General features: G+C 65.8%; 16 protein-coding genes. 3 read left to right on the forward strand and 13 right to left on the reverse strand.

Translation table 11 applies throughout. The features are described from left to right. Positions 1-138 precede the first annotated feature (138 nt). Positions 139-1,131: a hypothetical protein gene (locus tag ABD919_RS15060; protein WP_345236854.1), complete on the forward strand. Its 993-nt coding sequence runs from the start codon at positions 139-141 to the stop codon at positions 1,129-1,131. On the opposite strand, the gene ABD919_RS15065 is transcribed toward ABD919_RS15060, so the two are convergent. Together ABD919_RS15065 and ABD919_RS15070 are read right to left on the reverse strand one after the other, a co-directional pair. Beyond that, positions 1,132-1,467, reverse strand: a complete 336-nt coding sequence (locus ABD919_RS15065; protein WP_345236855.1) for a type II toxin-antitoxin system PemK/MazF family toxin — start codon at positions 1,465-1,467, stop codon at positions 1,132-1,134. Then, positions 1,461-1,712: an AbrB/MazE/SpoVT family DNA-binding domain-containing protein gene (locus ABD919_RS15070; protein ID WP_345236856.1), complete on the reverse strand. Its 252-nt coding sequence runs from the start codon at positions 1,710-1,712 to the stop codon at positions 1,461-1,463. The genes ABD919_RS15065 and ABD919_RS15070 overlap by 7 nt, the downstream gene beginning before the upstream one ends. A gap of 257 nt (positions 1,713-1,969) precedes the next feature. Here ABD919_RS15070 and ABD919_RS15075 point away from each other — a divergent pair, with 257 nt between their 5' ends. Beyond that, entirely contained in the window at positions 1,970-3,526 is a 1,557-nt protein-coding gene (locus ABD919_RS15075; RefSeq protein WP_345236857.1) for an alpha/beta hydrolase, read from the forward strand. Positions 3,527-3,685: 159 nt separating this feature from the next. Next, complete coding sequence (locus tag ABD919_RS15080; protein WP_345236858.1) at positions 3,686-4,723, forward strand: ComEA family DNA-binding protein; 1,038 nt, start codon at positions 3,686-3,688, stop codon at positions 4,721-4,723. A gap of 80 nt (positions 4,724-4,803) precedes the next feature. On the opposite strand, the gene ABD919_RS15085 is transcribed toward ABD919_RS15080, so the two are convergent. The 11 genes from ABD919_RS15085 to ABD919_RS15135 form a co-directional block, all read right to left on the reverse strand. After that, positions 4,804-13,314: a T9SS type A sorting domain-containing protein gene (locus ABD919_RS15085; protein WP_345236859.1), complete on the reverse strand. Its 8,511-nt coding sequence runs from the start codon at positions 13,312-13,314 to the stop codon at positions 4,804-4,806. A 403-nt stretch (positions 13,315-13,717) separates the two neighbouring features. Further along, the gene (locus tag ABD919_RS15090; protein WP_345236860.1) at positions 13,718-17,749 is read right to left on the reverse strand and encodes a fibronectin type III domain-containing protein; all 4,032 of its coding nucleotides are present in this window, start codon (positions 17,747-17,749) and stop codon (positions 13,718-13,720) included. A 559-nt stretch (positions 17,750-18,308) separates the two neighbouring features. After that, the gene (locus ABD919_RS15095; protein ID WP_345236861.1) at positions 18,309-20,387 is read right to left on the reverse strand and encodes a hypothetical protein; all 2,079 of its coding nucleotides are present in this window, start codon (positions 20,385-20,387) and stop codon (positions 18,309-18,311) included. Between the two features lie 62 nt (positions 20,388-20,449). Further along, positions 20,450-21,580, reverse strand: a complete 1,131-nt coding sequence (locus ABD919_RS15100; RefSeq protein ID WP_345236862.1) for a FecR family protein — start codon at positions 21,578-21,580, stop codon at positions 20,450-20,452. Between the two features lie 94 nt (positions 21,581-21,674). Next, a complete protein-coding gene (locus ABD919_RS15105) occupies positions 21,675-22,505 on the reverse strand; it encodes a DUF4249 domain-containing protein (RefSeq protein ID WP_345236863.1) in 831 nt (276 codons plus the stop codon). A gap of 93 nt (positions 22,506-22,598) precedes the next feature. Next, positions 22,599-25,004, reverse strand: coding sequence for a TonB-dependent receptor (locus ABD919_RS15110; RefSeq protein ID WP_345236864.1), 2,406 nt, complete (start codon positions 25,002-25,004; stop codon positions 22,599-22,601). 176 nt (positions 25,005-25,180) lie between these two features. Further along, positions 25,181-25,765, reverse strand: a complete 585-nt coding sequence (locus tag ABD919_RS15115) for an RNA polymerase sigma-70 factor (protein WP_345236865.1) — start codon at positions 25,763-25,765, stop codon at positions 25,181-25,183. 219 nt (positions 25,766-25,984) lie between these two features. Next, entirely contained in the window at positions 25,985-26,656 is a 672-nt protein-coding gene (locus ABD919_RS15120; RefSeq protein WP_345236866.1) for a response regulator, read from the reverse strand. Between the two features lie 14 nt (positions 26,657-26,670). Then, positions 26,671-28,614 carry a sensor histidine kinase gene (locus tag ABD919_RS15125; protein WP_345236867.1) on the reverse strand — a complete coding sequence of 648 codons (1,944 nt, stop codon included), beginning with the start codon at positions 28,612-28,614 and terminating at the stop codon, positions 26,671-26,673. A 196-nt stretch (positions 28,615-28,810) separates the two neighbouring features. Next, positions 28,811-39,148, reverse strand: a complete 10,338-nt coding sequence (locus ABD919_RS15130; RefSeq protein WP_345236868.1) for a CARDB domain-containing protein — start codon at positions 39,146-39,148, stop codon at positions 28,811-28,813. A gap of 75 nt (positions 39,149-39,223) precedes the next feature. Beyond that, a partial coding sequence (locus tag ABD919_RS15135) for a beta strand repeat-containing protein (protein WP_345236869.1) occupies positions 39,224-43,356 on the reverse strand: 4,133 nt, incomplete at its 5' end.

Consider the following 43,356-nt stretch of genomic DNA (forward strand, 5'->3'; position numbering starts at 1 on the left):
AAAAATGAGGTGGGTCGCACCCCAAATTTCGCCTCGTCGTGGAAGTCTTTTTTATTGGCACCCTACTTCCTAAACAGCTTCATAGTCTGGCTAACATTGCAGTTTATACTGCCTGCGCAATTTTAGTTTCTTGTGAATATGTCTTCGCCGAGCCCCATTGCCCTTGTATACCAAGCCTTGCAGGAAATATGTAACCGAGCCGAAAGCCATGCGTCCATCTTCCACAAGAATGAGGCAGCAACTCGCACGGCCTTGATTGAGCCGCTGCTACGGACCCTGGGCTGGGATACGGCCAACGTGCAGATGGTAGAGCCTGAGAAGACGCTTGGTAATGACCTGCGGGTGGATTACCTCCTTAGGGATGCTTTGGGAAGACCTTGTATCGTTATTGAAGCCAAATGCCTGGGCAGCAACCTGGATAAATACAGCTACGTGGGGAAAATCCTAGGTTACGCAATAGCTCTCAATGTGCAAACGGTTTGCATTACCGATGGTATTAGCTGGCATATCCACTCCAATCTACACCAGGGCAAGTCTGAGCCAATTACATTCGAACTAACTGAATCAGAATTACTAGCGTCCGCAAACCATCTCATTGACTGGCTCGACTCGGCGCAGAGCGGCCACGGAATCGGCTCAGGGCTCAAAGCATCGGGCGTGCATGAACCATCGGACAGCAGTGTTACGCGAACTAAAACCAATGCTCAGAAGCCGGCAGCAAAAACGAAGGCAGCTACTAAAGTCGCTACGCACCAACCAGACTATATCGACCTAAGCCAGCTTCATATGCATTCCCTGCCACCAGGCCAGAAGCCTAAAATGCTTCGCTTGCCTGATGGCAGCATAAAGCCCATCAAGACCTGGAAGGACATTTTGCTGGAAGTTTGCCGGCTGGCCCTGGCAACTAATCCCGCAATACAGCTGCCATTACCCGATAAAGCTGGTAAAAAGCGTTTCTTGCTTTCAAAAACCAAACCACTGGTAGGCTCCAGCACCGCGACACTTTACAATACACAGCAGGTATTTATTTACACCCACTATAGTGCCAGTGACTGCATCACGAACGCACTTTATGCTGTTCAGCAGATTCCAACATCTCATCAAGAGACGTCAATTGCCGTCAGCTTTTAGCTACCACGCAAACATTTCTCCCAGCACGGCGCATACCTCGCGGCCTGTGGCCTCTTCCAGCTCACCCAGGTGCTTCACCAGTCGCACGGTATCCACAGCCCGCAGCTGGTCGAGGGCGACCTGCCCGGGCTGCTGCTGAAACGTGCAGTTAACCCGCGTCGGGTAGCGCTTTTGGGTATGGGTGAGCGGGGCCACCAATACCGTTCGCAGGAATTTGTTGGCGGCATCGGGTGACACCACCACACAAGGGCGCGTTTTTGCGATTTCACTGCCCAGTGTAGGGTCGAGCGTCACCAGCCATACCTCGAAGCGGCGTGGGTAGGCGGCGCTTACCATTCGGTGCGGTCAAACTCGTTGGTCATTCCCTCGAACAGGTCACCTTCGGGCGCATCGCCCGCAGCCAGGGCAGCCGCAAACGCTGCGTCCCAGTGGGCACGTGGTGGCGCTGCCACCGGGCGTAGCACAATGGTTTTATCACGAATTTCTACCTCCACCTGCCCCTCAATGCCGCAGGCCTGCAGCATGGCCTTGGGTAATAATACCCCGCTGGAATTACCGATTTTGCGGACTGTCTGTATCATAATAATTGCCTCAGGTGTGGTTATAACAAAGGTATAACTTGAAATCATTCCCAGCTTTCCTTTTGATGTCGGATTGTTGGATATGGCAAGCCCAACATCTAATACGGTAAGAAGCTATTCAAAAATACCATCCTTCTTTCTTAAGCAAAAAATAAGATTTTCTAAAGAAAAAATAAAGGCTGGATTTCATTACCCTAGCTGTAACTTCCCCGTTGAAAACAAGCTTCCGGACCTATCCGGCCATTTTTTTGCACTTTATGGATAAATTTTTACTGCGCCTCTGCTTCCTACTAGGCATTGTACTACCGGGAGCCCACTGCCACGCATCCGACCCTACCCCACCCCGCCTGAGCGGGCAGTGGGAAGGCCCGCTGACCGTCCCGGGCGGCGCGCTGAAAATGATAATTACCATTGTGCCGCTCAGCAACGGCACTTACTACGCCGCCCTCGACGTGCCCCAGCAGCGCATCAGCCGCATGCCGGTGGAAGTGACGGTGAAGGACGACGACATCAGCTTCCGGGTGGAGCAGGCCGGCAGCAGCTTCACCGGCAAGGTGCTGGACGAGGGCGCCACCCTCAGCGGGAAGTGGCAGCAGCCGGGCCTCACCGCGCCGCTCGTACTGCAGCGCTCGACCACCCCCGCCGCTACGCAGGCCGCCACCAAAATGCGCCTCACGCCGCCCTACCGCGAAATTGAAGCCTCCTTTATGAACCCCACCGGGCGGGTGCGGCTCAGCGGCACGCTTACGGTGCCGCCCGGCGAGGGCCCCTTCACCGCCGTGGTGCTGCTCTCCGACCTGGGCCCGCAGGACCGCGAAGCCGAGCTGCAGGACTACCACCTGTTTGGCATTCTGGCCGACTACCTTACCCGCCGCGGCATTGCCGTGCTGCGCTTCGACGACCGCGGCGTGGGCCGCTCCACGGGCAGCTACGCCACAGCCACTACCAACACCTTCGTGACGGACGCCCAGGCGGCGCTGGCCTTTCTCCGCAGCCAGCCGCGCATCTCCAAGCACCACGTGGGGCTGATTGGGCACGGCGAGGGCGCCAACGTGGCCCTGCTGGCCGCTGCGCAGCCCAAAAACCCCGACTTCGTGGTGTCGCTGGCCGGTTACGGCCTGCCGGGCTACGACGTGCTGCGCCGGCAGGAAGGCGAGATTATGCGCCTCATCGGCTCCGACCGGGCCCAGGTGAAGGCGGTGCAGGGCCTGTACGAGCGCACGGTGGCCATTATCCGCGAAACGCCCGACAACGAAGCGGCCCGCACTAAGGTGGCGGCCCTGCTGCGCAGCGCCAACGCCGGCCTGGACCCGGCCATGGCCCGGGCCCGCGCCACCCAGCTGACCTCGCCCTGGTCGCGCTTTTTCTTCGACTTCAACCCCCAGGATAAGCTGGCCCAGGTGCAGTGCCCGGTGCTGCTGCTCAACGGCACGGCCGACCTGCAGGTGACGGCCAGCCGCAACCTGCCCCCGTTGCAGAAGGGGCTGAAGCGCACCCCGTTTGGCGTGGACGTGCACAAGCTCAGCGGCGTCAACCACTGGTTTCAGCCCGACCCGGCCGACTGGCCCCTGGTGAATGGCAAGCAGAAAGCGGCGTTCTCGCCCGAGGGCCTGGAGATAATGCGCAAGTGGCTGGTAGCCCACGGCCGCCCCGCCGCCCCGGCTCTGCCCGTGACGGTGCAGCGGCCCGAGCCGCCCAAGCCCAAGCCGGCCCGGCCAGCCGGGCCCAGGCCCAAAGCCAAAGCGCCGGTTCGCAGCCGCACCGCGGCCAACCCCAAAGTGACGGGCAGCACGGCGGGGGTGCGCAGCCGCTAGCGTGCAGCGCGGAATCTCATTCCGCGGTTAGGTGAAGAAGTAGTGGGTGAGCGGAATGGAATTCCGCTTTACGGTGAATCCTGTTTATATTGAACGCGCTATTCGTTCATATTCTGACCGGGTTGCCTGCCTGCGTTCTACCCACTCACCGCTGCTGCCTTGCCTGCTCCTACTTCTACCCACCCCCGGACCACCGTCCGGCGTAACCCCGTTTTGCACTGGCTGCGCCGCTACCTGGGCTACTCGCGCAGCGAAGCCCGCGCCCTAGCGCTGCTGCTGGCCCTGATGCTGGCCGTAGCCGTCGCCCCGGTTTTTCTCAAGCCCGACCTGCCCGCTTACCTGCCGGCGGCCGACCAACAAGCCCTCAACCGGCAGGTGGCCGCCCTGAAGGAGCACCGCAGCAGCTTTGCCAGCTCCTTCCCCGCCCGCTACCCGAAGCGGGAGTACCCCGGGCGGGGCCGCTCACGGTTTCCCGCCGTGGCCCGGGTGCCGCTGGCTCCCTTCGACCCCAACGCGCTTACGGCCGAGGGCTGGGAAGCGCGGGGCCTGCCCCACTTTGTGGCGGCCCGGCTGGTGAAATACCGGGCGGCGGCCGGGGGCTTCAAGGCCAAGGCCCAGATAAAGAAAATGTATGGGCTGGAGGACTCCCTGTACCAGCGCCTGGCGCCCTTCATGCAGCTGCCGGATGAGCTGCCCCGGCGCGAAACGCCCCGCTACGGCAACCAAAGCGGCTCAACGCTGGCCGGTAATAAGGAAACAAGCGCCTACCCGCGCAAGCCCCGCCACCTGCAGCCCTTCGACCTGAACCTGGCCGACACCACCCAGCTCATGCAGATTCGGGGCATAGGCCGGGGCCGGGCCAAATGGGTGGTGCAGCAGCGCAACCTGCTGGGCGGCTACGTGCACAAAGACCAGCTCGACGACATTTTCGTGCTGCGCGACGCCCCCGACCTGCGCGACAGCCTGAAGAAGTACACTTTTATTGCCCCGGGCTTCGTGCCCCAGCAGGTGGCCATCAACACGGCTACGTTCGATGAGATGTACGGGCACCCCTACATCCGCAAAAGCCTGGCCCGCCTGATTGTGGCTTACCGCCAGCAGCACGGGCCCTTCAAGTCGGCCGACGAGCTGCAGGCCATGCCCCGGCTCAAGCCCGAGGAATGGGAGAAGATGCGGCCCTACCTCCGGCTGGAATAGGCAGCTGCCAATCGGAAAATGCCAACAAAAAAAGCCCCGGCAAACGCCGGGGCTTTTTAGTTTACTACGCTTCGCGGGGCTTATTCCACCACCACGCGCTTGGTTACCAGCAGCTGGCCGGCGCGCACCTGCAGGGTGTACACCCCGGCGGCCAGGCTGCTCGTGTTAAACTCCGTGGTGGCACCGGCTGCCGTTAGCGGGAGGCTACGCTCGGCTACCACCTGGCCCAGGGCATTGAGCAGGGTGGTGTGCACCTTAGCGTGGCCGCTCACCGGCGGCACCTGCAGCGTGAAGCGGCCGTGGGCCGGGTTGGGATACAGGCTGACCAGGGCCGCGTCGAGGGCCGACTGGCTGGCCGTAACGGCGGCTTCGCGGAACACCAGGCTGAAGCGGGTACCGGCTGAGCCGGCGGGCAGCGTGGCGGTGTAGCGGGTGCCCGCCTGCAGCAGCGTGCTGCGGCCCGTGAGGGCGTCGCGCAGCTCTACCTGGGTGCCGGGCAGGAAGTTCAGCAGCTCGGCCACCGCGAAGGTGTAGCTGCCGGCCTGGGGCGCGGCTACCTGCAAGGGAACTACCGTGGCCTGGCTGCCCAGCAGAGGCAGGCCGTTGATGGCCAGACTGGCGCCGGCCGCCACTGAGCTCAGGTTGAGGCCGTGGGTGTTGGGCATCTTCACGGCATCGTGGCGGCCGTCGGCAGCCGCCGTAGCGCCCTGCTCGAAGTACACGTAGGCGGCATCAGCCAGCGAGGCACCGCTCAGCTCCAGCTGCAGCAGCGGACGGGTGCCGGCCGTGCGGTTGAAGGTGGGCTGGGCCGAGTAGGTGGTTTTGCGGATGGCATTGGGCAGGCGCAGGGTGCCGGTGCCGGGGCTGCTGGTGCGCACAAAGAAGCCCTGGGCGGTGGCAATTTCCTGGGGGCCGCCCACGCCGTTCACGTAGGCGGTGTAAGCGCCCGTGTAGCGGCCGGTCGACTTGTAGATGTACACGGCCTGGTCGAGGTTGGTGAAGTCGGCCGTGGACAGCATGCTCCAGTCGATGGGCGACGGGAAGGGGTTGCCCAGGAACTGCCAGCCGGCTTCGGCGTCGGTGCCGCGGCTCAGGCTACCAAAGGTCTGGTCGCCGTTTACCAGGGTGCCGTTGAAGTCGACCAGCTGGTTGGCGCCGATGTTCACGGTGTAGCCGCGGCCGTTCTGCAGGGGGCTGGCGAGCGAGGCGGGCGAGAACCAGCCTTTCTCAAAAGGTGCCAGGCTGGTGGCTGGCGAGCTGACCAGGCGGGTTTCGTCGTAGCCGTACACCGTGGGGAAGGGCGTCACAAAGCCGGGGTTGGCCGAGGTGTTGTAGGCCGGGTTCACCACCGGCGTGAAGCCGGTAGCCGTGGCCAGGTCGGCTACGGTGGAGCCCAGCACCGGGGGCGCGTAGTGGCGGTAGCCCAGGCCGGGGTTGAGGCTGGGGTCGATGTAGCGCTGCACCGTCACGGTGCCGCTCACCACGCCGCTGGTGTTCACCACCAGGGCCGTGCCGGCAGCCGACGAGAGCAGGGTGAGGCCGTTGCCGCTGGTGCTCAGGTTGCCGTTGCTGAGGCGAATCACCTGGGCCACGCTCAGGGCCTGGCTCAGGCTCAGGCCAGCGGCGTTGTCCACGGTGAGGTTGCGCACCTGGGCGGGCAGGCCGTTGCCGGTTACCTGGGCCGCGCTGCCATTGTACACGTAGCTGGCATCGGGGCTATAGCTGCGGGTGCCGCTTACCTGAACCGGGCCGTTGGCACCCGAAGCGGTAATGCCGGCTGGCGAGCAGATGAGCAGCGTGCTGCCGGCCTGCATCACAAAGCTGCCCGTGCCACTAATGGTCTGGCAGTTGGTGTTCAGGCTGGCGCCGCTGGCCAGGGTCAGGGTGCCGTTCACCGTCAGCGGGCCGGTCAGGGTGGCGTTGCCGGTGATGTTCACGTCGCAGTAGGTGCCCGACACGCTGGACTGGGTGCCCGACAGCGTGGTGGCCGGCGTCACGTTTACCTGCAGCGGCACGCGGCTGCCCGTGCAGGTAGAGCCCAGGCGCCAGTCGTAGAAGTAGTAGTAGTACGTGGTGGCCTGCGAGGCGAAGTTATTGGACGTAATGGTCACGTTGCCGTCGCTGCTCACGTAGGGGTAGTTGCCCCCGGCCGTGTTGCGGTAGAGCACGGCCGTCGTGCCGTTGGTGGTGGTAGCCAGCGACAGCAGCAGCCCGTTTCCGGCCGGCACGTTGAAGTTCAGCGGCACAAAGGTCTTCTGGTTCACGTCGGCGGCCGTTAAGGTAGCCGTGTAGGTTTGCAGCACCGTGCCCCCCGTTACGGCCGACTCCAGCGTAATCACGGCGTTGCCGGCGGCGGTGGGGTACACGTACACCCCGGTCAGGGTGGTGGCATTGGTGGCGTTGAATATCATACCGTACTTCACCGTGGGCGAGAAGCCGCCGCCGGAAGTACTCACGGCGGTGTTGGTGAGCGGGCCTACCGTGGCCACGCCACCGGTGGAGGTCTCCACATAATAAGTGGTGTTGGCCGTGAGGGCCGGCGTGGTGAAGCTGGCCGTGGGGCTGCTGGCCGTGCCGCCCGTGGTGCTGGTCAGGGCCGTGCCGCCGCTAGCGCTGCCGAAGAACTGGAACGTCTGGCCGGTAGTGCCCGTTACCGTCAGCGTAGCCGTCGAGCCGCTGCAGATGGCTTGCGGCGCGTTGGTGGCGGCCGGCTGCGGGTTGTTTACCGTCACGGTCACCACGTTGGAGTTGGCCACGCTGCTGTTGCAGCGGGTCTGGGCCCGGAAGTAGGTGGTCTGGGTCAGCGTGCCGGTGGTGTAGCTGGTCGTAGTGCCGCCCGTGCCGGTGCTCACGTCGACAAAGTTCATGTTGTCGGTCGACTGCTGGAACTGCGTGCTGCCGTTGGCGGCACCGGCCAGGTTCAAAGTGACGGTACCGCTCACGCACAGCACGGCCGAGCTGGGCGTGATGGTGCCCGCTACGGGGGCCGCTACGGTAGCGGTGGGGCTGGGCGTGAGCAGCGTGTTGCTGCTGTTCTGGTCGCCGGCTACCGCGGCCGAGATGGCGAAGGTGTAGGTGCCCACGGCGCTCATGTTGAGCGTCGGCGACAGGGTCACGCTGCGGGTGGCGCCCGATGCCAGGGTGCCGCTGTTAACCGTAGCGGTCAGGGTGGCCGTGGTGGCGCCGGTTACGCTCACCGTTACCGTGGCAGGGTTGGCAGCGAAGTTCAGCGTGCTGCTGCCCATGTTGCGCACGCTTACTTCGACCGATTCAGCTGTACCGGGGCAGGAGGGGTTGCTCAGGGGGGCAACCAGCGCCACCGGCGCCAGGTCGATGGCCACGGGCGTGAACTCGAAGGCACCCAGGTCGGGCGGGCTGTTGCGCAGCACGTTGGCAAAGTCGCGGGGCACGCGGGCCAGCACCGAGGGCAGGCCCACGTTGTTGAGAGCCACTGCCATGGGCACGAAGTTACCCGAGGCCGGCGCTGCGAACAGCGGGTCGGCCTGTACGCTGTTGGCGTCGTAGCTGTTGTTGTTGGCCGTGCGCCAGTTGGCCAGGGTGGCAAACGTCGTGGTGCCGTGGGTGCCGGTGTAGAAGTTGGTGCCCGTGCCCACGAACAGGTCGTTGTAATCGGAGTAGATAGACGACGTGGCGGTGCTGAAGAGCAGCGCGTTCTTGGCGCCCGTGCCGCTGGGGTTGCGGGTCACGCTCACCACGTTGTTCACAAACTCAATGCCCGTAGCCAGCGTGGTCTGGTAGAAGCCGGCCGTGGCCGAGGTGCTGGTCACGCCGGTGTTGTCGAGCGAAATCGTGTTGTGGTAGTAGCGGGCAAAGTCCGAGCTGCTGTTGTAGATGCCGTATGCAATACCCGAGCCGTTGAAGTCGTAAATCAGGTTGTTCACCACGTCGTTCTCGCTGCCGGCCAGGCCGTCGTTGGCTGAGAAGTACACCCCATATGCCGACGACGTAGAAGTGGGGTTGCCCGTGAAGGGATGGTGAATGCGGTTCCGCTCCACGGCGGCGTTGATGCTGCCGCTCATGTACACACCGTAGAAGGTGCTGCCGTTGCCGCGGGTGGGGCGATGCACGTTGTTGCTCACGATGCGGGCCCCGTCGCTGTTCTCCACGTCGATGCCGTAGAGGTAGAAGTCGCGCACCTCATTGCCCGTCAGCAGCAGGCCCTGGCTGCGCACGGTGGTGCTGGCTCCGTTCAGGATGATGCCGTAGTAGCCGCCGCTCACGGTGTTGTTTTCCAGGCGCAGGAAGCTGGCCGAGTTGCCCAGCGTGGCCGGGCTGGTGTTGGAGCCGCTGCCCACAATACCGGCGTAGTTTACCGACGAGGTCGAGGCCATGTCCGTGCGGATGTCGCAGCCGCGGAAGCGGTTGTAGTCGGCGCCGTTTATCAGGTGCACGCCCCAGCCGTAGGTGGGGGCCGGCGTGGCTCCGCCGTTGGTGGCGTCGATGGTCAGGTTCAGGAAGCTTACGTAGTCGGTGCCGTTGAGCTTGATAACGGCCCGCTGGTTGGCATCGGCCGAGCCGAAGCGGATGGTGCGGCTGTTGCCGTTGAACACCACCGTGTCGGTAGCCGAGGTACCGGCAATCTGGCCCAGCTCAATCTGCTCGGTGTAGGGGCCGTTCAGCACGTTGAACTGCACCGGGCCCAGGATGCCGCCGGCGTTGAGGGCCGTTGCGGCGGCCGTGAAGCTCACGAAGTTGGTGGCGCTGGCCCCCGCCAGGTTGTTAATGGTGTAGGTACCGCTCAGCGCCGTGTTGAAGGTCGTCGTGAAGGTGTTGTTGCTGGGGTCGCCGTCGGCCGTGTTGTTGGGCAGCGAGGCCACTACGCTGAGCGTGGCGCTGCCTGGCTGCAGCACTACCGGCGTGGTGAAGGTGGCCGTGCCGGTCTGGCCCGAGACGATGTTCAGGCCGGTGAAGGTCTGGGTGACGGTGGTGCCACCGTTGTAGGTATAAGCCAGCGTCACGCTGTTGAGCGTGCCGCCACCGTTGTTCTGCAGCGTCACGGTTACCGGCGACGAGCCGGCCGCGATGGGCGGAGCCGGCGCCACAAAGCCCAGCACGGCCACGTCGTTGGCCACGGGCGTAAACTCGTAGGCACCCAGGTCGGGCGGGTTGCTGCGCAGCACGTTGGCAAAGTCGCGGGGCACGATGGGCAGCAGGGCCGGGTCGCCGGCTCCGTTCAGCACCGCCGACGAGGGCACCAGGGTAGCACCCACGAAGTTGGGGTCGGCCTGCACGCTGTTCTGGTCGTAGATTCTGCCGTTGGCTCCCTGCCAATCCAGCAGCGTCGCATACGTGGCGCCGTAGTAACCAGTAAAGTAGTTACCGCCCGTGCCCACGTACAGGTCGTTGTAGTTGGAGCTGATATTGGAAGCAGGAGTGTTAAAGTACAGGGCCACGCGGTTGGCCGTGCCGCCGCGGGTTACGCTCACGATGTTGTTGCGGAACTCAATGCCGTCGGCCTGGGTGGTCTGGTAAAAGCCGTAGGTTACCGAGGTCGAGGTGCTGGCCGCGTGGTCGAGCGAGATGGTGTTGTGGTAGTACTGGCCGTAGTCGGAGCCCACGTTGTAGATACCGTACTGAATGCCGGCCGTGATGAAGTTATACACCAGGTTGTTAAACACCACGTTGCCGTTGCCGGGCGTGCCGTCGGCCGAGGTGAAGTAGATGCCGTAGGCCGCGCTGGTCGACGTGGGCGTGGCCGTGGCCGGGTCGTGAATGCGGTTGCGGGTCACGTAGGCGTTGAGCGTGGCGCCCGTGAAATACAGGCCCGCAAACGTGGAGAAAGTAGCCCGGGTGGGGCGGCTGATGTCGTTGCCGGTCACCGTGGCGCCATCCGTGAACTCCAGGTCGATGCCGTAGAGGTAGGTATCGGTTATGACGTTGTTCGTTACGTAGATGCCCGTGAGCATGGTGGCCAACGCGCCGGTGGCAATTACCGCGTTGTAGCCCCCGCTGATGGTGTTGCTTTGCACGCGCAGGTCGGTAGCCGAGCCGGCCGTGGTGCCGGAGGTAACGCTGCCGCTGACAGCCACGCCGTAGTTGGCCGTAGCGCTGGTGGCCGCCGAGGGCGCCCGGATTACCGAGTTGCTTACCCGGTTGAAGTTGGCCGCGCCCACCAGGTGCACGCCAATGCCATAGGTGGCCCCGGCCGATACGTCGATGGTGAGGTTGTTGAGGGTGACGTAGTCGGTGCCGTTGAGCTGAACTGCAGCCGGCTGCGACACGGTGCCCGAGTAGCTCAGGGTTTGCTTGCTGGCCCCGCCGTCCACCACAATGGTGTCGGTGGGGCTCACGCCGGCTACCTCAGCCAGCGCGAACTGCTCGGTGTAGGGGCCGTTCAGCACGTTGAAGCGCACCGAAGCCGATATGCCGCCGTTGTTGAGGGCCGCCGCCGCTGCCGTAAAGCTCACGAAGTTGGTGGCGCTGGCGCCAGCCAGGCGGTTGATGGTGTAAGTGCCGCTCAGGGCCGTGTATACCGTAGCCGTAATGCTGTTGTTGGCGGCGGTGGGGTCGGCGCCGCCGTTGGGCAGGCTGCCGGTCACCACAAAGGTGTTGGCCCCGCTGGTGAGCGTGGCCTGGGTGGTGAAGGTGAGGGTGGTGGTGGCGTTGGGCGCCAGGCCGCCGGCAATGGTGAAGTTCTGGCCCACGGCGCTGCCGCCGTTCAGGGTATACTCCAGGCGCACCGTGTTCAGGGTGCTGGTGCCGTTGTTGCGGATGAGCACCGAAACCGTCCGCGGGCCCGTGGCGACGGGCGCCGTGGGCGAGGCCAGGCTGAGAACGGCCACGTCGCTGGCAGCCGGCGTAAACTCGTCGGCCCCGATGTCGGGCGTGCTGGCGCTGCGGGCCTGCAGGTCAATGTCGACGCCAATGCCGGGGGCGCTGGAAGTTACCGGCGTGCCGGCGTTGTTGAGCGCCGCCAGCGAGGTGTGCAGGTCGGTGTCTGACCCAAACTCGGGGTCTACCGTCAGCGAGCTGTTATCGATGGGCACCGCTCCGCCCTGGCCGGTATTGGGATAGGAGGTCTGCCAGTCGGCCAGCGTAACTCTTATGGTAGTGCCAGCCGAGCCGATGGCGGCACCCTGCCCCGGCAGCACGTACAGGTCGTTGTAGTCGGAAGTCGAGCCCGTGCCGCCGAAGGTAGCGGTGGTCGTCGAGCCAATGGCGATACGGCTGGGCGTAACGCTGGCCTGCACCGGCGAGAAGTTGGCGAAGATGTTATTGCGCACCGTGAGCACCGGGCCGGTGGTGGCCGCCGCGCCCGCGTTGAAGGCAATGCTGGAGCCGGCGTAGCTGGGCAGCGCCTCAATGCGCACGCTGTTGTAGAACAGGTGGATGCTGCCGTTAGCCGTGGCCGTGCTGGTCGTTACCTGGGTGGCAATGCCTACCAGGTAGCGCGAAGAGGTGGCCGTGGTGTAGGCGTGGGAGATGCCAGCCACGAAGTTATTGTGCACCGTCAGCACGTTGGCCGCGTTGCTGATGGGGGCAATGTCGAGGCGCATGCCATACACCGTGCTGGTGCTGCTGCTGCCCACGTTGCGGATGTGCAGCACGCGGTTGCGGTACACGTTGCTTGGGCCGTAAGCGCCTTCCACGGAGATGCCCGAGCCGATGGCGCCGAACGACACCACGTTCTGCACCGTGTTGTCGAAGATGTTGACCTCGGTTTGCCGAACAGCCTGAATACCGGCCGTTACCGTGCCCAGCGAGGTGCCGGTGGCGTTGCCGATGTCGCCGCCGGGCACGCTGGCCATGCTGGCCCCGATGGTGCAGCCCGAGATGGTGGTGTTGGCATCATACACCGTGGTGCTGGCCGTGAGCAGGTGAATGCCCTTGTAGGCATTCTCAATCACCAGCCCGCTGTAGGTGTTGTTGGTGTTGAAGTTAGTGCCGCCGGTGGCTACGCTCACGCCGCCCCCGCCCGAGGCGCCGGCCGTGGTGGCGGCGCTGGAGCTTTGCAGCACGCCCACCGACGACACGTTGGCCCGGTCCAGCACAATGCGCGCATTGCGGATGGTGTTGAAGATGGCCCCACTGCTGGCGGTGTTGCGCACCAGGTAGCCAAACTCCACCGCGTTGGCGCCCAGGCCGGCGGTAACGTCCACGTTGATGCCATCGAAGGTGATGTAGTCGCCCCCGCTGATGGCCACCACGGCGTCAGTCAGCGTGCTGTTGCCCGTGGTACGGGTAATGGTGGGGTTGTCGGCCAGGTTAGAAGGCGTCAGCCCGTTTTCCTGGAAGATGATGGGGGCCGTGGCCGAGCCCGACACCGTAATGGCGGGCACGCCCGTGGCTTCGGTAAAAGCTACCTTGGCCACGTTGAAGGTGACGCCCCCCGCTGCAGTAACGTTGCCGCCCGCGTTCAGGGCATTAACGGCCGCCGTGAAGGTGGTGTAGTTGTTGGGCCCCGACCCGGCCGGGTCGATGGTTTTGATGCCCGAAAGCTGGGCCTGGGCGCCCAGGCTGCTCAGCAGTACTGCCAGCCCGGCCAGGCTGGCCCGCTTACGAAGACGGGGGGAGAGGAAGGGAGTCTGACCGAACCAGAGCTGCTTCCAGCGTTTTGTAAATATGCGCATAGGCTTGTGGAGAGAATGGGTGGAAAAAACAAAAGTCAGGTTATTACTAAGTCAGGAGCTGGGGGCTTCGATTTCCTTAACATCATCTGTCTTCAGACACTGACAAGCATTAGGTTAAATATAATTATTCCAATTTAACACTGGAAGCACTTTGCAAGCATACTTGCATTAGGCTAAGCCATACGCCCAAATTGTGAATAAGTTACAACAGCACAACAGCCCGGCCCAACGGCAGGCTTTGCGAGCCGTCTTATTTCACTTTTCAAATACGCTGCCAGGGCTAGCAACCAGCGCAGAGGGGGCTGAACCGGCAGAGATGCCCAAAAGGCTACCCGGACAAAGCCGGGAAAAGAACCGGGGATATACCCGGTCCTTTTCCCGAAGCCTAGCCGCAAATTCCGTCTTATTTCAGCACTACTTTGCGGCTAAGCAGCACGCCTCCCACCCGCAGCTGCAGGGTGTACAGTCCGGGGGCCAGCGCGGCCACATGCAGCGTTTCCGTGGCTGCTCCCGCGTGCAGGCTCAGCGACTGCGTGATTACAGCCTGGCCCAGCACATTCAGCAGCGTGGCCTGGGCCACGGCTGCCTGTCCGCCGCTAAGCTGCACGGTCAGCCGGCCCGTGTCGCTGGGATTGGGATACACGCTCAGAGCCGCTGCAAGGCTGGAGCGCGAAGCCAGCGTTACAGTAGACGCGGCAATGCTAAAGGCGCCCTGCACATCGCCGGAACCATAGCCCGACACCGCCACGAAGTAACGCTGCCCGACCATGAGGCCCGTGGCCGTGATGGCCCCAGCCGCCTGGTTGTTGCCTACGCCCTGACAGCCCAGCAGCGTAAATGAAGCTTGGCAATTAGCTCCTTCGAACACCCGTACCATGCCAGCAGGGTTGCCGGTTACGTTGAGGTATACCGTGGGGGCCGGAGCCGTAAAGGCAAACCACACGTCTTTTGGCAGCAGGGCAGGCGAACAGGCCGGTAGCTGCAGGTCGTTGTCGGTGCTGGTGGTGGCCCCCACAGTGGTAGCCGCCAGGTAGGTAGGCGCACTGCTGCTCACAGCCAGCACGATAGCCCCGCAGGGTTCATCGTTGGCAGGCACCGCCTGCAGCGTGCGGAAACAGATGGGGCCTGCCGTGGGGCTGTTGCCCTGCGTGCCGCCACACACCTTGGTTACGTAAAAGCAATACTCGGTATCGGCCTGCAGGCCGGTTAGCGACGTCAGATTGGTGGTCAGGTTCATCAGCGTGGTGCCGCTGCCGGGTGCAAAGCCCGCCAGGCCATACTCCACCGTAAAGCTTTCCCCGGCCGCCGCCGCGCCGCCCCAGGTAAGGTCGGCGCCGGTCGCGCTGATGTTATCGGCGCCCGGCGCGGCCGGGACTATGCAGGTTGCCGGGGCGGTGGCACAGATGGTGAAGCTGCCTTCCAGGTCGTTGCCGGCTTCCCACACCCGCACGTACAGCACCTCGCCCGGACTACGCCCGGTTAGAGAGATAAGGGAGAAGTTGCCATTGGGAGAGTCGTTGTCATCGCACTCAATCTGGGTGAGGCTGCCGCAGGTGCCGGCATACACGGCCATGCCCGTATCGAGGATGGGGCTGCTGGCTACCGGGCCGGTTTCCAGCCGGATAATGCCGGCGGGGGGCACGGTTACTTCAAACCACACGTCGCCGCCCTGGTAATTGGCCGTACCAGAAGTAGGGGTGGTGCAGGCCGTGGGTGCGGGCACGCCCGCCGAAGCCGAGGCACCCACGTTGGTGCTCGTGGTGGGCGAGGTGCAGCTCGTGGCACCTATCCGCACCGGCAGGGGCGTGGCGCCCGCGCAGTCGTCGTTGGCTGGTGGCGGCGGGGCGTTGGTGATGCAGATAGTAAAGTTACTGTTGCTGATGGTGGGGGCCGTATTCGAGAACGAGTACACCCGCACGAAGTAGGTGCTGCCTACCGTGAGGCCGCCCACGCGGAATAGCTCCACGCCGCCGGCGGCGGTTCGGTCGGTGCATTGCACGCTGCTCAAGGTGCCGCAGGTGCCGGCCAGCACCTGCACCACGGCATCGAAGCCGGCCAGCTCATCTACCCGCACGTCGTGTGAGGCGGCAGTGGCTACGAAGGAATACCACACGTCGTCGTCGGCTGTGCCCAGCGCGGGCGTGCACACCGGCGCCCCGGCCGAGGCCGTAGCCCGGAAAGTAGTGCCTAGCAGCGGCGAGCAGGTGTTGCGCGAAGCCAGGCTGATGGCACCAGCACAGTTGTCGTTGGTAGGAATGGTAGCGGGCGCACTCACGCAGATGCTGAAGCTGCTGTTGGCTGCCGTGGGCGCGGTGGCCGTCCAGGAGTACACGCGCACATAGTAGCGGTCGCCCACCGTGAGGCCGGTAGCCTGAATTACTTCAACCCCGTTAGCCGTGGTGGCGTCCACGCACTGCCGGTTTACGAGGGTGCCGCAAGTGCCGGTCAGCAGCTGCATGGCCCCGTCGAAGCCAACGCCTTCGGCCAGGCGAATGTCGTGGGCAGTGGCCGTAGCCACGAACGTAAACCACACGTCATCGTCGGGGGTGCCCACGCTGGGCGTGCACACCGGCGCCCCGGCCGAAGCCGTGGCCTGAAACACCGAGCCCCGTACCGCCAGGCAAGTGGCCCCGGGGGTGAGCGTGAGGGCCGTGGCGCAGTCGTCGTTGCTGATGCGCGTGGTGAAGGTGAGCGGGCTGCTGGTAGACGTCTGGCCCGGGCCGCACACCTGCGTCACGTACACGTCGTACTCGGTAAAGGCGCTCAGGCCGTTGATAGTGAAGGAAGCGGCCGTTTGGCTGGCTACCATGGTGCCGGTACCGGGCGTGAAGCCTTCCGGCCCATACTCAAGCGTGTACGGCCCGCCGGCGCCACTCCAGCTAATGGTGGCACTGGTGCTGGTGATGCCGGTGGCCTGCAGCCCAGCGGGAGCCAGGCACGACGAAGTGGCCGCTATCTGCACGTTATCGAGGCCGATATCGGTGGTGCCATTGTCGCTGCGCGCCAGAAAGCGAACCACGGCGGTGGCCGAGGTAGTAGTCAGCGGCAGGCTTTCGGAGGTGAAGCTGGCCAGAGCCGCGCTGCCCAGCCGCAGCAGCGGCCGGCCGAAGGTGGCCCCGCCATCGGTGGAAAGCAGCACAAACAAGGAGTCGGTACCGTTGGTGTTGATGTGGTCAAAAGTCAACTCCTTGGGGCCGGGAGCGCTCAGGTTTACATACAGGTCTAGCGTGCCCACCAGGCCCGCCGTGGCAATGTAGGAGTGGAAGCGGGCCGAATGGCTGCCCAGGCTGGCCTGGGGGGTATAGCCGCCGAAGGTGGGGCTGGTCCAGCCGGCCCCGCTAGGGTCGTCGTAGCGGCGCCAGGCGTTGTTGCCCACCACGGGGTTGCTGCGCCAGCTGGCCGAAGGCGCGTCGCGCAGGCCGCAGATGCTAAGCCAGGTTTGCTCAAAGCTTTGCTGCACGGGCAGGGTGGCATACACGGGCGCCTGCACAAATACCCGCACGGGCGCAGAGGTGGCCGTCTGCCCGCCGCAGGTCAGCCGGGCGCGGTAGAACCGGGGCGCGCTCAAAGCGCCGGTGACAAAGAACGGTGAGGTTGCGCCGGCAATATCGGTGTAGGTAACCCCATCGGTCGACTGCTGGAACTGGTAGGTCTGGTTTTGGCCGTAGGAGGCGCCGTTTAGGAACAGCGTGGTGCTGCCGCCGGCACAAAGCGTATCAGAGGCGGCGCGGGTAGTACCCGCCGTGGGTGGTGCCGTGCAGGGGCCGCCGGGTACGAAGCTGATACGCAGCGTGGGCCGGCGGTTGCCGTATGTAGTGGTTAGGTTGGTAGCAGGCGTGGGGGCCGTGCCCGAGGCAAAGCCCAGCGCCAGACCCGCAGCCGGGTTGGTCACAAAGTTCAACGCAGCCGTGGCAGTCCCGCGCTTTTCGTGGTTGGTCAGGATGAGCAGGTTGCCGCCGGTGTATACAAAAGGCTGGTTGAGCGTCACGCTGAAGTACGTGCCCGCTGCGCCGGTCACCTGCTGGTTGGCCGAGGTGTACACGGGCGTGGCGCCGGCACTAAGCGTATTCCAGGGCTGGGGCGAGGGCAGCGTAGTGAGGGACGAGTTGGCCAGCAGCACCGAGAAGGTATTGCTGCCGGTAAGCTCCGCGCCCGTCGATTTCAGCCAGGCCAGCTCGGTGATAACAGCCCCGGTAGGAATGTTAAGCTCGGTGGCCTGGTAGAGGTGAGCGTAGCGCGAGTAGTTGAACGTAGACGCCGTGGAAGAGCGGTACAGCGGCCCGTATAGATAGCTGCTGGTGGCCGGCGCTACCACAGGCACAGCTATAGCGCCAATGGTCACCGTCTGGGCCCGAAGCGAGCCCAGCGTCAGACAGGTGAGCAGCAGAAGCCAGGCAGCAGGCCAGCACGCCGAGTTGCATAGTTTTGTTAGCATAGACTTGGGGGGGAAAGTGGGAAATTAAAAAAGTCAGCAGCCAATGGGTGTTAGCTACTGCCAGGGCACATATCTTATGACGATGCTACCAGAGCCGCGCCAGCAAAAAGCACTACTTAAATCGTTTCAATTCCGATAAGCGGGCACACCTGTCAATACAGGAGTCGCGAGGAAGCTTGGGCCAGGAGCGGCAGCAATGAGCAGGCGGGCAAAGCCGGCTCCCAAAAGCAAGTCGTTATGGCAGTCAATATACACCTTCTTTCCTAAAATACCGGGAGACTGATTTAGCCCAATGGCTCCCTCGCTCCCTGCAGGCAAGTCCGGCAACGCCGCCAGAATAGGCTTAGCAAATATTTAATTATTAACTGTATACAAATGCAGTACACTCGGCATGTATGTCAGCATAGTGGCAGGAATGGGCTTGGGCTCCGCCCGTCGTGGAACGATACTCGTTGAAGCGGCGCGAACTCTGTTCCGATACCACGGAAGCCCTACAAACTTGACGCACCTTCCTTGGCACGGGAGAGCCGTCGTTCATTAGTTCTTTTTTTATTTTCCCTCAAAACCGCAGCCCAATCTGGGCGCCGGGCCAGAGGCGGGTGCGGCTCTGGGCGCCGGCCGTGTCTATCCACAGCTTCTGGTTGGCGCCGAAGTCCCACTGCGGCTGGCGGTCGTTGCTCCAGGCTATGGCTAGGTTGAGGGTGGGCGCCACCACCAGCTGCAGCCGGCCCTGGGGCTCAATCTGCCAGGCCAGCGCCGGGCGTAGCTGGGTCAGAAAGCGCGAGTCGATGGTTTCGGCGTTGGGGTCGTCGCTGGTGCCGGCCAGCGTCCACTGTATTACGTCGAGGCTAAGCGTAACCCGGCCCTTGGGCTGGCCAGCTGTGCCCACGCCAAAACCTGAGGCCCACTGCACCCGGTTGGCGAAGGGCTCGGAGGCCACGCCCAGCAGGGTGTAGTAGCGCCGCACCCCCAGCTTCACCACGGCGTTCAGGGGCAAGCTTTCGCTGGCCCACACCTCGCCGTGCAGGTAGCCGTGCCGCACAATGTTGATGATGCCGATGGAGGCGCCAGTCACGGAATCGGCAAAGTTGATAAGGCCGAACTGGGCCCCGGTTACGTGGCGGCCCACGTTAACCAGGCCAAACTGCACGCCCTTCACGCGGCGGGCCACGTTGAGGATGCTGGCCGTCTGCAAGCCGCGCACATCAGTGCCGGTGATGTTGGCAATGGATGCCGCCTGCAGCAGCAGCCCTGGCTGCGCAGTGGAAGGGGCTGCCGGCAGCTGGCCCAGGGGGTCGGTAGCAAGAAGGCGGGGCAGGCCCAGCAGGCGCCGCAGCCGCGTGGGCTGCCCCGGCCGCTGCCGGGCCTGCCCCGCGCCGCCGGTAATGTTGACGATGCCGGCCAGCTGCACGCCCCGCACATCGTCGCGGCCCACGTTTACAATGCCAGCGGCCTGCATTCCCTGCACCCCGCCCCCATTCAGGTTGACGATGCCGGCCAGCTGCACGCCCCGCACATCGGTGCCCGTTACGTTTGCAATGCCGGCTGCCTGAAAGCCCTGCACCGTGTCGCGCACCACGTTCAGCCAGGCGCCTAGCTCCACCCTGCGCACCCCGGCTGAATAGCCCGCCAGGATATTCAGGGAGTAGTCGTTTACACTACGGGCGTTGGCCAGCCAGTTCGTGCCCAGCGGTCCGATAAAGGAAACTTGCGCCGCCCGGCGCTGCAGGGCCCGCCGTGCAGGCTCCGCCGGAACCGGGGCTGTAGTCAGGGTGCCCGGGAGCAAACCAGCTTTTTCTGCCGCAGAGTCTCGCCAGAGCACGGGGCGGGGCGACAGCAGGGCTGTGCTCGCCGCAGCCGCTTCCCGTCGGGCCGCTCCGCTGCTACTGTCCCCGGTGCTGCCGGATTTCATTTCTGCCGTTTGCCGGCGGCCTCCTGCAGAGCCGGGCTGCATACCGGCGGCAAGCGCCCTGCTATTCTTTTGCTTCCCTGCCGCCGGCTCGGCCAGACTTTTTGCAAGGCCCGCAGTGGCCAGGTCTGCAGTAGCTCCCAGCCCGGTTGATTTCCCAGTATCCTTATTAAGGGAGCCGGCGCCGAGGGCAGCAGCGGGTAGCCGGGCAGTGCCTGGCTGCTGGCTGCTGCCGGCAGGGCCTACTGCACGCACCTCTGCCGAAACTACAGCGGTAGCGGCGGGTTTTGCCCAGGCTTTCCCCACAGCACCTGCCCGCGGATTGACCACGGACACGCTCCCCAGCCGCGAGGCTTCATCCGCGGAATTGCCTGAACCGTTAAGCGCGGCAATGCCGGGCGGCGCGGCTTCGGCAGCAGGCCACAGCACCAGCTGGCCGTTAAGCATTCCATAGGATAAGCGGTGCGGACCCATCAGCTCGTGCAGCACGGTACCCAGGGGGCGGGGCGGGCCGCCCCGCAGCTGGCAGCGCCGGCCTGCCCCGATGCGCGTGCTGCTGTAGCTGAACGGCACGCCGCTCTGCCGCGACAGCTCAGCCAGCACCTGAGCTAGCGGGGCATCGGTTGGCCCAGGCTGCACCGGCCGGCCGAGCGCCGAAGGGCCAGCCTGACCATATACCAGGCTATTGCTCAGCCACAAACCGATAAATATCCAAGCCAGCCTCAACATAACCACAAAGGTGGGCAATCCGGCTGATTAAAGTCCCGAAGCGGAAGCCGTTTTTCGGTTCGCTATTGCCCACTTGGCACCTCGGCGCAGCCGGGGCCGCGCAGCACGTAGCCGCCGGCCTCGGCGGCTTCGGCCGTGCTGCCGGTGGCCACGGCCAGCACGGCCAGCACCTGCGCCGGCCGCGGATGGGCGAAGGTGCCGGTGAAGCGGCAGCGGCCCAGCCCGGCGTCGGCCAGGTGCACGCGGGTGCCGTAGGCGGCGCGCAGGGTGCGCAGCACCTGGGCCACGGGCGCGTCCTGAAAGCGCAGGGTGTCGGTTTGCCAGGCGCGGAAGTTGGCATCGGCCGCGGGGCTGCTGCGGAGCGGGGCGGCAATGCTGCCCGGCGCATCGGCAGCGCGCAGGGCCGTGCGCAGGCCGGCCGTGAGCAGCACGCTGTCGGCCGGGCCGGCCAGGCGGCTTACCCACACCCGGCCGTGAGTTACGCTCACCTCCACCGAGTCCTCAGCGGCGTAGGCCCGCACGTTGAAGGCCGTGCCAGTTACGCGCACCCGGGCGGTGGGGCTGCTCACCAGGAAGGGCTGCCGGGGGTTGGGCTTCACCTCAAAAAACGCTTCGCCGGCCAGCTGCACGGCGCGGGGCCGGCCAGGGCCGGCGTTGCCGTAGCTTAGCCGGGAGTGGGCATTCAGCCAGGCCGTGCTGCCATCGGGCAGGCGCACAAACCGCCGCTGGCTGCCGCTGGCGAAGCTGGCCGCCACCGCCTCGGTCTTTGCCGAAAACACCCCTCTGGACAAGGCGTAGGCGCCGCCTGCCATTAGCACAAGCGCCGCCGCTACGCGCAGCAGGGTAGGCTGCCAGCTCCCCTGCCCGGTGCCGGTGGGCCGCGCTACTGCCTCCGGGCGGGCCGGCGCGGCGGGCTCGGCCACTGCCCGGGGCGGCGCCACCTCTCCCATCATCGGGCGGAAGCGCTGCCAGGCAGCCTCTACGTCGGCCGGGGTGAACACCACCGGCGCGGGCGCCTTTTCCCCGGCCCGCTCCCAGGCCCGGGTCACGGTCGTGAGCACCTGCAGGTGCAGGGGGTCGGCGTGCAGCCACTGCCGCAGCCGGTCCTGCTCGCCGGCCGTGGCTTCGGCAGCCAGGTGGCGGGCCAGCAGGTCCCAGGGGGCATCGGCCGGGTCAGGGTAGCGGTGGGGCATGGTTTATTGAGTTATGAATTATGAGTTATGAATTATGAGTTGTTAGTACCGCTAGACGGTCAATAACTCATAATTCATAACTCATAACTCCCTTCTATCGCACTGTTACGGAGTCGGTGCGGACGGTGAAGCCGGCAAAATAGCCTACGGCCGACTTATCCGCGTCGGCGCGGGTGTTGCGGATGTTGGTGCGCACGTTGGCCGGGGTGGTGGCAAACAAGCCCACGTTGTTGATTTGGCCAAACATCTCGTTCAGAAAATAAAAGTAGTCGCGCGGAATGGCGTTCAGCTCCACTTTCAGCTTGTCGCCGCGCACCAGGGGCTCGTCTACCAGCTGAACGCGGCCGATGTAGTTGCCGTCCACCAGCTCGTCGGCGCGCACGATGAGGTCGCCGGGGTCGTTGAAGAGCTTGCCGTTCTTCGTCACCTTGAAGCGGTAGTAGTCGCCCACGCCGGGCAGCTCGGGGCCATTATAGAAAGCGTAGTACCCATCTTTAAAGAAGGAGTGGCCCCGCATGTACTCCAGGCTCACGCTGTCGATTTCGGGCGTGCGCTTGATTTCCGTTTCGGCCTGGTAGCTCTGGCCGTTGGCTTCAATGGTGAGGGTGTAGCGGCCGCCCACGCGGCCCTGCACGGCGCCGCTGCCCACGTAGAGGCCGGGGGTGGTTTCGCGCAGCACATCGCGCCGGCCCTGGTCGTCGAGCAGGGAGATGCTGGCTCCCCGCACCACGGGCGGCAGGGCGTCGGCAAAGTAAGCCTGGGTCATACTCAGCTTCACCCAGGCCGGGGCGGGCTGGTCGGTTACCTGGCCCTCTACCACCAGCAGGGGCTTGCCTTCGGGAATATCGATTTCCACCACGTCGAGGCAGCTGCTGAGGCTCAAGGAAATAAATGCGGCGAACAGAAAAAAGAGAATGCGTTTCATAAGAAAAAGAGGTAGCGTGGAATTTCATTCCGCGACGAGCGCAGCGAGTATCTGCTTAGGCCGGCGCAGGCGCGGAACGGAATTCCGCCTTACTTAAAAGTTGAAGTTGTAAGCGATGCTGGGCAGCACGGTGCCGAACATAGACATGCGCACGGCCTCGGTCTGGGCGGGGTTGTCGGCCTTCTGGCGGAAGTACATGCCGAAGGCGTTGCGGCGGCCGTACACGTTGTACACGCTGAACGTCCAGGAGCTCTGCCAGCGGCGGTCGGGGTTGTGCTTGCCTTTGAGGGTGGCGCCCAGGTCGAGGCGGTGGTAGGCCGGCACGCGGAAGTTGTTGCGGGCGTCGTCGCCCACCACGGGCACCTGCAGGCCCTGGTAGGTAAAGCGGCTGTCGGGGTAGGTGGTGGCCACGCCGGTGCTGTAGTTGAACGTGGACGACACCGACAGGCGGGGCGACAGCTCGTACACGCCCACCACGGCCAGCACGTGGGTTTTGTCGTACTTGTTGGCGTACCACTTGTCGCGGTTCAGGCCGTCTACCTGGCGCTCCGAGCGGCTCAGCGTGTAGCTTACCCAGCCGGTGAGGCGGCCTTCGGCTTTCTTCACGAAGAACTCGGCCCCGTAGGCACGGCCCTGCCCGTATAGCAGCTCCGATTCCAGCTGGGTATTGAGCAGGGTGTTAGCGCCGTTGATGTAGTCAATCTGGTTGTCCATGCGCTTGGCAAATACTTCCACCGAGGCCTCGTAGGCGTTGTTTTTGAAGTTCTGGAAGTAGCCCAGGCTCACCTGGTCGGCGTGCTCGGGCTTGATGTTGCGGGTGCTGGGCAGCCACACGTCGAGCGGGGTGGCGGCCGTGGTGTTGGAAATCAGGTGGATGTACTGCACCATGCGGTTGTAGCTGGCTTTCAGCGAGGCGCTTTCGGTGAGGGAGTAGCGCATGGATAGGCGCGGCTCCAGGTTGGGATAGCTGGCCACGGGCTTGCCCTCAAACTGCTGCCCATTGATGGGCAGCAGCTGCCGGCCGCGCTCGCCCACGTAGTCGTAGAACGTGCCCTTGCTGCGGTTTTCGAACATGGACACCCGCAGGCCCAGCTGCACCGACAGGGACGGGCCAAACTGCCGCTCTTCATCCACATAAGCGGCCCACTCGGTTGCGCGCTGGGCATCGAGCTTCAGCTCCCGGAAGATGGAGCTTTTCTCCGTGGGCGTCACGTGCCCGGGCTGAAAGGTGTAGTAGATGCCGCTTACGCCGAAGCGCAGGGTGCTTTGCGGCGACTGGAAAAACTCGAAGTCGGCCTTGGCGCTGTAGTCGTTGATGTTGGAGCGCCACTCAAAGCCCTGGCTGCCGTTGGGTATGCCCAGCGCGTAGTCGTACTTGCTGGCCAGCGTGGTCACGTTCATGAACAGGCGGGAGTTGAACACGTGGTTCCAGCGCAGCGTGCCGGTGGCGTTGCCCCAGTTGTTCTGAAACAGGTCGCCGAACTTGAACACGTCGCGGCCGAAGTAGCCCGACAGGAAGAGCTTGTCTTTCTCGCCCAGGGTGTAGTTGGCCTTGGCCGAGAGGTCGTAGAAATAGGCCTGGTTGTTTTTCTGCTCGGGTATGGCCTTCAGGAACACGTCGGCGTAGGAGCGACGACCGGCCACGATAAACGAGCTTTTGTCTTTCACGATGGGCGCCTCCACGGCCAGGCGGCTGCTCACCACGCCAATGCCGCCGCTCACGCCCAGGCGCTGGGAGTTGCCGTCCTTCATCCGAATGTCGAGCAAGGAGGAAAGGCGCCCGCCGTAGGCCGCCGGAATGCCGCCCTTCACCAGCTTGAGGTCTTTCACGGCGTCGGGGTTGAACACCGAGAACAGGCCGAACAGGTGGGAGGAGTTGTACACCGGCGCCTCGTCCATGAGAATCAGGTTCTGGTCGATGCCACCGCCGCGCACGTTGAAGCCGGTAGCGCCCTCCCCTACCGTGGTCACGCCCGGCAGCAGCTGAATGTTGCGCACCAGGTCGACCTCGCCCAGCAGGGCCGGCACCAGCTTCACCTGCCGCATGTCGAGGCGGTTGACGCCGGTTTCCACGCTTTTCACGTTCTGGTCGGGCTGCTTGCCCAGCACCAGCACCTCGTCGGTCTGCACCCGCTGCACGTTCAGCTTGATGGAATGGGTAAGGTTGCCCGTCAGCTCCAGGGTTTCCTCAGTGGGCGCGTAGCCCACGTAGGTGTAGGTGAAGGTGTAGCTGCCCTTGGGCAGGGTAAGGGAATAGAAGCCGTACTCGTTGGCGGTGCCGCCCACGCCCAGGCTTTTAACGAATACGCTGGCCCCGATGAGGGCCTCGCCGGTGGCGGCATCCCTGAGGTAGCCGCTCAGGGTGACGTTGCCGGCCGAGCGGCTGGCTTTGGTGGTGCTTGGCTTGGCCTGCTCCTGGGCGAGCAGGGTCCCGGGTACCAGGGCCAGCAAGCCGAGCAGCGTGGCTCGCCGGCTAATTACAGAAAGAGGTTTGTACATAGAAAAAGAAGTGGGTTTGGATAGATGACGCACAAACCCGCTCCAACCCCTACGTCGGTGGAAAACTTTTTTTATTTTTTTCTGCGAAGGGAATAACGCGGCATCTACCCATCTACTTCCCGGTTGGATATGTGGGACAAGCCCGTCGGGTACAGCCCAACCCCTGCTCTCATTCCTTACAGCAGCACGCTGTACAGGTCGCGCAGGGTGCTGGCCAATACGCCGCGCAGCACGCGCAGGGCCTTGCCCATCTGGTTTTCCACGGTTTTGGGCGAGATTTCCAGGGCCTCGGCAATCTGCTGGTAGCTCATCTCCTCGTAGCGGCTGAGCTCGAACACCACGCGGCACTGCGGCGGCAGGCGGTCGAGGGCGGCGGCTACGGCGGCTTCGGTGTCGTGCTGGTGCAGGGCGGCCAGGGCTTCCGGGGCCACGGGGGCGGCGGTCGTTTCGGGCGGTGCCTCGTCCCAGGCCACCTGGCGCTGGCTGCGCTGCTGGTAGCGCAGGGCCGAGTTCAGAGTGGCCCGCGTGAGGTAGGCGCGGTACGAGAGGATGTCGGGCAAGGCGGCGCGCCCCTGCCAGAGCCGCAGAAACACGTCCTGCAGCAGGTCTTCGGCCACTTGCTTATCGCGCACCACGCGGTAGGCTACCTGGCCCAGGGGGGCGTAGTAGGCTTTGAAAACCGTCTCCATCCAGGCCGCTTCGTCGTGCCGGCGCAGCTGCGCCAGGCGGGCGTCGAGGGCGGTATCGTCGGGGAGTGGCATGGCCCGGCAAAGGTAAGGGGCGGGGCAGCGGCCAGCGGGGCAGAATTATGCTCAGGATTTACAAAATTCAAATAAACTGTTTAGAGCGGTTTCAGAGTCAATGGATTTGTAGCGTGGACTCTGCGAGTCCGCGCGGTTGAACGTTCACACGCGCGGACTCGCAGAGTCCACGCTACACCCACCACGAAACTGCGTTAGGCGCTTTAGCTTGCCCCGCACTTAATACAAGCCCTGCTGCCGGGCCAGGGCCACCAGCGAGGCGGTGTTGGGCAGCTCCAGCTTTTGCAGGATGTTGCGCCGGTGGGTGCCCACGGTCAGCTCCGACAGGCAGAGCTGCTCGGCAATGGCGCGGGTGGTGAGGCCGGCGCAGATAAAGAACACCACCTGCCGCTCCCGCTCCGACAAGCGGCTGAGGCGCAGGCGGCCCGCAGTCTCGCCGGCCTCGGTAGCGGCGGCCTCGCTCAGGTCTTCCGGAAACGCCAGCTGGCCCATATGCACGCGGCGGATGGCGCTGAGCAGGTCGGTGGCATCGGCCGACTTCTGCACAAAGCCGCTTGCACCCGCGGCTTTCACCTGAGCCAGGGTGCTGCGGGAAGCGGCCATGCTGAACACCAGCACCCGCAGGGCCGGCCAGCGCTGCCGCAGCATGGGCAGCAGGGCCAGGCCATCGGGCGGGGGCAGGTGCAGGTCGAGCAGCAGCACGTCGGCGGGCAGGGGGCCTTCCGGCGGCGCGGCTTCGAGGGCCGCGAGCAGCGCGCTGCCGCTGCCATAATGGCCCACCACGGCCAGGTCGGGCTCCTGCGCCAGCCAGGTGGCCAGGCCCTGGGCCAGGGCGGGGTGGTCGTCCACAATCAGCAGTCGGCAGGCAGCAGAAGTGGGGTGAAGGAGCATGAGGGGAAGAAGCGTCAGGCCGGGAGCAGGGGCAGCTCGGCAATGATAATGGTGCCGCGCTCCGAGGAGTCGACATGCACCTGCCCGCCAAGATAAGCCACGCGGGCCCGCACGCCGCGCAGGCCAATGCCTTCGGTGCTGGCGCTGGGGTTCAGGCCCCGGCCGTCGTCTTCCACCACCACCTCCAGGCAGGCCGGATAGCGCAGCACCTGCACCACGATGCGGCGGGCCTGGGCATGGCGCACGGCATTATGCAGCAGCTCCGCTGCGATGCGGTAGGCCGCCAGCTGCACTGCCGTAGGCAGCTCATCGAGGTCGGTGCCTAAGTCGGTGCTCACCCGCACGGGCCCGTCGGGCTGGTCGAGGTCGTGGGCCAGGGCTGCCAGGGAAGCCGCCAGCCCGCCGGCGCTGAGCTCGGCCGGCAGCAGCGCGTGGCTGATGGCGCGGGCTTCGTCGCGCACCTGGCGCAGCAGGCGGTCGGCCTGAGCGGCGGCCTGGCTGGCCTGTTCCGAGGTAGCCAGCGCCTCGCGCACGGCCCGCCCCTGCCAGGCCAGGTGCAGGGCCGTCAGGGTGGGGCCCAGGGCATCGTGCAGCTCCCGGGCCAGGCGCTCCCGCTCCTCGTCCTGGGCCGTGATAAGGCGCACGCCCAAGGCCTCGCGCTGCCGTGCCTGCCGCACCCGCCCCAGGGCATGACGGCGCAGCGTATGGCGAAAGCGGGCTGCCAGCAGCACGCTCAGCACCAGCATCTCGGCACACAAGGCCCAGGCCAGGTCGTTAGGCTGCAGGTAATGCCGGTTCGTCAGGCCCGCATGGTTTAGCCAGGCCACGGTGAAGCCAATAAAGAACAACACGTAGGTGGGCAAGAAATAAGCCGCCAGCTTGCGTTGGCGGGGGTTTTCGGTAGCAGCCCCCAGCCCTACCCCACCGTAGAGCAGCACGGTTCCCAGCAGCAGCTCCCGGATGATGTAGATACCTACCTGCCAGTCGGGCCGCAGCTCCAGCAGCGCGGCGAAAGCCCCCACAAATACCACCGCGGTGGCGCACAGCACCACTCCGATGCGGTACAGCTCGGGCTGGGTGGCCCGCAGGCGCACGAAAAGCAGCAGAATGCCCAGCGCGCATACTTCGGCCAGCAGCATCACATTGTAGGCGCCTACCTGCCACAGGGCCCGATACAGCGCCGGGGGCAGGAAGTAGGCATCCAGCCCGTCGTTCATCATCAGAAATAGCGACGCCAGCCCTACGTACAGGCTGTAGAGGAGGAATATCGGGTCGCGCAGGAAGGCAAACAGCAGAAGCACAAAGCCCGCGCTGGCCAGGTAAAAGCCCAGCAGCCACAGCCAGCGGCTATCCACCAGGTAGGTTGCCTCCCGCTGCCGCAGCCAGTCCTCGGTGCTGATGCGCCAGGGCAGGCGTACGGCCCCCATCCGGACGTCAATGCGCAGGTAGAGCAGGGCACGCTCGCCGGCGTCCAGGGTAAAGGGCAGGGCCAGCACCCGGGCCGGGTAAGGCCGCTGAGCGGCCGGCACCCAGGAGCTGGCCCCGGCAACGCGCACCAGGCCCGGCTGCCCGGCCCGCTGCACAAACAGCACGGCGCTGTCGGCAAACTGCTCTACGCTGCATACAAAGCGGGTGCGCTCGGCCAGGGTGCTGGCTACGGGCAGCCGCACCCACACCCGGGCCGGACGGTTCAGCAGGCCCAGGTTGAGCGCATCATTGGGGATGCCGCTGCGGAAGCGCAGCTGCCTATCCGGGCGCTCCTGGAATTCAGGCCGGGCCCGGCTGTTAAGGTGCACGGCGCGGAAGCGAAAGGTGTAGCCGGGCGGCCAGCCGCTTTGCTTGCCCAGGTACAGAGTATCGGGCGGGCTGCCCGTTGCCGCAGCCGGCTGCGCCCGGCCCGGCGGCCCCAGAACCAGTAAAAAGCCAAGCAGAAAAAGCCAATAAGACACTGGGCGCATACGGTGCAAGGTAATGCCCTACGGCCTACTGCGGCGTCCTCATCTACTCGTGCTGGCCATTCCATTACGCCGGCCGCCACAGCGGGCGCCATCGTCACGCTGCCGCCTGAAAAGCAGCAGGCAGCTAAAGCCCACAAAAAAACCCCGGCAAGCTGCCGGGGTCTTTCTAGCATGATGTTAATCCTACAAAACGCTCCTAGTTGAGCAGTAGCTTTTGCGTGCGCACCCCGGAGGCCGTGGTCAGGCGCACGGTGTAGATGCCGGTGGCCAGGCCGGCCGTGGGCACCTGCAGGCGCAGGCCCTGGGCAGTAGCCATCAGCTCGGCCGACTGGTACACGCGCTGGCCGAGGGCGTTGAACACCTCCACCCGGGCTTTGCCAATGGCGGCCTGGGTGCCGGTAGCCACTACCTGTACCGCCGCCTGGCCAGTGGCCGGGTTCGGGAACACCTGCAGCTCCACGAAAGGCTGAGAGCTGCCGGCAGTAGCCAGCGGCGCAGCCTGGGGGTTGAGGTGCAGCACGAAGCGGCTGGCGTGCAGGCCCTGCGTGAGCTGGGCCGCGTAGGCCCCCTGGCGCAGGTTGTGCAGGGTGCCGGTGAGGCGGTCTTCGAGGTACACGCCGGTGCTGGCCGGGAAGTTGGCCAGGCGCTGGGGCGTGAAGACGAAGGCGCCCGTAGCCGGGGCATTCACGCCCAACGGCAGGGCTACTGCCTGCGTGAGCACGGGCAGGCCTTGAATGCTCAGGCTCTGGCTGCCGGCCTGCTGGTAGAGCGTGGGCTGCTGCCCGGCGTTGAGCTGCACCTTCACGGCGTCGAAGCGGGCGTCGAAGCCCGTGGTGGCGCCGGCTTCCTGGTACACGTACAGCACGTCGCCGAGGGGCGCGTTGCCGGTCGGGGCCAGGGCCAGCTCCAGCATGGGCCGGACATCGGTGGCGGTGCCGCGGTACATGGCCGGGTTGGTGTAGCTCGTCTCACGGGCGGTGTTGGTGAAGGTGAGCGTGGGGTTGCCGCTGCTCACCCGGGCGAAGAAGCCCTGGCCCGAGGCCACGAGGTTGGCCCCCGCCGGCCCTACGCCGTTCACATACGCCACATAAGAGCCGCCGTACTGGCTGCTGGAGCGGAACACGTACAAGGCATTCTCCACCTCAGCCGGGCGGGCCAGGTTGTCCCAGTTGAGCGGGGCCGGGTAGGGGTTGCCCAGCAGCTGCCAGCCCGAGTTGGCGGTGTTGCCGCGGCTCAGCGTAACGGGGTAGTTGCCGTTGCGCAGGGTACCGGTCAGGCTCACCGTCGTCGGCGCCAGGTTCACGGTGAAGGCCTGGCCCGCGCCGAGGTTGTCGGCCAGGGCCGGCGACTGCCAGCCGAAGCCGAAGTCGCTGGTGGTGGCGCTGGCCGTGGTCAGGCGCTGCTCGTTGTAGCTGAACACCGTCGGGAAGGGCGTTACCGCGAAGGGGTTGGCGGCCGTGTTGAAGGCCGGGTTCACCAGCGGGGCGCTGCCGCCCGGGCCGTGCAGGTCGGCCACCGTGGCTCCGTTCACGGCCGAAGCCAGGTGGCGGTAGCCAGCGCCGGGGTTCAGGGAGGGCGAGATGTAGCGCTGCACCGTGGCTTGGCCGGTGGCTTCGCCGCCGCTGTTCACTACCAGGGCGGTGCCCGCGGCGTCGGAAAGCAGGGTGAGGCGGCCGTCGGCGGCCAGGTTACCGGTCAGGGTCAGCAGGCGGCGCACCTGCACCGGGCCGCCCGTGAGGGCCGCCCCGGCGCTGCCTACGCGCAGCTCGTGGAAGGTCGTGGTGGCCGTGCCCGCCAGGGTCTGCGGCGTCGTGCCCGTCAGCGTCACCTGGCCGCCGCTGTGGGCGAGGGTGCCGTAGTTGGTGAAGCTGCCTTTCAGGTCCAGCGTGCCGCCGCTCAGCGTCAGGCTGGCGCCGGAAGCCAGGGTCAGGTCGAAGGCCGACAGCGTGCCGCTGGCACTCACCGGGTAGCGGGGCATGCCTGTGGGGATGGTCACGGCATCGGCACCGCCGGGCACCACGCCGGTGCTCCAGTTGCCCGGCGTGTTCCAGTCGGTGGAGCTGGCGCCGGTCCAGGTGAAGGCCGTGGGCGTGGCCAGCGTGGTGTGGGTGTCGCCCACCAGCTTCAGCGCCTCGCGGTTGCCGGTGGTGTCGGCCGCCAGGGTAAAGAAGTCGTAGCGCGAGCCCAGCTGCCCGGTGAAGGTGTAGCTGGTGCTGCTCAGGTTGGTGGCTACGGGCTGGAAGGCCCCGCCATCCTGGCTGGCGTACACGTCGTAGGAGCGCAGGCCCGAGCCGCCCTGGTCGTCCTGGGCCGTCCAGCTCAGGGCCACGGTGGCACCCGGCTGGTTGGCCGGCAGAGCCGCCAGCTGGCTGCTGGGCGCCACGGCGTCGAGCACGTTCTTCCAGCGGTTGGTAAGCAGCGGCGGGTTGGTGTCGAACACGATGCTGGCCTGGGCCGCCAGCGTGTCGCCGGTAATTGCCGAGGGGCTGGCCTTGATGGTGTAGTTCACAAAGCCCTGCCCGCGGCCGGTGGAGTCGTTGAGCAGCAGGAAGCCCTTGTTGGGGTCGTCCGGCGCCACGCCGGTGTTGGGGTCAATGGTTTCGAACTGCCACACCAGGCGGCGGCCCACCACGTCCACGGTGCCAAGCACGCGCACGTCGTAGCCCAGCGAGTCGGGCATGTTGAGCATGGCCGTGTACGAGCTGGAGTTGGCCGGCACCTGGAAGGTGTGGTCGGCCCAGCCGAAGGAGCCGAGGCGGAACTGCTGCGGGTCGAAGGCATTGCTCAGCGGCACGTTGATGCGCACCACCTGGGCCGGCGCGGTAGCCAGCTCGGGGTCGTTTTCAAACTGCACCTGGTAGTTGAGGCGCTGCTGCGAGCCCACCATCTTGCGGCGGCCGGCCCCATCCGGGCCCACAATCAGGTTGGGGTCGACGGAGCCCACCACCTGGGTGCAGCTGGCGCCGCGGCCCTTGTAGGTAAACACGATGGAGTCGGCGCAGCCCACCAAGGCCGCCGGGTAGGCGTTGGCATCGAAGGGGTTGGGGCGGAAGGGCCGCACGCACTCGGTTACGCCCCAGTCGCCGCACACCCCGCCGGGGATGGCGATAGAAGCCGAGGGAGCCGTGTAGCCGGTGCGCAGGCGCCCTACGCGCAGGGCCATGGTGTCGAGCAGGCCGTTGCGCACGTAGTAGCGGCGCAGGCTGTCCTGCCAGGCCGTGGCGTTGGCGGCCAGGTTCACCACGCCGGTGGGGTAGCTGGCCGGCTGGGCCAGCACCGCCGCCCGGTAGCGGCTGATGTGGTCGAGGGTCTGGCGGGTGTACCACTCCTCGGTCATGGCCGCCTGGTTCCACACCACGGGGAAGCCGCCGATGCGGGTGGGCGTCAGGCGCAGGTTCACCTGAATTACCTCATCCGGCCGCAGGTCGCGGGCCACGAAGGGCAGCACCTCGGTCAGGCCGTCGTCCATCCGGTTGCGGGGCGTAGCGCTCTGGGCGCCGGCGTGGAAGTCCGACTTCTTGCGCACGTTGGGCGTGTGCGTAATCACCGGGTTCTGGCCCGGCGGCAGCTCGTACTGAAACTCCCAGTAGGGCACGTCCACGTTGGAGTTGTTCTGCAGGAAGTAGGTCCAGTTGGCGTTGGTGCCCACGCGCACCACCTGCGGGATGATGGTGGCGAAGTCCACGTTCAGCGGACGGGCCGGCTCCACGGTCAGGCCGTTGGTGAGCTCCACGCGGGTGCCGTTGTTGTCGGCCACCACGTTGTACACGCCCACGCTCAGCGTGTCGAGGTACCAGCGCAGCGTCACCTCGGTGCTGTTGCGGTAGCGCAGCACCTGGGCCTCGGCCCGGATGGCCGGGCTGCTGCCTCTGGTGAGGTAGAAGCGCGTGGCCGGCCAGCCGCTGCTGCCGGTGCGGAGGCGGCGGAAGCCCGCGCCCAGCACCTGCGTCGTCACCCGGCCGCGGCCCACGCGGTTGGCCGTGATGCTGCGCACCTGGAAGCCCAGGGTGTCGGCATACAGCGTGGCGGTTTGCAGGCTGGTGTACTGGTACGGGGTTTTCACCAGCACGTAGTAGTCGCCGGCCGCCGTGGTGGGCACCAGGATTTCCTGGGTGGTGCTCACCTGGCTCAGGTAGATGAAGTCGTAGTCGGCCGCCGTGGGCACGCGGCCCTGGGCCACGTACATCTCATTCTGCCCCAAGGTCTTGTTACTGGTCAGCGTCAGCACCATGTCCTTGTTGGCGCCCGGGCTCACGCGGTAGTACACCACGGAGTCGCGCATCAGTGGGAAGCTGGTGGGGGTGCGCAGGGCTAGGTTATTCACGCCCAGGGCCAGGCGGTTGGCCGCGTCGGTCACGTTGTTGTTGGCCGCCGGGCTGCTCACCGGTCCTTCGTAGATGTCGTTGAACAGGTTGGTGGCCATCAGGCCGTGGTAGCTGCCGGGCATGATGCCCTGCAGGCGCGAGCGCACCACGCCGCTGCGGGTCGTGTTCGGCGCAATATTCACGTTGCGGGTCTGGCTAGCGAAGAGCTGGTCCACGGCCCCATCCACCGTCGCATCCTGGCTGAGGTAGAGGCCGTCCTTGAGCTGGCCCACGGCGGCATTCACGCCCTGGTTGCGCACGTCGTAGTGAATGGTCATCACCTCGCCGAGCTTGCGGCTGGCCGGCAGGGTCACGCTGGTTACCACCAGGTCGGCCGGCTGCGGCACGCGGATAAGCACACTGCCCTGCACCACGTTGTTGAGCTCCTGCTGGTGCTCGTACACGGTGCCGTACTGCACGGCCCCGCCCCACTGGCTGCTGGGGTAGTAGCCGCCGGTACCGGAGAGGTCCGTCACCAGGAACACGTAGTAGTTGCCCGACATATACGCCGGAATGGTGGCCGTGATGCTGGCCGAGTAGCTCTGGCCCGCGCCCAGCGTGCCGGGGTGGCGGTAGGTGCCGATGCGCACCGAGCCATTCACCGTCGGGGCCGTGTTCAGGTACACGCCGTCGTCCCAGTTGCCTTCCAGCGTTGCGCCCACGCCCTGGTTGCGCACGGTGAAGGGGATGGTCACCTGCTGCCCGGCCACCACGTCGGTGGGCAGGGTGTAGGCCGTCGGAATCAGGTCGCAGGGCGGCGTCAGCGTGATGGGCAGGGCAGTGCTGCGCAGGTTGTTGGCGGGGTTGGTATCCGCCAGCACGCTGGAGGCGGTGCCGCCGCAGTAACCCCGCCCGTCGGGTACGCCGGCTTTGCCAATCACGAAGAAGTTGCCCTGCAGGCCATGGGGCAGGCGCACGCTTACCGTGCCGTTGTAGCTGCTGCCCACGGCCAGCTCGCCGTTGCGGGTCACGCTGCTCAGCTGCAGGTCGGCAGCGTCCAGCGTGGCGTCGGTCGAGAGGAAGAACTGGTCGGCCCAGCCCGTGGCCAGGGTGCGGAACAGGCCCTGGTTGTCCACGCTGAAGTTCACGGCCACGGTCTGGCCCGAGTAGGCCGTGCCGGTCGTGCTCAGCGCGGTCAGGCGCAGGTCGTCGGAGTAGTTGTAGGCCAGGGCAATGCGCCGCTCGTTGTTGTTCTCGAAGTTGAACTCATACACCGTGTTGCCGTCGTCGGTCTTCAGCACCAGCTCGTAGTTGCCGGGGGCCACGTAGCGCGGAATGCTGAGCGTCATCGAGCCGGAGTAGCTGGCCCCCAGGGCCAGCGGCCCGGTGCGCGTTACGCTGCCCAGGCGCAGGCAGCCGCCGATGCTGCCGCCCGGCGTCACCAGCCACACGGCATCGGTCCAGGTGCCATTGGCCGAGCCTACGGCCGTGCTGTTGTTGCGCACGGTGTAGTTCACCACAAAGGTCTGGAAAGCGTCTACCGTAGCCGGGCCGGTAAAGGCCACCGGCTGCAGGTCGGCATAGGTAAGGTTTACCGTTACCGCGCCCGAGCGGCGCATGTTGTTGCCTTCGTAGATGTACTCAAACACGTTGCCGCGGGTCGAGCCCTGCACGTAGTCGGCCATGCCATACACGTAGTAGGTGCCCGACAGCCCGTTGGGAATGTTCAGGGTTACGTTGCGGCGGTAGTGGTGCTGCACGGCCAGGGTGTCGCCGTTGTAGATGTTCAGCGTGCCCACGGCAATGGCCGTGTTCGGGTCGAAGGTGGCCGACGGGCAGAGCCAGAACCTGTCGGCCCAGTACCGCTCCTCGGCTACCGGCGCGTTGTTGCCCTGGTTGCGCACGTCCCAGGTGATGGTGGCGCTGGTGCCCGCCAGCATGGTGGCCGGGGCCGTCAGCTGAATGGGCACCAGGTCGGCCGGCGGACGCAGGATGATTTCCACCGGCACCGGACGGTTCACGTTGTTGGTGCTGGCCGTCTCAAAGATGGCGTTGTCGGTGTCGGTGTAGGCGTAGAAGTAGCGGCGGCCGTACTCGGTGTGCGGCACGCGCACCGTTACGGTGCGGCTGTAGAAGCCGTTGATGCCCAGCGTATCGGTCACGCGGCGGCGGCCCAGCGAGATGGCGTTGGGGCCCAGCGCTAGGCGGCCGGTGTTCTGGCTGATGTTGAGAATGGTGTCGGGCGAGATGAAGAACTCATCGTAGCGCGGCACCGTGGCCGTCACCGTGCCGCGGTTGTACACGCGGTAGCGCATGGTCACGTCGGTGTAGCCCACCGAGGGGTCGGGCGGCGACACGAAGTTCTCCACCGAGAAGTCCGGCGTCTCGGGCACTATCATCAGCGTGCGGCGGGTAGCGCGGCGGCGGTTGTTGGCCGTGTTGGTTTCGAGCAGGGCCCCGTTGGAGTTGGCCCGCACGAACACGTAGTAGTAGCCGGCCTGCGAGTACGGCACCTGGAAGGTGGCGTTGGTGATGTAGGTGGCGTTGGGCTGCAGGAAGGTGGTGTTTCCCCAGTCGCCTACCCGAATGGCGGTGCCGGCGTTGAACACCGAGTCCTGGCTCAGCCACACCTCGTCGCGCCACTGCTGGGCCAGGGTGCTGCCGGTGCCGATGTTGGTCACGTTCCAGGCCATCTGCATGGTCTGGCCCGCATACACCGTGTCGGGGTTCTGAATAAAGCTCACGCGCAGGTCGGGCAGCTCGCGCAGGCCGAAGCTCTGCACCGGGCCGGCCGTGCTGAAGCAGGCGTTGCGGGCCACCACGCGCCAGCGGTACTGGGCGCCGTAGGGCAGCGGGCCGCCGTAGGTGTACTGCAGCGAGTTGATGCCGCTCACCGTGGCCGTCGTGGGCTGGCTGCCGCTGGCCGGCCATACGTACAGGTCGTAGGCGGTGGTAGCAGTGGCCGGGCTCCAGGAGAAGGTGATGGGCAAACTCAGACCGTTGGTGTTGTCCACGGGCTGCATCTGGCCCACCACGCTGGGGGCCGTCGTCGCAGGGTTGATGGTGATGGTCTGGCTAAACGAGTACGTGCAGCCGGCCGCGTTGGTCACCGTTACCGAGTAAGTGGTCTGGCTGGTGGGCGCGGGCGAGATGCTGGCCGTCGTTTCGCCGGTGCTCCAGGCGTAAGTGGCGCCGGCGCCGGCGTTGCTTACCGTCAGCGTTACGGACTGGCCGGTGCACGTCTGCGTAGCGGAGGAGGCAAAGGTGGGCGTGGGCAGCACCGTCAGCGGGCGGGTGGCCGTGGCCGAGCAGCCGGTGCCATCGGTGTAGCTGTACGTGATGGTGTGGGTGCCCACGCCGGCCGTGGCCGGGTTGAACTGCCCGCCGCTCACGCCGGGGCCCGAGTAGGTGCCGCCTGCCGGGCTGCCGCCCGTCAGGGCGTAGGCCGGGGCCGTCACGCAGGTAGAAGCCAGGGCCGCCAGGGTTACGCTAGGCAGGGGCCGCACCTCCAGGGTGCGGGTGGCGGTAGCCGAGCAGCCCGTGCCATCGGTGAAGGTATACGTGATGGTGTAGCTGCCTACGCCGGCAGCTGCCGGGTTGAAGCTGCTGGCCACCGTGCCGTTTACGCGGTAGGTGCCGCCGGCCGGGCTGCCGCCCGTCAGGGTGAAGGTGCTGGCATTTACGCACACCGGCGCAAAGGCTGCCAGCGTCACGGCCGGCGGGTTGTTCACGGTCAGGTTGGAGCCGTTGTCGTTGCTGGTCGTGGCCGGGCTGGAGCCCACCAGGCGGATGCGGTAGCCGCTGGTGCCGGCCAGGCCGGCCGGCAGCGTAGCCGTGAGGCTGCCGCTTCCCTGCCCGCTGAAGGCCACCGAGCCAATGGCCACCGGGGAGGCAAACGAGCCGCTGGTGTTCGACAGCTGGGCCGTGATGATGTTGCCGCTGGCAAAAGCCATGGCCGTCACGTTAAAGCTGAGCGTGAGCGTAGCTTCCGGGCACAGCGGCCCGGCGAAGGCGCTGAGCGTGAGCGTGGGCGTGGTGGGGGCCTGCACGGTCACGTCCACGAAGCTGCTGAAGGTGCAGCTGCCCAGCGTCACCACGCAGGTGTAGCGGTTCACGCCCACGTTGGTGGCGTTGGTCACGGTGGGGTTTTGCAGGGTAGAGCTAAAGCCCTGGGGGCCGCTCCAGCTGTAGCTAGCCCCGGCGTAGGTGGGCGTCAGCGTCAGGCCGATGTTGCTGCCATAAGCCACCGAAGCCGGCCCGCCCGCCTGGCTCACGGGCGCCTGGTTGATGGTCAGGTTCACGGTATTGGCCGAGCCCGTGATGGCAGGGTTGCTCGACACCACCCGCACGCGGTAGCCGCTGCCGCCGGCCGTGGTGTTGGGCACCGCGCCCGACACCGTGCCGCCCGACGAGCCCGAGGAAATCAGCGTGCCGTACACGGGGCTGCCGGGGTCGAACACCCCGCTGGCGTTGGAAAGCTGGAACCCGAAGGTGTTGCCCGCCGCGTAGCCGCTCATGTTGGTGCTGAAGGGCACTGTGATGGTAGCCCCCGCGCAGAAGGTCTGCGGCGAAACCGTGTTCGTGGTAATGGTGGGCGGGAAGCTGTAGTTGGTGTTCGAGCAGCCCGTACCCAGCGCCGTGGTCACGCAGATAAGCCCCGTGGGAGCACCCGCGGGGGCCTCTACCGTGAGGCTGGTGCTGGTGTTGTTGGTGATGGGCGCCGTCACGGCTACGCCGCCAAAGGTGACGCTGGTAGCGCCGCCCAGGCTGCTGCCGGTGATGGTTACGCTGGTGCCGGCCGGGCCGGCAGTGGGCGTAAAGCTGCTTACCACCGGTACCGTGTTAATTACAAAGTTGCCCGCGCTGCTGGCCGTGCCGTGGGGTGTGGTCAGGCTGATGGGGCCGGTGCTGGCGCCGGCCGGCACGGTGGCCGTCAGGCTGGTGCTGGTCACGCTGGAGAACACCGCCGCCAGGCCGTTAAACTGCACGCTGTTGGTGCCCGTCAGGTTGGTACCGGTGATGGTTACGCTGGTGCCGGCCACGCCGGAAGCAGGCGTAAAGCTGCTGATGGTGGGGGCCTGCGCGGCATTCACCGGCGTAAACACCGGCGTGCTGGCCGTGCCCTCCGTCACGCCGTTCAGGGCCGCGCCGGTAGTAGCGGCGCGGTTGGCTACGGTCAGGCCCGCGCCCTGGCCGGTGCGGTTCATGTCGTAGTAGGCTACCAGCCCGGTTTCGGTGCCGGTCAGCTGTCCGCCCAGGCCCGCCTGAAGCTGGGCCTGGCTGCGGGCCACGCTCCAGGCGCGGGCCTCGTCCACGCGGCCGTTCAGGAAGCGAATGCCGTCCTGGGCGCCCACGGTGAAGTGCCCGGCCTGGGCACCCGACGAAGTCGGAGCCGTCGGCGCGGTGGTCGTGGTGTTGGGGGCCTGCACGCCGTCCACGTAAGTGAAGGTGGTGCCGTTGCGGCGCGTCACGGCCACGTGGTACCACTGGTTGGCCGCCGGAAAGGTGTAGCCGGTGTTGAAGAAGCTCACGCCGCTGAACAGCACCACAAGGTTGCTGCCCGCTCCCCCGCTGCCGCTGCCGATGCCCAGGGCAATGCCGTTGCCCACCGTGCCATTGTCATACCCATTGCTGAGAATGATGCTGAAGCCGGTAGTGGGCAGGGCCGCCGGGCGCACCAGCGCTTCCAGGGTGAAGTTGTCGGTAGCTGTAAAGGCCAGGCCAGGCGCCGTGATTTTATCGGTGCTGCCGTTCATCGTCACCACGTTGCCGAAAGCCGTGCTCGGCAAAGTCACCGTGAAGCTGTTGGTGCTGGTAGCCGAGCTGCTGGGCGTGGTCAGCGAAATCAGGCCGGTAGTAGCCCCGCTGGGCACCGTCACGGTCAGCTCCGTGGCCGAGCTCACGGTGAACACCGGCGCGTTCACGCCGTTGATGGCCACCGAAGTGGTGCCGGTCAGGTTGGTGCCGGTCACGGTAACCACTGTGCCCACCGGGCCGCTAACCGGGGTGAAGCCGATGATGGTGGATACCGAGGTGTTGGGGCCGGGAGGGCCCCCGGTGGTGCCGCCGTTGCCAGGGCCGCCGGGCGTGCCGGTGCCCCCGCCGCCGTTGCCGCCGGGCGGGCCGCCGGTGTTGCCCCCGCCGGGCAGCTGGGCTGCGGCCGCCAGGGCAAATGAAACCAGCCAGAGCGAAAGCAACAGCCGGCGTACGAAGTCAAGTGAATGCTTCATGAAAATATCTGTCTAAGGGAAGGAGAAAGGAATGTGCCCAGGGGCAGCTCCCACCCGGGAGCTGCCCGCCAAAGCTTATTCCACTACCAGCCGTTGGGTGAGTTGGCCGTTGCTGCCATCGGCCTGCATGCGCACCAGGTAGATACCCGGCGCCAGTCCCTGCACGGGGAGTGTGGCCCGGGCCGTGCTACCAGCCGTGCCGGCCACTACCGGCACCTGGTACTGTCCCACGCGCTGGCCTACGGCGTTCAGCACGCTTACCTGCAAGGTGCGGGCGCCCGTGGGCAGGCCCGTTACCGACAAGGTAGCCGAGGCGCCCGTGGCCGAAGCCGGGTTGGGATAGATGGAAGCCATCGCTCCGCTTAGCTGCGGGCGCGTAGCCAGCGGCGAGCCCGCCGGGCGGAACACAACGCTGAAGCGGCCGGAGTAAGGCGCATTCGCCGCCACACTAAAAGTATAAGCGGGTTGAGTAGCCAGGTTCACAAAGCTGCCCGTCAGGGCATCGCGCAGGTACACCGTGGTGCCGGCCACGTCGAAGTTAAGCAGCTCGGCGGCTCGCAGGGTATAGGTGCCGGGCGTGGTGGTTGCCACCCACAGGGGCACCACTTCGTCGGCCGTGCCGCTCAGGGGGGCGCGGCCGTCTACCGACAGCGGCAGCTCGGCTACGCCGGCGGCCGACACACCCACCGAGGCCAGGTACAGGCCGTCGGAGTTGGGCAGCTTGTAGGCATCGAAACGGCCGGTGTAGGCGGCGCTGGCGCCGGCTTCAAAGTAGATGAAGGTGTCGTCAACTACCGGGCTGCTGCCGGCGTTGGCCGCCTGCATATGCAGGTGCAGCAGGGGCCGCGTTTCGGCCGTGGTGCGCTGGAAGTTGGGCTGGCCCGTGTACACGCTGCGGCGGTTGCCATTGTTCAGGCTGATGCTGCCGGTGGTGCCGGGCGTGCTGGCCCGCACAAAGAAGCCCTGGCCGGCCGGAATCAGGTTGGTGCCCCCGCCGACGCCGTTCACGAAGGAGCGGTAGCGGCCCACGTAGCCCGAGGTGCTCTGGAACACATACACGGCGGCGTCCACGTTGTTGAGGGCCGCAGCCGGCACCGTGCCCCAGTCCAGGGGCGAGGGATACGGGTTGCCCACCATGTGCCAGCCGGCTTCTGCCTGCGTGCCGCGGGTGAGGCCGCCGATGGTTACGTTGCCGGTGTTGAAGGTGCCGGTGAAGTCTACCAGCTGCTGGTTGCCGATTTGCACCGTGTAGCCGCGGCCCACGGTCAGCGGGTCGGTCAGGGCGCCGGGCGAGAAGTAGCCCTGGTCGAAGGCCGAGTAGTTGTTGGTGGGCGTAGCCAGGCGCTGCTCGTTGTAGCCAAACACGTTGGGGTATACCGAGAGGTTGCCGGGCAGGGCGGCCGTGTTGTAGGCCGGGTTCACCACCGGCGTGAAGCCGGTGCTGGTGGCCAGGTCGGCCACGGTGCTGTTGGCCACCGGGCTGCTGTACATGCGGTAGCCGCCGGTGCCGGTGTTGCCGCTGGCGTCGATGTAGCGCTGCATGGTGCCGGTGGCGCCCTGCACCGAGCCGCTGCCTTCGTTCCACACCAGGGCGGTGCCGGCAGCGCTCGAAAGCAGGGTCAGGGGCTGGCCGTTCAGCAGCAGGCTGCCGCTGCTCAGGCGCACCACTTCCTTAATTGCCAGGGGCTGGGTCAGGGTTACGTTGGCGGCGTTGGCAATGGTCAGGCTCAGGGCCTGGGCCGGGAGGCCGGTGCCGGTTACCTGGGCGCCGCTGCCGTTGTACACATAGCTGGCGTCGGGGCTGAAGGTGCGGGCACCGGTCACTTGCAGGGCGCCGGTGGTGCCGCTGCTGCTTAGGCCGGCCGAGCTGCAGATGCGCAGGGTGGCGCCCGCGGCGAGCACGAAGTTGCCAGGGCCGCCGATTACAAAGCAGCCGTCGGCCAGGATGCCGCCGGTCTGCACCGTCAGGGTGCCGGCCACGGTGATGTTGGCGGCCAGGGTGCCGTTGCCGCTGCCCGTTACGGTGACGTTGTTATACACCCCGCCCGGAATGGTGGTGGTGGTGCTCACCGTCAGGTCCGACGGCGCCGAGCCTACCGTAAACACCGCCGCCGAGGTGGCCGTGCCGCCGGGCGTAGTCACGCTGATGTTGCCCGTGGTAGCCGTTACCGGCACGCTGGTCGAGATGGTCGTAGCATTCAGCACCGAGAACGGGGCCGAAGTGCCGTTGAACTGCACCACCGTGGCGCCGCTGAAATCGGTGCCGGTGATGGTGACGCTGGTGCCGCCCGAGCCCGAGGTGGGCGTGAAGCCGCTGATGGTGGGCACAGGCGCCGTGAATACGAACGACGTGCCCGATGTAGCAACACCGCCCGTGGTGGTAATGCGGATGGGCCCGGTGCCGGCGCCGGCCGGTACGGTAGCCGTTACGCTCGTGGCCGAGTTGGCCGTAAACGACGTTGCCGGCACGTTGTTGAAGCTCACGCCCTGGGCCATGAGCAGGTTGGCGCCGGTGATGGTCACCACCGTGCCCGCCGGGCCGCTCGTGGGCGTAAACGACAGAATGGTGGGCGGAGCTACCAGCTTGATAGTAGCCAGGTTGTCGCGCTGCTGCCCGCCCACGGAGCTGAAGCTGCCGCCCACGACCAGCGTATCCTGCGAAAGCGAAAGCGCATAGCCGGTGCTGCTCAGGTTCGGGGTAGTAATCAGGCTGCCCGTGCCGGCCGTTACGGCACCGAGGTAGGAGTTGGAAACGCCATTTACCGTCGTAAACGAGCCGGCCATGGTCACGAAGTCCTCGCTCACGGCCAGGGCATACACCGTGCTGTTGGTGTTGGCCGTCCAGGAAGTGGCGCTGCCGCTGGCTTTGCTGATGGCCCCGATATAAGAGCGGGGCTGTCCATCGAAGGTGGTGAAGCTGCCGCCGGCATACAGCGTGGTGCTGTTGGCAGCCAGGGCCAGTACCGTGGAGTTGATGTTGGGGGCAAATGAGCTAAGCACGCCCGTAGAGGCATTAACGGCTGCCAGGCGGGTGCGGGGGGAGCCGCCCAAGGTGGTGAAGCTACCGCCCGCGTAGAGCGTGCTGCCATCCAGGGCCAGGGCGTGCACGGTGCTGTTGGCGCCGGGGTTGAAGGCGTTCAGGGCGCCGCTGGGCAAGGCAAACGAGGCCAGGTAGCTGCGCGTTTGCCCACCCATGGTCGTAAAGCTGCCGCCCGCGTAGAGCGTGCTGCCATCGGTGGTCAGGGTGTGTACCGTGCTGTTGGCAGTCGGGTTGAAGGCCGTTACCACGCCGGACGTGGCATTTACGGCACCCAGGCGGGAGCGGCCGGCGCCATCCAGCGTCGTGAAGCTGCCCCCCACGTACAGGGTGCTGCCGGCCATGGCCAGGGCTTCTACCGCGCCGTTGGGGTTGGGCTGAAAGCCCGTGAGCACCTGCGCGGTGTTTACGTTGTAAGCAAACAGGTTGTTGATGGCAAAAGCCCGCAGTGTAGAAAACGAGCCGCCCAATACCACGGCCGTGCCGGCGGTGGCTATTGTCCGCACCGTGGTGTTGGGAGCGGGGTTGAAGCTGGTCAGCGCACCAGTAGCCAAGGTGAAGCCGGCCATATAGTTGCGGCTCTGGCCGGCAATGCTGGTAAAGTTGCCCCCCACGTACAGGGTGGTGCCATCCGAAGCCAGGGCGTACATCGTGGTGTTGGGGGCCGGGTTGAAGGCCGTGGCCGCGCCCGTGCCCGTGTCCACGGCGCCCAGGCGCACGCGGCCCAGCCCGCCCAGGGTGGTAAAGCTGCCGGCTACGTACAGCGTGCTGCCCTCGCGCTGCAACTCAGTTACCGTCGAGTTGGCGCCGGGGTTGAAGGACGTTACCAGCCCGCCGCTGGGCAGGCCACCGCCGCTGAGCTGGAATAGGTTCTGGCGGCTGTCGGTATCGAAATACGTAAAGCTGCCGCCCATGGCCAGGCTGCTGCCGCTCAGGCCCAGGGCGCGCACGGTCGTGTTCGCCCCGGGGTTGAAGGCCGTCAGCGCGCCCGTGGCCAGCGTGAAGCCGGCCGCGTAGCTGCGGCTCTGGCCGGCAATGCTCGTAAAGCTGCCCCCCACGTACAGGGTGGTGCCATCCGAGGCCAGGGCGTGCACCGTGCTGTTCGGGGCCGGGTTGAAGGCCGTGGCTGCCCCCGTGCCCGTGTCCACGGCGCCCAGGTACTGTCGGCCCA

It is taken from the genome of Hymenobacter saemangeumensis, assembly GCF_039541835.1.
Taxonomy (GTDB): domain Bacteria; phylum Bacteroidota; class Bacteroidia; order Cytophagales; family Hymenobacteraceae; genus Hymenobacter; species Hymenobacter saemangeumensis.

Bases quoted from the DNA above. Each gene is read 5' to 3' on its own strand.
- ABD919_RS15060 (WP_345236854.1), top strand. From the start codon at position 139: ATGTCTTCGCCGAGCCCCATTGCCCTTGTATACCAAGCCTTGCAGGAA.
- ABD919_RS15065 (WP_345236855.1), bottom strand. From the start codon at position 1,467: ATGGTAAGCGCCGCCTACCCACGCCGCTTCGAGGTATGGCTGGTGACG.
- ABD919_RS15070 (WP_345236856.1), bottom strand. From the start codon at position 1,712: ATGATACAGACAGTCCGCAAAATCGGTAATTCCAGCGGGGTATTATTA.
- ABD919_RS15075 (WP_345236857.1), top strand. From the start codon at position 1,970: ATGGATAAATTTTTACTGCGCCTCTGCTTCCTACTAGGCATTGTACTA.
- ABD919_RS15085 (WP_345236859.1), bottom strand. From the start codon at position 13,314: ATGCGCATATTTACAAAACGCTGGAAGCAGCTCTGGTTCGGTCAGACT.
- ABD919_RS15090 (WP_345236860.1), bottom strand. From the start codon at position 17,749: ATGCTAACAAAACTATGCAACTCGGCGTGCTGGCCTGCTGCCTGGCTT.
- ABD919_RS15095 (WP_345236861.1), bottom strand. From the start codon at position 20,387: ATGTTGAGGCTGGCTTGGATATTTATCGGTTTGTGGCTGAGCAATAGC.
- ABD919_RS15100 (WP_345236862.1), bottom strand. From the start codon at position 21,580: ATGCCCCACCGCTACCCTGACCCGGCCGATGCCCCCTGGGACCTGCTG.
- ABD919_RS15105 (WP_345236863.1), bottom strand. From the start codon at position 22,505: ATGAAACGCATTCTCTTTTTTCTGTTCGCCGCATTTATTTCCTTGAGC.
- ABD919_RS15110 (WP_345236864.1), bottom strand. From the start codon at position 25,004: ATGTACAAACCTCTTTCTGTAATTAGCCGGCGAGCCACGCTGCTCGGC.
- ABD919_RS15115 (WP_345236865.1), bottom strand. From the start codon at position 25,765: ATGCCACTCCCCGACGATACCGCCCTCGACGCCCGCCTGGCGCAGCTG.
- ABD919_RS15120 (WP_345236866.1), bottom strand. From the start codon at position 26,656: ATGCTCCTTCACCCCACTTCTGCTGCCTGCCGACTGCTGATTGTGGAC.
- ABD919_RS15125 (WP_345236867.1), bottom strand. From the start codon at position 28,614: ATGCGCCCAGTGTCTTATTGGCTTTTTCTGCTTGGCTTTTTACTGGTT.
- ABD919_RS15130 (WP_345236868.1), bottom strand. From the start codon at position 39,148: ATGAAGCATTCACTTGACTTCGTACGCCGGCTGTTGCTTTCGCTCTGG.